43 protein-coding genes (1 of these 43 running past the window's edge) are annotated in these 57,671 nt (G+C 35.3%); 24 read left to right on the plus strand and 19 right to left on the minus strand.

The annotated features are described in order from the left end of the window. The first annotated feature begins 1,150 nt into the window (after positions 1 to 1,150). From JMA43_RS12735 to JMA43_RS12745, 3 genes are read left to right on the plus strand one after another with little or no spacing between them, the layout of a single operon-like run. Positions 1,151 to 1,546 carry a 2TM domain-containing protein gene (locus JMA43_RS12735; RefSeq protein ID WP_342157032.1) on the plus strand — a complete coding sequence of 132 codons (396 nt, stop codon included), beginning with the start codon at positions 1,151 to 1,153 and terminating at the stop codon, positions 1,544 to 1,546. After that, entirely contained in the window at positions 1,547 to 2,035 is a 489-nt protein-coding gene (locus JMA43_RS12740) for a dihydrofolate reductase (RefSeq protein ID WP_342157033.1), read from the plus strand. A 50-nt stretch (positions 2,036 to 2,085) separates the two neighbouring features. After that, the gene (locus tag JMA43_RS12745; RefSeq protein ID WP_342157034.1) at positions 2,086 to 3,945 is read left to right on the plus strand and encodes a DUF4139 domain-containing protein; all 1,860 of its coding nucleotides are present in this window, start codon (positions 2,086 to 2,088) and stop codon (positions 3,943 to 3,945) included. A gap of 10 nt (positions 3,946 to 3,955) precedes the next feature. Here JMA43_RS12745 and murI read toward each other — a convergent pair whose 3' ends face one another. The 8 genes from murI to JMA43_RS12785 form a co-directional block, all read right to left on the minus strand. After that, positions 3,956 to 4,744 carry a glutamate racemase gene (gene murI / locus JMA43_RS12750; protein ID WP_342157036.1) on the minus strand — a complete coding sequence of 263 codons (789 nt, stop codon included), beginning with the start codon at positions 4,742 to 4,744 and terminating at the stop codon, positions 3,956 to 3,958. 146 nt (positions 4,745 to 4,890) lie between these two features. After that, the gene (locus JMA43_RS12755) at positions 4,891 to 5,400 is read right to left on the minus strand and encodes an OmpH family outer membrane protein (RefSeq protein WP_342157037.1); all 510 of its coding nucleotides are present in this window, start codon (positions 5,398 to 5,400) and stop codon (positions 4,891 to 4,893) included. 121 nt (positions 5,401 to 5,521) lie between these two features. Further along, positions 5,522 to 6,349, minus strand: coding sequence for an OmpH family outer membrane protein (locus JMA43_RS12760; RefSeq protein ID WP_342157038.1), 828 nt, complete (start codon positions 6,347 to 6,349; stop codon positions 5,522 to 5,524). Positions 6,350 to 6,467: 118 nt separating this feature from the next. After that, on the minus strand, positions 6,468 to 9,002 hold the full coding sequence (bamA, locus tag JMA43_RS12765; protein WP_446719412.1) for an outer membrane protein assembly factor BamA: 2,535 nt from the start codon (positions 9,000 to 9,002) through the stop codon (positions 6,468 to 6,470). A gap of 7 nt (positions 9,003 to 9,009) precedes the next feature. Beyond that, positions 9,010 to 9,747, minus strand: coding sequence for an isoprenyl transferase (locus tag JMA43_RS12770; RefSeq protein ID WP_342157040.1), 738 nt, complete (start codon positions 9,745 to 9,747; stop codon positions 9,010 to 9,012). Positions 9,748 to 9,753: 6 nt separating this feature from the next. Continuing rightward, entirely contained in the window at positions 9,754 to 10,437 is a 684-nt protein-coding gene (porG, locus tag JMA43_RS12775; protein ID WP_342157042.1) for a type IX secretion system protein PorG, read from the minus strand. Between the two features lie 109 nt (positions 10,438 to 10,546). Beyond that, complete coding sequence (locus tag JMA43_RS12780; protein WP_342157044.1) at positions 10,547 to 11,431, minus strand: NAD kinase; 885 nt, start codon at positions 11,429 to 11,431, stop codon at positions 10,547 to 10,549. Positions 11,432 to 11,464: 33 nt separating this feature from the next. Further along, positions 11,465 to 12,121 (minus strand): CBS domain-containing protein, encoded by a 657-nt coding sequence (locus tag JMA43_RS12785; RefSeq protein ID WP_342157045.1) that lies wholly within the window; start codon positions 12,119 to 12,121, stop codon positions 11,465 to 11,467. 190 nt (positions 12,122 to 12,311) lie between these two features. Between JMA43_RS12785 and JMA43_RS12790 the strand changes: the two genes are divergently transcribed. The 10 genes from JMA43_RS12790 (at position 12,312) to JMA43_RS12835 (ending at position 23,666) form a co-directional block, all read left to right on the plus strand. Further along, complete coding sequence (locus JMA43_RS12790; RefSeq protein WP_342157046.1) at positions 12,312 to 13,025, plus strand: pyridoxine 5'-phosphate synthase; 714 nt, start codon at positions 12,312 to 12,314, stop codon at positions 13,023 to 13,025. A 323-nt stretch (positions 13,026 to 13,348) separates the two neighbouring features. Then, positions 13,349 to 14,119, plus strand: a complete 771-nt coding sequence (locus JMA43_RS12795) for an alpha/beta fold hydrolase (protein ID WP_342157047.1) — start codon at positions 13,349 to 13,351, stop codon at positions 14,117 to 14,119. A 194-nt stretch (positions 14,120 to 14,313) separates the two neighbouring features. Beyond that, positions 14,314 to 15,570 carry an OmpP1/FadL family transporter gene (locus JMA43_RS12800; protein WP_342157048.1) on the plus strand — a complete coding sequence of 419 codons (1,257 nt, stop codon included), beginning with the start codon at positions 14,314 to 14,316 and terminating at the stop codon, positions 15,568 to 15,570. A 22-nt stretch (positions 15,571 to 15,592) separates the two neighbouring features. Beyond that, entirely contained in the window at positions 15,593 to 17,071 is a 1,479-nt protein-coding gene (locus JMA43_RS12805) for a G-D-S-L family lipolytic protein (RefSeq protein WP_342157049.1), read from the plus strand. A gap of 85 nt (positions 17,072 to 17,156) precedes the next feature. Next, the gene (locus JMA43_RS12810; RefSeq protein WP_342157051.1) at positions 17,157 to 17,501 is read left to right on the plus strand and encodes a phage holin family protein; all 345 of its coding nucleotides are present in this window, start codon (positions 17,157 to 17,159) and stop codon (positions 17,499 to 17,501) included. Between the two features lie 199 nt (positions 17,502 to 17,700). After that, positions 17,701 to 19,023: a trigger factor gene (gene tig, locus JMA43_RS12815; RefSeq protein ID WP_342157052.1), complete on the plus strand. Its 1,323-nt coding sequence runs from the start codon at positions 17,701 to 17,703 to the stop codon at positions 19,021 to 19,023. A 90-nt stretch (positions 19,024 to 19,113) separates the two neighbouring features. Then, positions 19,114 to 19,791, plus strand: a complete 678-nt coding sequence (gene clpP, locus JMA43_RS12820) for an ATP-dependent Clp endopeptidase proteolytic subunit ClpP (protein ID WP_342157053.1) — start codon at positions 19,114 to 19,116, stop codon at positions 19,789 to 19,791. 53 nt (positions 19,792 to 19,844) lie between these two features. Continuing rightward, a complete protein-coding gene (gene clpX, locus JMA43_RS12825) occupies positions 19,845 to 21,074 on the plus strand; it encodes an ATP-dependent Clp protease ATP-binding subunit ClpX (RefSeq protein ID WP_342157054.1) in 1,230 nt (409 codons plus the stop codon). Positions 21,075 to 21,244: 170 nt separating this feature from the next. Further along, entirely contained in the window at positions 21,245 to 22,282 is a 1,038-nt protein-coding gene (locus JMA43_RS12830; RefSeq protein WP_342157055.1) for a dipeptide epimerase, read from the plus strand. A 25-nt stretch (positions 22,283 to 22,307) separates the two neighbouring features. Next, complete coding sequence (locus JMA43_RS12835) at positions 22,308 to 23,666, plus strand: serine hydrolase domain-containing protein (protein ID WP_342157057.1); 1,359 nt, start codon at positions 22,308 to 22,310, stop codon at positions 23,664 to 23,666. A 44-nt stretch (positions 23,667 to 23,710) separates the two neighbouring features. Here the strand turns inward: JMA43_RS12835 and JMA43_RS12840 are convergent, their stop codons facing one another. Next, a complete protein-coding gene (locus JMA43_RS12840; protein WP_342157058.1) occupies positions 23,711 to 25,228 on the minus strand; it encodes a GH3 auxin-responsive promoter family protein in 1,518 nt (505 codons plus the stop codon). A gap of 40 nt (positions 25,229 to 25,268) precedes the next feature. Between JMA43_RS12840 and JMA43_RS12845 the strand changes: the two genes are divergently transcribed. Continuing rightward, complete coding sequence (locus tag JMA43_RS12845) at positions 25,269 to 26,063, plus strand: DUF2797 domain-containing protein (protein WP_342157059.1); 795 nt, start codon at positions 25,269 to 25,271, stop codon at positions 26,061 to 26,063. 22 nt (positions 26,064 to 26,085) lie between these two features. Beyond that, complete coding sequence (locus tag JMA43_RS12850; protein WP_342157060.1) at positions 26,086 to 26,553, plus strand: ankyrin repeat domain-containing protein; 468 nt, start codon at positions 26,086 to 26,088, stop codon at positions 26,551 to 26,553. Here the strand turns inward: JMA43_RS12850 and JMA43_RS12855 are convergent. Then, positions 26,550 to 27,236: a Crp/Fnr family transcriptional regulator gene (locus JMA43_RS12855; protein WP_342157061.1), complete on the minus strand. Its 687-nt coding sequence runs from the start codon at positions 27,234 to 27,236 to the stop codon at positions 26,550 to 26,552. The two genes, JMA43_RS12850 and JMA43_RS12855, sit on opposite strands and share 4 nt — an antisense overlap. A gap of 108 nt (positions 27,237 to 27,344) precedes the next feature. On the opposite strand from JMA43_RS12855, the gene JMA43_RS12860 reads away from it, so the two are divergent. The 8 genes from JMA43_RS12860 (at position 27,345) to JMA43_RS12895 (ending at position 35,964) form a co-directional block, all read left to right on the plus strand. Next, positions 27,345 to 29,717, plus strand: coding sequence for a heavy metal translocating P-type ATPase (locus tag JMA43_RS12860; RefSeq protein ID WP_342157062.1), 2,373 nt, complete (start codon positions 27,345 to 27,347; stop codon positions 29,715 to 29,717). Positions 29,718 to 29,786: 69 nt separating this feature from the next. Next, a complete protein-coding gene (ccoS, locus tag JMA43_RS12865) occupies positions 29,787 to 29,969 on the plus strand; it encodes a cbb3-type cytochrome oxidase assembly protein CcoS (protein ID WP_342157063.1) in 183 nt (60 codons plus the stop codon). A gap of 2 nt (positions 29,970 to 29,971) precedes the next feature. After that, the gene (gene ccoN, locus JMA43_RS12870; protein WP_342157064.1) at positions 29,972 to 32,176 is read left to right on the plus strand and encodes a cytochrome-c oxidase, cbb3-type subunit I; all 2,205 of its coding nucleotides are present in this window, start codon (positions 29,972 to 29,974) and stop codon (positions 32,174 to 32,176) included. A gap of 2 nt (positions 32,177 to 32,178) precedes the next feature. Further along, positions 32,179 to 32,370 (plus strand): CcoQ/FixQ family Cbb3-type cytochrome c oxidase assembly chaperone, encoded by a 192-nt coding sequence (locus JMA43_RS12875; RefSeq protein ID WP_342157065.1) that lies wholly within the window; start codon positions 32,179 to 32,181, stop codon positions 32,368 to 32,370. Beyond that, entirely contained in the window at positions 32,367 to 33,239 is an 873-nt protein-coding gene (locus JMA43_RS12880) for a cbb3-type cytochrome c oxidase N-terminal domain-containing protein (protein WP_342157066.1), read from the plus strand. Before JMA43_RS12875 ends, JMA43_RS12880 begins: the two co-directional genes overlap by 4 nt. A 130-nt stretch (positions 33,240 to 33,369) precedes the next feature. Beyond that, on the plus strand, positions 33,370 to 34,788 hold the full coding sequence (gene ccoG / locus JMA43_RS12885; RefSeq protein ID WP_342157067.1) for a cytochrome c oxidase accessory protein CcoG: 1,419 nt from the start codon (positions 33,370 to 33,372) through the stop codon (positions 34,786 to 34,788). An 11-nt stretch (positions 34,789 to 34,799) separates the two neighbouring features. Next, positions 34,800 to 35,246: a FixH family protein gene (locus JMA43_RS12890; RefSeq protein ID WP_342157068.1), complete on the plus strand. Its 447-nt coding sequence runs from the start codon at positions 34,800 to 34,802 to the stop codon at positions 35,244 to 35,246. 1 nt (position 35,247) lies between these two features. Beyond that, a complete protein-coding gene (locus JMA43_RS12895; protein WP_342157069.1) occupies positions 35,248 to 35,964 on the plus strand; it encodes a sulfite exporter TauE/SafE family protein in 717 nt (238 codons plus the stop codon). Between the two features lie 65 nt (positions 35,965 to 36,029). Here JMA43_RS12895 and hemN read toward each other — a convergent pair whose 3' ends face one another. From hemN to sppA, 9 genes are all read right to left on the minus strand, one after another. Further along, positions 36,030 to 37,388, minus strand: a complete 1,359-nt coding sequence (gene hemN, locus JMA43_RS12900) for an oxygen-independent coproporphyrinogen III oxidase (protein WP_342157070.1) — start codon at positions 37,386 to 37,388, stop codon at positions 36,030 to 36,032. A gap of 379 nt (positions 37,389 to 37,767) precedes the next feature. Continuing rightward, positions 37,768 to 40,089 (minus strand): beta-N-acetylhexosaminidase, encoded by a 2,322-nt coding sequence (locus JMA43_RS12905; protein WP_342157071.1) that lies wholly within the window; start codon positions 40,087 to 40,089, stop codon positions 37,768 to 37,770. A 182-nt stretch (positions 40,090 to 40,271) separates the two neighbouring features. Continuing rightward, positions 40,272 to 41,945, minus strand: coding sequence for a SusD/RagB family nutrient-binding outer membrane lipoprotein (locus tag JMA43_RS12910; RefSeq protein WP_342157072.1), 1,674 nt, complete (start codon positions 41,943 to 41,945; stop codon positions 40,272 to 40,274). A 12-nt stretch (positions 41,946 to 41,957) separates the two neighbouring features. Continuing rightward, a complete protein-coding gene (locus JMA43_RS12915) occupies positions 41,958 to 45,092 on the minus strand; it encodes a SusC/RagA family TonB-linked outer membrane protein (protein ID WP_342157074.1) in 3,135 nt (1,044 codons plus the stop codon). A 483-nt stretch (positions 45,093 to 45,575) separates the two neighbouring features. Next, positions 45,576 to 46,688, minus strand: coding sequence for a hypothetical protein (locus JMA43_RS12920; protein WP_342157075.1), 1,113 nt, complete (start codon positions 46,686 to 46,688; stop codon positions 45,576 to 45,578). Positions 46,689 to 46,717: 29 nt separating this feature from the next. After that, entirely contained in the window at positions 46,718 to 47,779 is a 1,062-nt protein-coding gene (locus tag JMA43_RS12925) for a carbohydrate-binding family 9-like protein (protein WP_342157076.1), read from the minus strand. Between the two features lie 432 nt (positions 47,780 to 48,211). Beyond that, positions 48,212 to 50,884 carry an AsmA family protein gene (locus tag JMA43_RS12930; RefSeq protein ID WP_342157078.1) on the minus strand — a complete coding sequence of 891 codons (2,673 nt, stop codon included), beginning with the start codon at positions 50,882 to 50,884 and terminating at the stop codon, positions 48,212 to 48,214. Between the two features lie 244 nt (positions 50,885 to 51,128). Next, positions 51,129 to 51,839 (minus strand): queuosine precursor transporter, encoded by a 711-nt coding sequence (locus JMA43_RS12935; protein WP_342157079.1) that lies wholly within the window; start codon positions 51,837 to 51,839, stop codon positions 51,129 to 51,131. Between the two features lie 172 nt (positions 51,840 to 52,011). Beyond that, positions 52,012 to 53,778 (minus strand): signal peptide peptidase SppA, encoded by a 1,767-nt coding sequence (gene sppA / locus JMA43_RS12940; RefSeq protein ID WP_342157080.1) that lies wholly within the window; start codon positions 53,776 to 53,778, stop codon positions 52,012 to 52,014. 573 nt (positions 53,779 to 54,351) lie between these two features. On the opposite strand from sppA, the gene JMA43_RS12945 reads away from it, so the two are divergent. Then, positions 54,352 to 57,671 carry part of the coding region annotated (locus JMA43_RS12945) for a DUF7507 domain-containing protein (protein ID WP_446719411.1) on the plus strand (this coding region is incomplete at its 3' end). 751 nt of the annotated region lie beyond the right edge of the window, so 3,320 of the 4,071 annotated nt are shown.

The raw sequence follows: 57,671 nt of genomic DNA on the forward strand, positions 1-57,671 counted from the left end.
TTTTTACATAAAGTGATAAAAACGCAAAGGCGTAAAGAGGGTTTTGGCCGCTATTAACTTATTATATATAGTATAATGTTATGGGTTTTGATTTGGGTTTGGGCTATTTCACATCCCCCTAGCCCCCTTCGAAGGGGGAATTACATTTGGAAAAAGATGCAAAGGTTCAAAGTGTCATAGGTTCAAAGAATGTTTTGAATGTTATTATACTATTATATATAGTGTTGCCATTTTCTTCGGGCTCCTAACTTCTTTACATCCCCCTAGTCTCTTCGATGAGGGAAATGTTTATTTAGAGTAGGATGCAAGGTTCTATGCAGCAAGAGAGATTCTATCCTATTATACTTATCCTACTTTCATTTTGTCTTGACACAAAACGAAACAAACCTACCTCACGGCAGGCAGATCAAGACGGATTTAAAAACTATCAAAAAATCTACGGAAACACCCGCCACAGATAAAAAGAACTCGCTGCGCTCAAACAGCTTTTTATCTTTTACCCCCACTGCTTCCTTGATTTTAAATACTTTTTAAATAGGTCGGTTAAACATTTATTGTAAATCCAATTTCAAACTTCTAACTCCTACACATCCCCCTAGCCCCCTTCGAAGGGGGAATTGTTTTTTCGAAAAGATACAAAGTGACAAAGGTTTAAAGTGGCAAAGACCCAAAGAATGTATTGACTATTACTATATAGTGATGCCATATTCTTCGAGCTTCCCACTTCCGGCTCCAAACTTCTCTACATCCCCCAACCCCACTTCTAAGCGGGAGTTCACATTTGTAAAAGATGTAAAGATTCAGAGATTCAAAGTAGCTAAGGACATTAAACAATAAACTTTAAACTTTATAAACCTCAAACTACCTCCGCGTGAGGGATTGGAGTGGCATCCTTTGCGAGGTACGAGCAAAGATATAACGCAAAGCCCGACCCGATAGGGGCACGCCATTATAGAAAATTGGGTGCTGGGTGTTAGGTATTAGGTTTTGGGTGTTGTGTATTGGGTTTGGGGTGTTGGAAATAAAATTAGTCTCACTAGCGTAGGGATACAACATTATAATATGTAAAGCCGTGGATATTGAATGATGAAATCGGTTAACTTTTATTCTATATTTATTCAGATTTTGTAACTTTATAAAAAAATATACTATGTTTTCTAAAAATAAAGCACAGCCAGTTAGTCAGATTGAACTTGACCAGCATGAATTAATTGAAAATGCACAAGCTCGAATTCGGAAGAAAAAGAGACTCTATTACCACTTTGTGATTTTTTTAATTGGATGTGTGGTGATGATTGTGATGAATAAGTTTTTGAAATACGGAGAATCGCACAATTGGTTTGTGTGGGGAATTTCGGCCTGGGGATTTTTGTTCTTGATGCACGTGATAAATGTTTACGTAACGGACAGATTTATGGGGAAAGAATGGGAAAGGAGTCAGCGTGAAAAATTGGTCGCTAAACAGAAAGAAAGAATTGCTAAATTGCAGGTGAAAGTGGAAAAAGAGTTTCCGCTACCAAATATTCCTGAAAACACTCCTGAATAAATGATTACAATGATTGCTGCTACGGCAGAAAATAATGCGCTTGGTAAAAACAATGATTTGGTTTGGCATTTGCCAGACGATTTTAAACGATTTAAAAAACTTACCTCGGGACATCCCATTATAATGGGGCGAAAAACTTTTGAGAGTTTACCTGGAAAACTTCCGAACAGGCGCCATATAATTATTACTCGGCAAAAAGATTATCATGTTGACGACGATTGTGTAGTTGTTAATAATCTTACTGAAGCTTTGGCTTTTGCTAAAAACGATGCGCAACCTTTTATAATTGGTGGAGGCGAAATATACAAACTCGCCATGGAGGTAGCTGAAAAAATAGAACTCACTCGAGTACATGCTACTTTTGAAGCTGATACTTTTTTCCCAGAAATTGATTTAAATAAATGGACGCTCGTTAATGAGGAACACCATGAAGCGGATGAAAAACATGATTATAGTTTTACGTATTTGACTTATATTAGAAAAGATTAAGTCTCTCTTTAATTTATTGACATTAACAAACGCCCACACACCACAAAACCATGTACAAAGCTACCTTCTATTTTTTCTTATTGATTATAAGTATTACTAATGCACAAAACATCATAGAAAAGGATATTGAAACTACTGTTTCTGATGTTACCGTATTTCTCGATGGTGCACAAATACAACGTAACAAATCGGTATATCTTGAAAAAGGAATTTATAATTTAAAATTCACAAAACTTTCTCCTTACATCCAAGAAAAGAGTATAACCCTTGGTGCAGAAAATGGTAACCTAACTATTTTATCTATCAACAACCAAATAGGTTTTGAAGAAAGTGGAGAAAAACCCTCTGATCTACAAAAATTAGAGTTAGAGCTTAAGCAACTCGAAAAGGAATTAACCATCGAACAAACTCATCTGGAAATAGTACATGAAGACATTGCCTTTTTAAAAGAAAATAGAAATCTAAATGGTAAAAATGAAGCTTTATCAATATCCAATTTAAAAGCTGCGAGTGATTTTTTCAATAGCGAACTAACAGCTCTTAAATTAAAAGAAATAGAACGTTACAATACAATTACGGAGCTAAATAAAGAAATTACTGTTTTAAGAAATAGAATAAATGAGTTTTCGAGAACACATGATTACAATTTATCTGAAATACTTGTGAAAATTGAAAACAAAACAGCCACTGAGGTAAAATTCACTTTAAATTATTTAGTCAAAAATGCAAGCTGGTATCCATCTTACGATTTAAAAGCTTCTGAAGGAAACGATTTTATAAACATCACCCATAAAGCCAATGTTCGTCAAGACACAAAAATTGATTGGAAGGATGTAAACCTAAAATTTTCATCTTCAAATCCGAATATTTCGGGTACACCACCAACACTTAAAACATATTACCTAGACTACAACCTTCCTCCACCAAGCTATAATGACATCAATGAAGTTAGTGGAGTTGTTTATGATGAAAACGGAACTCCTCTCCCAGGTGTTAATATATTAATTGAAAATACATCCATAGGGACTAGTACAGATTTTGATGGAAAATATACACTGTCTATTCCTAACAAATCAAAACGAATTGTATTCTCTTATATTGGTTATCAAACATTATACAAAGAAGTAAATAACAATGTAATTAATGCTCATATGCAAGTTGACAATCAAGCTCTAGATGAAGTTGTTGTAGTTGGCTATGGGAATAAAAAAATAAAGAATCAACTTTCTGGAGCTGTAAAAGGAGTAGAAATAACAGATGATCAGGTTGTAAAAACAACTCCTGAAGTATATAGTGTAAGAAACACTTCTATTAATTTTCATATTGACAAACCTTATTCAATTGCTTCTGATAATAAGAATAACACTATTGAAATGACCACTAATGAAATTAAATCCAATTTTTATTATCAAAGCACTCCTAAATTATTAGAGGAAGTCTTTTTAATTGCTGAAATTAATGATTGGATAAAGTATGATTTGCTAGATGGAGAAGCTAATATATTTTATGAAAACACCTACGTAGGGAAAACAGTTTTAGAGTTAAATTCTCAAAGTGATACTTTAGATATTTCATTTGGAAGAGATCAAAACATCAATATCCATAGAAAGAGAAATAAAAATTTAAAGTCTAAAAAGTTTCTCGGAAGTAATGTAGAAGAACTTGTAGGTTGGACTACTACTATTAAAAACAACAAGAACAAACCTATATCCTTAAAACTAATAGACCAAATTCCTGTAAGTAATAGAAAAGAAATTGAAGTTGAAGTTACAAAGTCTTCAAACGGTAAAATAAATCATCAAACTGGAGAAGTTCAATGGGATTTAACTATAAAACCAAACAAGAGTGAAGACATCGATTTGAATTATAACATAACTTACCCAAAAAACACAGCTGTATATATCGAATAATCCACTCAATTTAAAAATCTAAAGCGCTAATAACAGCGCTTTTTTCATTTAAAGCTAAAAGAGATTGCAAAACAGCTACATTTTTATTTGTGTAAAACTCTAAAGTTCCGGTTGTGTTGGATGTATTTAAAAGTTGATGTGCAGCCAAAACATTTTTAGTCTGTTTGGCAACTGCTACTCCAGAGTCGATAATAGTTACCGAAGGTGGTAATATTTTTTTTAACTGCGGAATTAAATACGGGTAATGTGTGCAGCCCAACACCAAATAATCGATATTTTTATCAATCATAGGTTGTAGATATTTGGTAAGAAGCACTTCCATCTCGTCACTTTCAATTTCACCTGCTTCAATTAATGGCACCAAACCGTCTCCAAATTGTTCTAACACCAATCTATCTTTTGCATAGAGTGCGGTAGTTTTTGAAAACAAACTACTTGCCAATGTCCCTCTTGTTGCCAAAACACCTACTACACCTGTTTTTGAGTTTAACGCTGCTGGTTTAATGGCAGGTTCAATTCCAATAAAAGGAATGTTGTAATTCTCTCTCAAATAATCAATCGCATTGGTTGTTGCAGTATTGCATGCCACCACAATAATTTTACAATTTCGAGACAATAAATACTCGGTGTTTTTGATACTGAGTTCTAAAATTTCCTTCTGAGTTTTCTCGCCATAAGGCGCATATTTGCTATCGGCTAAATAAATGGTATTTTCCGAAGGAAGCAACGCATGGATTTCTCTCCAAATTGAAGTACCTCCTACTCCAGAATCGAACATACCTATAGCTTGTGTACTCATAAAGATTAATTACAGCATCGCAACGAAAAACAATCAAAAGAGAACGTTACGATATTTAAAAATTACATTTTCATTATTACGTAAAAATAAAAAAACTGCCAACATTTCTGATGGCAGTTTCTATTATTTTATAAAACTGATGTTTCTTAGAATCCTAATTCTTTTTTAACATCTGGCATAATATCTGTTCCTTCTGCTAAGATAACACCAGACCCTGGAGAAGCATCTAACACATATTGAAAACCTTTAGCTTTTCCAACTTTTTGAATAGCGTCGTTTGCTTTTTGAAGAATTGGTTGTAATAACTCAAGTTCTTTTTCTTGAAGTTGTTGTTGTGCTTGCTGACGAGCTTGCATAATTGCTTGTTGCATTCCGTCTACTTCTTGTGCTCTCTTTTGGTTTTCTTCTTGAGATTTTGAAGCTGCTTCGTTGTTGTACAAACTCATTTTAGTTTGTAACTCTTGCATGCTAGTTTTGATATCAGCTTGGTATTTTTCACCTAACTTTTGTAATTCAGCTTGTGCTGTTTTCATTGCCGGCATGTCTTTCATTAATTGCTGAACATCAATGTGAGCTACTTTACTCTGTGCTGCTGCAAAACTAACTGATCCTACTGCTAATACAACTGCAATTACTAATGTTTTAAATTGTTTCATGGTTTTCTAAAATTTCAAAAATATTTACTTGTTAATTAATACCCACTTTGTGAGCTTTTTAAATTTTTCAGTTTTAACTGAACTCTTTATTCAATTACTTAAGTGATATCACCTAAGCAGATTATTCTCCCTCTTCGTTACCCGTTGTGTTTGAATTATTCTCTTCTTTTAATTTTTCGCGCTCTTCCAATTTTGCTTTTCTTCGCGCTTCACGTTCTTCAAGCATTTTTTGTCGGCGCTCTTCGTAAGCTTTTTTACGAGCTTCAATTTCTTTTAACTTCGCTTCTCTTCTTGCTTCAACATCTTGCTCGGCAGCCTGCTTTTTCTCTTCGTAAGCTTCTTCTCGAGCTTTTAATTCTGGATCGACTTCTTCAAATTCCTCTAAAGCACTGTTGTTTGTATTTGTACCATTTCTATCATCTTGTTTACGTGTTACGTTTATCTTCCGAAGAATTTGGTCACTAATATCATAACGCTTATCAGAATACAACATCACTACATCTGCCGATTTGTCAAAGATAAAATCGTATTGTTTTCCTGCAGCTAATTCTTGTACAGCATTGAAAACTTGATCTTGAATTGGTTTTACCAACTGACTTCTTTGTCGTACTAAATCTCCTTGAGGTCCAAATCTGTCTTGCTGATAATCTTTCATCTGCCTTTCTAAAGCGTTGATTTCTTCTTCACGCTCCTGAATTAATTCTTTTGTTAACAGAATTTTTTCAGCATTTAAATCGGCCCACATCTTCTCGATTGTTGCTTCTTGGTCTTCAGCTTCTGTTTTCCATTTTTGCACTTTGTTTGCCAATTGCGTGTTTGCCATTTGGTACTCTTCTACATTTTGTAAAATGTACTCCATGTCAACATAAGCAATTCGAACATTATTCCGTTGTGCATTTACAGAAACAGCGCTAAAAGCTATCAATATATAAAGAACATATGTTTTCATCCTTTTTAAAGTTTTTATTTCTTAATACGAAGAAAACAAAAATTTATTACTTATCAATCTTTCTATGCAATAGATGTTTATAAAAACACAAATTATATAGAAAATATCGTGCCACAAATTAAAATTGCTGACCAATAATAAAGTGTGTCTGCCATCCGCTAGGTTCAACATCTCCAGGAATTGGATCGAAACCGTAACCAAAATCGATTCCTAAAAGTCCAAATGCTGGCATGAAAATACGCACCCCTAAACCTGATGATCTTTGTAAATCAAACGGATTGTAAGAATTAAAATCGTCGTAAGCAGCACCACCTTCTAAAAATGTTAAGGCATAGATAGACGCTGTTGGTTTTAATGTAATTGGGTAACGCAACTCTAATGAAAATTTATTGTAAACGGTAGAACCATCTACTCCAGAAAGCGACTGGTTTGGATAACCACGAAGTGCAATATTCTCTCTACCATCTAAGGTGTAGTTTCCTAAACCATCTCCCCCAAGGAAGAAACGCTCAAAAGGAATTACACCTCTATCTTCGTTATAAGCTCCTAAGAACCCAAACTCCATTCCTGTTTTCATTACTAATTTTGCAAACAAGTTGGTGTACCAGTTTCCTGTAAATTTAACTTTATAAAACTCCAACCATTTGTATTTCTCCTGATCTATTTTTCCTTGATCTGGAATAATTTCATTTTGAGAATTGGTTGTTTGATAATCTGGATCATCGCCTAAATTTGCATAATCGATATTATTAAACATCGAGTAAGGCGCTGTTAATTTTAAACTGATGCTAAATTCTGAACCTGCCATCGGGAAAATTGGATTCACCGAAGTATTATTTCTAGAAAGTGCAATAGTATATGCTAAGTTGTTTGAATATCCATCAGGGAAAGTAAACAACGAAGTATTATAATTTTGTAAGTTATAATGCTGATAACTCAAAGCGTGTGATAACTGGAAATAGTTATCTGGCCAATTTAAACGTTTTGCCAACCCAACAGTTGCTCCTGTAATTACAAAGCGTTGATCTTTATCGGCATCTCCAGTAACTGGATTGTATCTAAACTGAAGAGTACGGTTTACAGAAGTAGAAAACTGAACTGGTTTTTTACCTCCCATCCAAGGCTCAACAAAAGAGAAACTATAGGTTTGGAAATATCTACTCGCTTGTAAACGTAACGAAAGTCTTTGTCCGTCTCCCATTGGAACTGGCTTGTAAGCTTCACCATTAAAAATATTTCTGATAGAGAAGTTATTAAATGAAAGTCCTAATGTCCCGATGAAACCTCCACCACCGTAACCACCTTGTAGTTCTATCTGGCTAGATCCTTTTTCAACAACACTATAATTAATTCCAACAGTTCCTGCTTGCGGATCTGGATCCAAAATTTCTGGTGCAATACTTTCTGGATCGAAATACCCCAATTGCCCTAATTCTCTAATTGTTCGAACAACATTGTCTTTTGAGTACAATTGCCCTGGTTTGGTACGCAATTCTCTGTAGATAACGTGGTCGTTTGTTTTATCATTTCCAGAAACAGATACATTTTCAAAATAAGCTAATTTCCCTTCAATGATACGTACTTCAAAATCGATGGTATCATTTTTTGCTGAAACTTCAACTGGGTTAATTTGTGAGAACAAATATCCGTTGTTTTGGTACAAGTTGGTAATATCTTGACCGTCTGGTTTTGTATCATCAGCAATACGTTTATCAAATAAAACTCCGTTATAAACATCTCCTTTTTTAAGTCCTAAAACTCTACTTAATTGCTCATCGGTATAAGCAGCGTTTCCAACAAAGTCTATTTCTCCGAAGTAGTATTTATTCCCTTCTTGTAAATCGATTTGAATATCGATTGTGTTATCATTATTAAAGATAATCGAATCTTTTGTGATACGCGCATCTCTATATCCACGCTCTTTGTACGCATCAACAACAGAAGTTAAGTCGGCATCAAAATCTTCAGGGATAAATTTAGATTTTTTCCAAAAACGCAACGCCATTTTTTCTTTGGTGTTTTTCATGGCAGCGCGTAATTTTTTGTCTGAGATTTGCTCATTTCCGTTGAAAGAAATGTCTTTCACTTTAACTTTTTCTCCTTTATCGATAGCTACTACCATTTTTACAGCGTTTGCTTCGGTAGTATCTGGAAGGGTGTTAATGTTAACTTTGGTATTATAGAAACCATCTTTTTTATACTTGTTCACCAAGTAATTTTTGGTATTGGCAATGTAACTTTCGGTTACCTTTTTCCCTTTTTTAAGGTCGGCTTCTTTTTCTACATCGTCAATTTTTTTCTTTTTGATTCCAGTTATTTTAACGTCGGAAAGTACAGGCAGTTCGGTAACATTTAATTCAAGATAAATTTTATCACCTTCTACCTTTGTTTTATAAATATTGATATCGCTAAATAGGTTAAGCCCCCAAAGCTTATTAATTACTTCACTAATTTGCTCCCCAGGCACTGTAATTGCTTGTCCGTTTCGCAAACCAGTATAAGTAATAACTGTTTGCTCATTGTAACTTTTCACCCCAGTTACCTCAATACCTCCAAGAATATACTTTTTACCCTTATCAAAGGTAGTTTCTTGTGCATTTACATAAGTAAAAGATAGTAGTAAAATAAATACACCCAAATATCGATTCAGCATGATATTCTTAGTTAAGTTGTTCGCTTGTCTTTCCAAATCTACGTTCTCTGTTTTGATAGTTTATTATTGCCTCCCACAAGTGCTCTTTGGTAAAATCTGGCCAAAGTGTTTCTGTAAAATACAACTCAGCATAAGCAATTTGCCAAAGTAAAAAATTACTTATTCTTTGCTCCCCACTTGTACGAATAAGCAGGTCTACATCTGGCAAATTTTGCGTGTAAAGATGATTATTAATTATTGATTCGTCAATAGAATCAACAGAAATTATATTATTTTTAACTTTCGTACACAGCTGTACGACAGCATTTTTAAGCTCTTCTCTAGCACCATAACTCAGCGCTAAAGTAAGTGTCATTTTTGTATTATTTTTGGTGCGCTCTATAACTTCTACAAGTTCTTTACGTACCGATTTAGGTAGATTATCTAAACACCCAATGGCGTTTAAACGTATGTTTTGTTCGTGTAAGGTTTGAAGTTCTTTTCTTAGCGAAGATACTAGTAACTTCATCAAGGTATCGACTTCTAATTTTGGTCGATTCCAATTTTCAGTAGAAAAAGCATAGAGTGTTAAGTTCTCAACGCCAATGCGCACGCAACCTTCCACAACTTCTTTTACAGCTTTTGCTCCATTTTCATGACCAAAAACTCTAAGTTTTCCTTTTTGTTTAGCCCATCTTCCGTTGCCATCCATAATTATGGCTATATGCTTGGGCAAATTTTCTTTATTTACTAACTCTTCATTCATTATGCATCAATCAAAACAACTGTAACACGGTCGTTCTCCAAAGGTATACGTAAGTGTTACCCCAGAAAACACATACCAATCGTCACTAAAGATATTTCCAAAAGAAGTTCCAGGAGTTCCACCCTCTGGATTACTTCCATCGATATTATCAGTAAAAGTATAACGCGCACCAACTTCTGCAGCTAGTATAAAACGCGTGCTTATTTTACCTTTAACACCTAAGGTCATCGGGATTGCAAATGTAGTCTTATTTCCAAATACTTGCGCATTATTCCCTATATAATATAGGTCGTCGTGCAAAAATACAGAAACTCCACCATATATATAAGGAGTAATTGGTCTTGAAAAATCGTCTAAATCGAATTCCAAAAAGTTAAACTCCATCCCTATGGATCCTTCTAAAATATCGTTTGAAAAACTATAATCGCGACTTTGTCTAGCTGCGTTATCAGAATCTCTATCGGCACCATGCAATGTAGAAAGTGTAACCGAAGCTCTATAAGCGTAACGTTTACTGATATTCCACTTAAACAAACCTCCAGCTGCAAAGCCATTTGGTTTGATATACCAAGAAGAACCAACGTCTCCGATATAATTACTACCACCAACAAATACACCTGCCTCAAACATTTGAGCGCTTGAAATTGTAGTGGTTAACATAAGTACGATAGCTAAGATTCTAAAATTCATATCTTTCAAAGTTTGCAAATATATACATTATGATATTTTATGCTAATATCATTTAAAATGAATGTGTTTGTAAAACAATTTTTGTGATAAAATATTGCGTTCATGTAGTTTAATTACGTCGATCTTCGCCCCATAAAAGTTTTTTACGGAGTGTTTTAAGGAAACTCTCGTCACTTAGGTCGACTAATTTAATGGTGAAAGGGGCTCTTTCTATAAGTATTTCAGTTTCATTGTTTAAGGTTGCAATTCGAGAATCTAAAGACACTAAAAATGTATCCTCTCGACCTGAAACTTTCAGTTTAATTTTGGTTTTATCGGGAATTACAAGCGGACGCGCATTTAGGTTGTGCGGAGCAATTGGCGTAAGCACCAAAGCATCTGTACTTGGCGCAATTACAGGTCCGTTACAACTTAACGAATATCCCGTAGACCCTGTTGGCGTTGAAACTATAAGTCCGTCTGCCCAATACGATGTTAGGTATTCGTCGTCGAGCCACGTAGCAACCGTAATCATCGAAGTTGTATTTTTTCGACTTACCGCAATTTCGTTTAAAGCGAAATTCACTTCGGTTTGCTCCTCCATAGGTGTTGCGGTGGTAATTTGTAAAAGTGCTCTTTTTTTAACTTCAAATCTGTTTTTAAGCACTTCTTCGATGGCTGCTTCTATGTTTTCTTTTTGCACAGTTGCCAAAAAACCCAAACGCCCTGTATTGATACCCAATATCGGAATATCGAGATCGCGTACAAAAAGCACAGTTCGCAGCATGGTTCCGTCGCCTCCAACACTTAAAAATAAATCGAATGAAGTGTCTAAATCTTCAAAAGAAGTAAAAGTTTTGTAGATTTCAGAAACAACTATCGCCTCTTTAATTTGTTGTAAATACGCTGCTTCCAAATATACTTCTGCATTATTTCGCTTTAAAACCTCTAAGAGTTTTAAAATATATTCTTCCGAATCTTCTTTGTAATACTGTCCGTAGATCCCAATTTTCATTCGCTAATTTTTATTGCTGAAATTTTAATCTTCTTATATTTTCAAGAACTTATCTAAATAATTGGAGCGCTCTTTGAGTCCCTCAATATAGGTATCTTCTTCGGTTCCGGAAACAATATTGTAACTATATCTTCTAAATGCTTGGATAATATTATTCAATCCTGTATTTCCGATTTTCAGGGTGATTTGCGTTAAGTCGTCTTCATCCGCAGAAATAAATGCCCCGAGAAGTTTCCCGTCGTTACTTTCTACAATTTGAGAGATTTCGCTAAACGAATAATCAACACTTCCTTTTTCAACAATTAAAATTCCGCCAGGCTCATTAAAAAACGGTGTTTCGTTAAACAAGCCCATAATATCTATAAGTTCGTAATACCCAACATACAAATTATTGGCATCGAGAATTGGCATTACATTGGCGTTATATTTTGCAAATGCCTCCAAAACATCGAGCCAACTGGTGCTTTTTTGCACAAAAAACACATCTAAGGCATACAAATAATCGTTCACTTTTTTCTCCGGATCATAACCTTGCACATCGTCTTCGGAAATATTTCCGAGCAACCTATTATCTTCTACCACTGGAATATGCGTATTGGTACAATCTGAAAACATCCCACGCACCATTTTTACCGGATAATTCGGCAATAGCGGAAGGATATCGTTATTGATGTAAGAATGTAAATTCATAACCAAGTTATTTCGACGCAAATTAATCAATTTCTAGCATAAAAAGGCAGGCTTCCCCCGATAATCAGTATTAAATATTTACAAGCGTACACAGAAAAACCACAACTTTTACTTTTTAAACCCCGAAGGTTTGCTCCGCGGAAGTTCACTTTGTATTTTTGTGTTTTCAATTTAACGAATATTTATTTTTATGACAAAGTTGAGCGTTAACATAAATAAAATTGCAACCCTTAGAAATTCTAGAGGTGGTAATGTGCCAAATCTATTAAAGGTAGCAACCGATATTCAAGCTTTTGGTGCCGAAGGAATTACCATTCACCCGCGCCCAGACGAGCGACATATTCGTTACCAAGACGCTAGAGACTTGCCAAGTGTAGTACACACCGAATATAATATTGAAGGAAACCCAATAAAAAGTTTTATCGACTTAGTCCTCGAAGTAAAACCAACACAAGTAACTTTGGTTCCAGACGCCGAAGACGCTATCACATCGAATGCGGGTTGGGACACGCTAAAACACAAAGATTTTTTAAAAGAAGTTATTGCTGAATTTAAAGCGAACCAAATAAGAACTTCCATTTTTGTTGATCCTATTTCGAAAATGGTTGAAGGCGCTGCCGAAACAGGAACAGACCGCATCGAACTTTACACGGAAGCTTACGCGAGTGAATTTGAAAAAGGGAACAAAGACGGTATAAAACCTTATATCGAAGCTGCAAATACAGCCAACAAAGTTGGATTGGGTATTAATGCAGGTCACGACTTAAACCTTGAAAATACGACATACTTCCAACAAAACATTCCAAATTTACTTGAAGTTTCAATCGGTCATGCTTTAATTGCTGAATCACTTTATTTAGGGTTGGAAAATGTGGTACAAATGTATTTACATCGATTAAAATAGGTCTTTGAAAAGTGGGGAGACAGAAGCCTAAAGTCCGAAGTGAGTAGTGAGTAGTGAGTAGTGAGTAGTGAGTAGTGAGTAGTGAGTAATGAGTAGTAAGTAATGAGTAGTAAGTAAAAAAACTAATTTCTCTTCAAATGAGACTTAGAATGTAATTAGCTGAAATTCAGAAGTCAGTTAACAAACAAACTCCCCCTTCGAGGTTGGGTACTTAATCCCCCTTCGAAGGGGGCTAGGGGGATGTAAAGAATAGAGAAAAAGCTGAAAAGCAGAATCTCAAAGAAATCAGCAAACAAGAAACAAAAACCAGAAACAAAAGAGCCATGCAAATACTAAAATCTAAAATCATAGGAAACGGAAAACCATTACTTATACTTCATGGATTTTTAGGAATGTCTGACAATTGGAAAACCCTTGGCACAAAATACGCAGATTTAGGTTTTGAAGTGCATTTGCTCGATTTAAGAAACCACGGAAAGAGTTTTCACTCCGATGATTTTTCGTATGAGCTAATGGTAGACGATGTTTTAAATTACATCGATTTACACGACCTCGAAAGCGTTAATATTATTGGTCATTCTATGGGGGGTAAAGTTGCCATGCTACTTGCTGTTTCAAAACCAGAAGTTGTAACCCGATTGCTTGTTGCAGATATTGCTCCGAAATATTATCCGCCGCACCATCAAACTATTATCAACGGTTTAAAAGCATTAGATTTTAACAAGATAAGCTCTAGAACCGAAGCCGACGAAGAACTTTCAAAGCATATCAACGACTGGGGAACACGTCAGTTTCTACTGAAAAACCTACATTGGAAAACCAAAGAAACACTCGGGTTTAGATTTAATCTTCCTGTACTTTCGGAAGCACAAGAAGAAATAGGTGAAGCGCTTCCGTCTCAAAAAATATTCAACGGAAAAACCTTGTTTTTAAGAGGCTCAAAATCGGAGTACATTTCTCCAAACGACACCGACCTTATCAAAGCTCATTTTCCTTCAGCAATTATAGAAATTATAGACAACGCTGGGCATTGGCTTCATGCGGAAAATCCTACACAATTTTTCGAAAAATCCTCCAAATTCCTTAATAACTAACACTTTACAAAAAAACTTACAACTTCAGCAAAAATAAAAAATCAGAAAAACGAACTGTAATCATTACATACTAAACAGCGTTTAAATGTTAATTTTTTAATGATTTATAAATATCTAAGTGGTTAAAATTGCATATGAATAATTTTGTATTAAATTTGACTAGCTAATATTCATAATTCTAAATTAACTAATTCATGAAAAAACTCACACTTTTAGCAATTCTGTTGCTTACTAGTGCCTTGACGTATGCTGGAGGATATCGTATCTCTTTGCAAGGACAAAAGCAACTTGCCATGGGGCATACTGGAGTTGCCGTAATAAACTCTTCTGAACTTGTGTTTTTCAACCCTGCGGGGCTTACTTTTTTAAATGAAAAATTTACCGTAAGTGCTGGTGCTAATGCTGTTTTTGCAAACATCAGTTTCCAAAACGAACAATACGGATGGTACACAGAAGCAGACAATCCTGTTTCTACACCATTTAATGTATATGCTGCCTATAAAATTAACGATTGGGCTAGTGTTGGTTTAGGGATTTACACACCTTACGGAAGTGGTGTTGAATACCCTACCGATTGGGAAGGATCTCACCTAATAAACGACATTAGCTTACGAGCTATTTTTATTCAGCCAACACTTTCTATCAAAATAAATGATAAAGTAAGTATTGGAGGGGGACCAATTTTTGCTACTGGAGCTGTTAATTTCAACAGAAATATCGACAGAACTACAACCAATACCGAAGGAGAAAGAGCAAATGTTACAATCGACCAAAGCGGAATTACAGCATGGGGATATAACTTAGGATTGATGGTTAGACCTACCGAAAAATTCACGCTAGGAATTAACTACCGTTCGGAAATCCAAATGGATGCTGAAGATGGAGAAGCCGATTTTCAAAATATGCCAAATGGCCTCAATATTGATGGAAAATATGACAATGTGACTTTTGATGCTACATTACCACTTCCTGCGGAATTAACTGTTGGAGCTTCATACGCTATCAATGAAAAATGGCTTGTTGCCTTTGATTACAACCGTGCATACTGGAATGCTTACGAGGCATTAGATGTAATTTTCAGCAATGGCGAAGAATCGATAAACCCACGTAACTACAAAAATGCTTCTACTTACCGTTTTGGTGTTCAGTACAAAGCTACAAATCGTTTCACTTTAAGAGGTGGTTACTATTTTGACGAATCGCCTGTACAGTCTGGATACTTCGCTCCTGAAACTCCAAGAAACGATTCGAATAACTTCACAGGAGGTTTTTCATTCAAAATTAGCGAGCGTTTCGCTTTAGACGCATCATTCTTATACATCCATTTTGATGAAGTTGATGAGTCATATGATTATTACAAAGACCCTACAGGAACACAATTTTCTTCTTTTGGAGGAACATACAAGAACAACGCTTTTGTACCAGGACTAGGAATTACCTACGGATTTTAATAAAAGCTAACAACAATAACTCATGAAAAAACTACTATATATATCATTAGCCACGGTTGCACTTACCTCGTGCCAACCAGAATTTAACGACTCGGTAGACGAGCAAGGCTTTTACTCAAATGGAGATGCCGACTTCTCTACATTTGTTGCAGTTGGAAACTCTTTAACCGCAGGATACGCCGACGGTGCGCTGTATCTTAACGGACAACAAAACTCTTTCCCAAGCATGCTTTCAACACAGTTTAAGCATGTTGGTGGTGGCGATTTTACACAACCATTGGTAAACGACAACTTGGGTGGTTTACTAGCCAGTGGAAATCAGATTACAGACAACCGAAGAGTAATTAGACTTGGAGCTGACGGAAGTACAACTCCCGTAATTTTGGAGGGAACTCCAACAACAGACATTGTTAACACACTTGAAGGACCTTTTAACAACATGGGAGTTCCAGGTTCTAAAATTTTTCATTTAGTAGCTAACGGATACGGAAATATCGGAAACTTCCCTGCGGCAGCAAATCCTTATTTTGTACGTATGGCAAGTACTCCAGATGCTTCTGTAATTGAAGATGCCGTTTCTCAAAGTCCAACATTCTTTTCGCTTTGGATTGGAAACAACGACATTTTAAGTTTTGCTACAAGTGGTGGAGTTGGTGTAGACCAATCTGGAAATTTAGATCCTACAACGTATGGAGCAAACGATATTACAGATCCTAACGTTTTTGCAAGTGTTTACAATACGCTACTTACGGCTCTTACAAGCGGAGGTGCTAAAGGAATCGTTGCAAACATTCCAAACGTTACAACAATCCCGTTTTTCACAACTGTACCTTACAATGCAATTCCGCTAGACGCACAAACAGCAAGCGTACTTAACCAAGCATACGCTCAATACAATGGTGGTTTATTGCAAGCACAATCTTTCGGTTTAATTACTGCGGAAGAAGTTGCGCAACGTACTATACAATTTAGTGCAGGACAAAATGCCGTTGTTATTTTAGATGAAGATTTAACTGATTTAACTGGTATTAACGCAGGACTTACAAACATGAGACAAGCTACGGCTGAAGATTTACTTCCGCTTACAACTTCATCTATTTTAGGGACTTTAGCAGATGCTAGCAATCCGCAATCAATTATTGGAGTTGCAGTACCACTTACAGACGCGCAAGCTTTAACAGCTACAGAAATCGAAATGGTTACAAATGCACAAACTGCATACAACACAAGTATAAAAGCGCTAGCTACTCAATACGATTTAGCTTTTATAGATGTAGAAGCAATAATGAATCAATTAGCTAATGGCGGTATTTCTTTTGACGGCGGAACCATAACAAATACGTTTGCAACAGGTGGAGCTTTCTCTTTAGATGGAGTTCACCCAACACAACGTGGTTATGCAGTTATTGCCAACGAAATGATTAACATTATCAACGAAAAATACAATGCTACAATTCCAGGAATAAATCCAGGAGCGTATCCTACAATTTTCGTAGAATAAAGAACATAATATAGAATATTTTTCAAAAGCGTCTGTTAAAGCAGACGCTTTTTTTATATCTTTAAGAAAACAAAATCTTAATCAGATGAAATTTATAATCAGACTTTTACTCACAGCAGTGTCTGTAGTAATTTTAGCAAAACTATTACCTGGCGTAGGTGTAGAAAGCTACGGTACCGCAATTATGGTTGCCATTGCATTAGCACTTTTAAACTTTATAGTAAAACCAATTCTTGTAGTTTTAACACTACCTGCAACCATCATCACCTTGGGGCTTTTCTTATTAATCATAAACGCTTGTATCATTCTACTTGCCGATTATTTTGTAGATGGCTTTTCAGTAGTAAATATATGGTGGGCTTTACTTTTTAGTTTACTATTATCAATCTTACAATCTATATTCGAAACCTTGGTAGGTGCCGAAGATTAATTTAACTTCAGAAAAAATACAAATTCACTCTAAAAAATACATTTTCAAAAGTTTTATAAAAACCAAGTAACTACCTAAAAAGCAAAGTTGTTAAATAAAAATTAATATTTTGTTTTTCAGTCATTTAAAAACTTGGTTAACTTTTGAAAATGTATTACTTTTGCATGCCCATTTACGGGCTATTAAATATTTTTGGAGAATGAATATCACAAAAGAGCAAATTGACGATTTAAATGCAATAGTAAAAGTTGCTATTACAAAAGAAGATTACAGCGATAAAGTAAATCAAATATTAACAGACTACCGCAAAACAGCAAACATTCCTGGTTTTAGAAAAGGACATGTACCAATGGGTCTTGTAAAAAAACAATACGGAAAAGCTGTATTGGTAGACGAGGTTAATAAATTACTACAAGAGTCTTTAAATAAATTCTTAACAGAAGAAAAACTAGACGTACTTGGAAATCCGTTACCAAAAGCACAAGACAATTTAGATTGGGATGCTGAAGATTTTTCTTTTGAATTTGAATTAGGTTTAGCTCCAGCTTTTGATGTTGATTTAAAAACTAAAAAAGCAATTACACACTATCAAATCGTTGCTGATGATAAAATGATTGATGAGCAAGTTGATAGAATTGCAAAACAATACGGAAAATTAATCGCTCAAGACGAAGTAACCGAAGATAGCGAAGTTACAGGAGTATTTAAAAGCGAAGAAAAAGAAATTGAAAACAGAGTTACTTTTACTTTAGACAAACTTAAAGGAAAAAGAAACCTAAATAAATTTGTTGGCGCTAAAGTTGGAGACACTTTAGAGTTAAAAACAAAAGGGCTTTTTGAAGACGATCATGACTTAATGAACTTCTTAAAAGTTGAGCACGACGAAGCACACGATTTAGACATCGCTGTTACTTTTACAATCGACGAGGCTAACAAAAGAGAAGCTACCGAATTAAACCAAGAGTTATTCGACAAGCTTTTTGGTGAAGGTGTTGTTACTTCTGAAGAAGAAATGAGAGCCAAAATTAAAGAAGATGCTGAAAAGCAATTTGCACAACAAGCAGATCAAAAATTGCTTAACGATATCACTGAAGAATTAGTTGAAAATACAAAGTTTGATTTACCTGCAGAATTTTTAACAAAATGGATTCAAGCAACAGGAGAAAAAGAACTTTCTGATGAAGAAGCTAGCGAAGCGTATGCACAATCTGAAAAAGGATTGAGATACCAATTAATAGAAGGAAAAATCATCAACAACAACGATCTTCAAGTAACTTACGAAGAGTTAAAAGAGTTTGCTAAAACATACGTTCGTATGCAAATGGCACAATTCGGACAAACAGATCCAGACGAAGAAGTTTTAGAAAACATCTCTTCTAGAGTGCTTTCAAACCAAGAAGAAGCTAAAAGATTATCAGAACAAATGATGAGCGAAAAGCTTGTAAATCTGTATAAAGAAAAAGCAAACTTAAAGACAAAAGAAGTTACTTACGAAAACTTTGTTAAAGAAGTTTACGGGTAAAACCTTTAAAAATAATTTAAGTATCTTTAAGGCGTTAAACTGTAAGTTTTAACGCCTTTTTACGTACTTACAACTAGTAATTAAAATTTTATGAACTTCGAAAAAGAATTTAAGGCATTTGCCACAAAAGATAGAGGGATAAATAGCATGTATTATGACAAAATCATAAGCGCTATGACTCCAGTGGGGCTTACCCCAAATATTATTGAAGAGCGTCAATTAAACGCTGTTGCTATGGATGTGTTTTCTAGATTGATGATGGACAGAATCATCTTTATGGGAACAGGAATTAACGACCAAGTAGCAAACATCATTCAAGCACAATTGTTGTTTTTAGAAAGTGCCGATGCTTCTAAAGACATCCAAATTTACATAAACTCTCCAGGAGGAAGTGTATATGCTGGATTAGGAATTTACGACACTATGCAGTACATCAAACCAGATGTTGCAACAATTTGTACTGGGATGGCCGCTTCAATGGGTGCTGTGTTACTTTGCGCTGGAGAAAAAGGGAAACGTTCTGCTCTACCTCATAGCCGTGTTATGATTCACCAACCACTTGGAGGTGCTCAAGGACAAGCAAGTGATATTGAAATTACAGCCCGCGAAATTTTAAAACTGAAAGAAGAATTATACGAAATCATTGCTAAGCACTCTGGGCAATCGATGGAAAAAGTTACCGACGATAGTGACCGCGATTACTGGATGAAAGCAGATGAAGCGAAAGCTTACGGAATGATTGATGAAGTCTTGAGAAGAGACCTTTAATTTCATCAGTATAAAAAATAGAAAACGACAAGCGTTTTCATAAAAAAAGAAAAATGGCGAAAGAAGAATTAGAATGTTCGTTTTGTGGTCGAAAAAAGCCAGAAACTAACTTGCTTATTGCAGGCTTAGATGCGCATATTTGCGACCGCTGTATCGAACAGGCACATGGAATTGTATTAGAAGAATCGCAACAAAATAAAAACAGTGAATTATCTTCTGAGTTGATTTTAAAAAAACCAACTGAGATAAAAGAATACCTCGATCAATTTATTATTGGTCAAGACGCTACCAAAAAAGTAATGTCTGTTGCCGTGTACAATCACTATAAAAGATTGTTGCAACCTGCCAGCAAAGATGATATTGAAATTCAAAAAAGTAATATCATTATGGTTGGACAAACAGGAACAGGAAAAACTTTAATGGCAAAAACTATTGCCAAAATGCTCAATGTTCCGCTTGCTATTGTCGATGCTACTGTGTTAACCGAAGCTGGTTATGTTGGAGAAGACGTAGAAAGTATTTTAACGCGTTTACTTCAAGCAGCCGATTACAACTTAGAAAAGGCAGAAAGAGGAATTGTTTTTATTGATGAAATTGATAAAATCGCACGTAAAAGCGACAATCCTTCCATCACTAGAGATGTTTCTGGTGAGGGTGTACAGCAGGCACTTTTAAAATTACTCGAAGGAACCGTTGTGAATGTACCGCCAAAAGGTGGAAGAAAGCATCCAGATCAAAAATTTATCGAAGTAAATACTGAAAATATCTTGTTTGTTGCTGGTGGTGCTTTCGACGGAATTAACCGACATATCTCAAAACGATTAAACATGCAAGCAGTTGGTTACAATGTTTCAAAATCAGAAATGATTGATCGTGAAAACCTATTGCAATATGTTATCCCGAAAGATTTAAAAGACTTTGGTTTAATTCCAGAAATCATTGGTCGTCTTCCTGTATTAACATACATGGATCCACTTGATGCTGAAACGCTTCGCTCTATTTTAACAGAACCAAAAAATGCCATTATCAAGCAGTACACAAAACTATTTGAAATGGATAATATTAAGTTCTCTATTAATGATGAGGCGCTTAATTATATTGTCGAAAAAGCAATTGAATACGACTTGGGGGCAAGAGGACTTCGCTCTTTATGCGAAACCATCTTAACCGATGCTATGTTTGATTTACCAAGTTCGGAAGAAAACAAATTGGTTGTAGACAAAGCGTATGTTGAAGAAAAATTAAACAGAATTGCAGTTAATAAACTGAAAGCTGTTTCTTAAATAAAAATACAAATTACCAAAATAACAAAGCCTCCAATGTGGAGGCTTTGTTTGTTTTGAATATTCTACAAAATTCAAAAAATACACAAACAACTAACATTACAAATAGCTATCTTTAATTTTTAAAACTGAAGTAATTCACACCATAAAATAGCCTCAAATAACAAGTAATGTTTCAACTCCAATACAAACGCATCTATCTTGAAAAAAAGCACGTATTCAGAATAGCAGGTGGCACCCGCACAAATACACCTGCTATTCTAATACAATTACAATTTGAAAATCATACAGGGTATGGAGAAGCATCTATGCCTCCATTATATGGTGAAGACTTTCAAACTGCTGAAGCTTTTTTAAAACGTGTCGATTTGACCTCTTTTAAAGATCCTTTCAATACTGAAGACATCTTGAACTACATCGACACTATTGCTCCAAACAATCCAGCAATAAAAGCCGCAATTGATATTGCCTTACACGATTTAATCGGACAAATATTAAATATTCCTCTACACTCTTACTTCGGATTAAAACCGAAAAATCTAGCCACAAGCAAAACTATCGGTATTGACACTCCAAAGATTATTGAAGAACGCGTACAAGAGGCATCAGATTTCAAATATTTAAAAGTTAAATTAGGAAGTGAGCTTGATGAAGAAATCATAAATACAATTAAAAGTTTAACTAATCAACCTCTATTTATCGATGCAAATCAAGGGTGGAAATCGAAAGAAGAAGCGCTCGAAAAAACCAATTGGCTCAAAGAAAATGGAGCTGTTTTTATAGAACAACCTCTGCCTAAAACTGCGTTAGATGAATTGAGTTGGTTAGCAGCACAATCGCCTTTACCAATAATCGGTGATGAGGGTATACAACGTTTTTCTGATTTAAAAAACGCATCAAATTTCTATCACGGTATTAATATAAAACTCATGAAATCTACAGGATTACGTGAAGCTTACAAAATGGCGCAAACAGCCAAAATGATGGGACTTAAAGTTATGCTTGGCTGCATGTCTGAAACTTCATGTGCTATTGGAGCTGCAGCGCAGTTAGGAGCTTTGGCCGATTGGATTGACTTGGACGGAAATCTAGGGATAAAAAATGACCCATTTAAAGCGCATCATGTTGAAAATGGAATTATTCATGTAAACAACAAAGCTGGAGTTGGACTTCTCAATCCAAATTGGGATCAAATTCCTACACTCTAATTTCTTCAATTTAAAACATTATGTCATGAAGTTTTTCAGCAAAATAATTTTAAATACAATTACAGTAATCATCTTACTTATAGCTATAGGATGTAAAAATAAAATCGAAAAACCCCTCGAATCAAAAAATACTTTTGTGAATGATGTCGCTTTAGATTCATTCTTCTCAATACTACACAAAAACAAAATGTTTAATGGTGCCGTTGCTGTTAAAAAAGATGGAAAGCTCATTTTTAAAAAAGGCTACGGAATTGCAAATTTCAGTCAAAAAACTCCTTTTCTTCCTTCTACAAGTATCGAAGTAGCTTCGGTTTCAAAACAATTCACGGCTGCTGCAATTCAAATTTTAGCGCAACAAAATAAGTTAAACATAAACGAGTTTGCCTACAAATATTTGGGAGATGCGTTTCCTTACCACAACATCACAATTCAGCATTTATTAACGCATACATCTGGACTGAAAGATTACGAAGATTATTTCAAAATAGCTTGGGATTCTACTTTAATCGCATCAAACAAAGACATCTTGAATTATTTTATCACTCAAAAACCTGTGTTGGAAAGTGTTCCTGGTGAAAAATACCACTATTCGAATTCAGGCTATGTTTTATTGGCGAGTATTGTAGAAGCTGTAAGTAATATTTCTTTAGATGTTTTTTTGGAAAAGTACGTTTTCACAAAAGCGACCATGAATCAAAGTTATTTTTTAGAACGAGATAGTATTTGGAACGCCAAAAATTATGCGCCTGGATATATGCTAAACCCGACTAATTGTAATTACGACAACCCAGAATTACTTAACGGGAAACAATATTATCGATTTTTAAGTGGACGTTTAGGCTCTGGCAGACTTTCGTCTTCGGTGAACGATTTAATAAAGTGGGATAGCATTTTATATACTGATAATTTTTTAAATGAAGCGAGTAAGAAAATTGCTTTTACACCACAGCCGCCAAGTCATGATACATCTGATTATGGCTACGGATGGCACATTCCTGATACTTCGGCACAAAATAAAACAGTTTACCATACTGGAAGTTGGGCTGGAAACAAAACATATATAAAACGGTATTTAAACAATAAGAGTCTTATTGTGATTTTGAATAACACAAACAGCCCCTATATGGTAGCAATCCGAAAAGAGATTGACAATTATATTGAAAACGGAACCCCTTTAAACATTCCACAGCGATATGGAGAAGAGGTTTTAGAACAAGAAATTTGTACACTTACAGAAGAAAATCTTAGTAATTGGTTGACAACAAATAAAGATGTGAAATGGAATAAAAAGTCACTTTTAAAACTACATGAATTCTACATTGAACATCAAGAGGTCGAAAAAGCTACTATTGCACACTCTATTATTGAAAATTTAAAACTCTAATAAAAAAATCCTCTTTTTTACGATGCAAAAGAGGATTTTTAACTTTATTCTTTATTCATTTGTAACAACTCTTCAAGGTAGTGCCTATTACTCGAAAGTCGTGGAATTTTGTGCTGCCCTCCTAGTTTATCGTATTTTTTCAACCAGTCGTAAAACAAGTTTTTTCTTGCTACGTGTACCGTTGGCATATTTAAAGTAATGTTGTTATAGCGTTTTGCTTCATAATCCGAATTCAACTTTTTTAGTGTTGCATCCATCACCTCAACAAATTCAGTTTGATTGGTTGGAACTTTTCTAAATTCTATCAACCACTCGTGCGCACCTTTTTCTTTACCCTGCATAAAAATAGGTCCCGCCGTATAATCTATAATTTCGGCGCCAGTTTTTTTACAAGCTGCTTGCAAAGCTTCTTCAGCATTTTCAATAATAAGTTCTTCGCCAAAAACATTAATATGGTGTTTTGTTCGTCCTGTAACCTTAATTCGGTATGGTGAAGTAGACGTAAATCTTACCGTATCACCAATTAAATAACGCCATAATCCAGCGTTGGTAGTAATTACAATAGCATAATTTTTATCGAGTTCTACTTCCCAAAGTGGTATTACTTTTTCATTTGGAGTACCAAACACATCCATCGGGATAAATTCATAAAAAATCCCGTAGTCCAGCATCAGCAGTAACTCATCAGAATTGTTTCTATCCTGAATTGCAAAAAATCCTTCCGAAGCATTATAAATTTCGTAATATCTAAAACTCTTTCTAGGTAATAATTTTTGATATTGTTCTCGATATGGATTAAAACTCACCCCTCCATGAAAATAAACTTCCAGGTTTTCCCATATTTCAAACAGATGACTTTTTCCTGTTTTTTCCAACACTTCGTTAAGTAAAACCAACATCCAAGAGGGTACTCCTGCCAAACTGGTAACATCTTCTTTTATAGTTTCCTCTACAATGGCCGCCAGCTTACTCTCCCACTCGCTCATCAAAGAAACTTTGTTGCTCGGTGTACTGCTCATCTCCGCCCAAAAAGGCATATTATCAATAATAATTGCTGAAAGGTCTCCGAAAAATGTATTGTTGTCTTGATAAAGTTCTTTGCTTCCGCCAAGTCGCAAACTCTTTCCTGTAAACAATTTAGAATCTTCGTTATTATTAAAATAAAGCGACAACATGTCTTTCCCTGCTTTAAAATGACAATCTTCTAACGACTCTGTACTTACAGGAATAAATTTACTCTTTGCATTGGTTGTTCCGCTACTTTTGGCAAACCACTTTATCGGCGTAGGCCAAAAAATATTATGCTCTCCTTTTCGAGCCCGCTCTATCATCGGCTCGATATCTTCGTATCTCACAATGGGCACTCGCTCAGTAAAAGCAGTATACGAGCCCATATCGGAAAATCCGTGTGCTTTACCAAACTCAGTTTCTTTGGCAACCGACATTAAATGAGTTAGCACTTCTGTTTGAACTTCACTAGGGTATTTCATAAAAAGTTCCATCTGGTGGAAACGCTTTTTCAAAAACCAAGAAGCTATCGAATTGAATAACGGAATTGACATTTATTTAATTTATATTTGATAAAAATATGAAAAAACTTTTATGATGTTCGAAGGTGTTCTCACTAAAATGCAAACCGAATTTACAAATCCTATTAATTATTATTTAGTTTTTGAAAACAACTACATAAATTTTAATCAGTTAATTAATAAAAAAATAAGCATCACCTTCGTAAAGTTTGAATGTTTATCGTGTCATTTAGACAAACCTATTTACCGTCAAGGATTTTGTAAAAGTTGCTTTTTTGAAACACCAAAAGCAGCCGATTGGATTTTAAAACCTGAGTTGAGCACAGCACATTTAGATATTGAAGATAGAGATTTAGCCTACGAAAAAGAAGCACAACTACAACCGCATATTGTCTACTTAGCAAATTCGAGCAGTATTAAAGTGGGAGTGACAAGAAAAAGTCAGGTTCCAACGCGATGGATTGACCAAGGAGCGCATGAAGCTATTGAAATTGTAGAGGTTCCAAATCGATATCTTGCAGGGATAACTGAAGTTGCTTTGAAAGACCATGTTTCCGACAAAACAAATTGGCGAAAAATGCTTCAGAATGACATTGTAGATGAAGATTTAAAACAGTATCGCGACCAGTTAAAACAATACATCCCTGAAGAAACGCTTCCTTATTTTATTGAATACAATACTGAAACCAATATTGATTTTCCAGTAGAAGCATATCCCGTTAAACCAAGTAGTTTAAACCTAAGTAAAACGCCAACTTACGAGGGTGTTTTAAAAGGAATTAAAGGGCAATATTTAATTTTTGAAGACCAAACCGTTTTCAATGTAAGAGCCAACGAAGGTTTGGTTGTTAACATTAAAACGATTTAATAATTTGTAATAAAAAAGCGCTATGAATACTGAAGAATTGTTTGCAGCACTCCGAACTGAAGACACCGCCAAAATAAAAGAAATTTTAAGCGCAAACCCAACGCTTATCAATGACCGGGATACTCGTGGTTCTACACTTTTACTTTTGGCAACCTACTACGGAAACATTGAGGTTACAAATACCATTTTAGAATTTAATCCAGATGTGAATGCCAAAGATGCTTCTGGAAATACTGCTTTGATGGGTGTATGTTTTAAAGGATATACAGAAATTGCCAACTTACTAATAAAGCACAATGCCGATGTAAATTTAGCAAATGGCAATGGTGGAACTGCGCTAATTTTTGCAGCTACTTTTGGTAGAACGGCTATGGTTGAATTACTGCTGAAAAACAATGCTGACAAAACATTAAAAGATGCAAACGGCCACATGGCAATAGACCATGCTCGCATGCAAAAAAACCAAGAAATTGTTGCGTTATTAAGCTAGATATTTTCGCCTAGTAATTCTAAACGTGTTCTATCTTGAATTTTTATTTTCTTTCCTGAAGTAGCTATCAATCCGTTTTTAGAATATTCCGACACCATTCGGATTAAAGATTCTGTTGCAGTCCCAACAATATTGGCAAATTCTTCTCTAGAAAGTGTAATTTTCAAAAAGCCTTCTTCATCTACACCAAACTCTTCTTCCAATTCTAACAGAGCAATTGCAAATCTAGACTTAACAGGTTTCTGTGCCATTTCAACAATATGGTCGTTAGCAATTTTTAAATCGTAACAAATATCATTTACAATATCCGCAGAAAAATTTGAATTATTTTTAAAAGCCGATTTTATTTCTGTCTTTGGAATAAAACACACTTCCATCTCTTCAATTGCCTGCGCAGACAAGCCTACGGCATCGTCGCTTACAATACTACGTTGCCCAAGTAAATCGCCTTTTTTGATAAATTTCACGATTTGACTTTTTCCGTTAGACGACAGTTTTGTGAGTTTACAAATACCAGATTTTATACAGTATACACCGTTTAAATAATCTCCCTCTTCAAAAATAAAAGCTCCTTTCTCTACGTGTTGAGAAGTTTTACAGTCGGAAATATTTATCAATTCGTCCTTTGTTAAACTCCTTAGAGAACTAAACTTTCTTACAATACATTGTTCACATTTACTCATGCTCCAGAGAAACCTTTTGTAATTAACTATTCTTCATTGTTTTCTATGACAAATATCATACTTTTTCTTCATATATTTAGAGAGTTTTGTACTACTAAATTGAAGAAATTGAGCAACTCGTGTTACCATTGTGGACTAGATTGTGATCAAGAAACCATCGTCTTCGATCAAAAAAACTTCTGTTGTAACGGTTGTAAAACGGTTTATCAGATTTTTTCAGAAAACAATCTAACCTCTTATTACGACATAGAAAATAATCCAGGAATCACACCAAAAGAAGTACAAGGAAAGTACGATTTTTTGTCAAATCCAGATATTCTCGAAAGTCTCTTAGAGTTCAATGATGGTGCGATTCAGATGGTAAATTTATACATTCCATCAATCCATTGTAGCTCTTGTATTTGGGTCTTAGAAAATCTTCATAAAATTAATCAAAATGTAAAAGACTCGCAAGTAAACTTTCCTAAAAAAACAATACGTGTTACGTACAACAGCAACGATTTCGACTTAAAGAAATTGGCGCTTTTACTTGCTTCAATTGGTTACGAGCCCAAAATAAATTTAGAGAATAAAAATACCGAAGAAAACACCTCTAACAGAACAATTCTATACAAGCTTGGCGTTGCTGGTTTTGCCTTTGGGAACATTATGTTTTTATCGTTTCCAGAATACTTTGAGGTAAACGAATATTGGCTAGACCACTACAAACCTTTATTCCGTTGGATTATGTTTACGTTTTCGCTCCCAGTGGTGTTTTACGCATCTTCCGACTATTTTATATCGGCATACAAAGGCATTAAATCCAAAATATTAAACATCGATATCCCTATTGCTTTAGGTATTGCTGTGCTATTCATCAGGAGTTGCCACGAAATCATTACGGGTACGGGACAAGGCTTTTTTGATAGTCTTGCTGGCCTTGTTTTTTTCTTATTGATTGGGAAGTTCTTTCAGCAAAAAACATACAATTTTCTTTCATTTGAAAGAAGCTACAAAAGCTATTTTCCTATTGGAGTTACCCTCATTAAAAACAACAATGAAGAGGAAAACATACAAGTTCAAGATGTTAGAAAGGGCGACCGAATTTTAATTAGAAGTGAAGAAATCATTCCGGTAGACAGTATTTTAATGAAAGGTGAAGCCTACATTGATTACAGTTTTGTTACGGGAGAATCGGAAATTGTAAGAAAAACTTCGGGCGATAAAATTTTTGCTGGCGGAAAACAAACCAAAAATGCCATCGAAATTGAAGCGCTAAAGTCGGTTTCCCAAAGCTACCTAACACAACTTTGGAGTAATGACGCTTTTAAGAAGGAGAGTAACGCAAATTTTCAGAGTTTAACCGACCAAATTAGCAAACACTTTACGATTGTTATTTTGTCTATCGCTTTCCTGTCTCTCTTTTATTGGCTTTGGAAAGATACCTCGCAAGCAACTTATGTTTTTACTGCGATTCTAATTATTGCTTGCCCATGTGCTTTGGCACTTTCGGCTCCTTTTACACTGGGAAATTTATTGAGAATCTTCGGAAAAAAAGGATTCTATTTAAAAGACGGACATGTTATTGAAAAGCTCGCAAAAATAGATACCATCATTTTTGATAAAACTGGAACCATTACAGCTTCCGACAAAAAAGATATTTCATATGAAGGTGAAGCCTTGAATGAAGAAGAAGCAACACTGCTAAAAAGTACCTTAAGAGGTTCGAACCATCCGTTGAGCAGACAATTGTATCTTCTTTTAAAAGAAAACAACATCGTTCCGTTAGACGATTTTAAAGAAACAACCGGAAAAGGACTCGAAGCGCGTGTTAAAAACCACAAAATTAAAATTGGTTCTGAAAGTTTTGTTGCTGAAACAACTACCAAAAACGCACTTAAAACAAGTGTTCATATTAGTACCAACAATCAATACAAAGGGAAATACGTATTTTACAACCAATACCGAAAAGGGATTTCAAAGCTTTTTTACAAACTTGAAAAAAAATATCATCTTGCAATTTTATCGGGTGATAATGCAAGTGAAAAAGAAAATTTACGTAAATTACTTCCTGTTAAAACAAAGTTGCTATTTAATCAGCAACCTCAAGATAAGCTAGTCTACATTCAGCATCATCAAGAAGAAGGTGCGCAGATTTTAATGATTGGCGACGGACTTAATGACGCTGGAGCTTTAAAACAAAGTAATGTAGGAATAGCTGTTTCTGAAAATGTAAATATATTCTCCCCAGCCTGCGACGCAATTTTAGACGCAAAGAATATTACTGATTTAAGTAAGTATTTAAAAATTTGCAACAAGGGCATCCGCATCATTAAAGCAAGTTTTATACTCTCTTTTATCTACAATATTATCGGACTTTCTTTTGCAGTTACTGGGCATTTATCTCCTGTTGTAGCCGCCATTTTAATGCCACTTAGCTCTATTAGCGTAGTTATTTTTACAACCATATGTACAAATTTTATTTGTAGAGATTTAAAATAAACCACAACATGATAAATGTCATTCTTTTTGGTAGAGGATGCATTTAGTTTTGCAGGATAACTAATAAATATGAGTGTTATATACATACTTCTAGCCATCAGTATGGTTATTGCCATTATCTTCTTGGTCCTATTTATCACAATAGTTAAAGACGGACAATACGACGATGTGTATACGCCTTCCGTGCGTATGCTTTTTGAAGACGAACTCGAAACTGAAACAAATAAAACCAAAAACAAACAACAATCGTAACTATGGAAATGGAACAATTTTACTACGACAACAAAATTGTAAAGAAATTTCTTTATGCAACCATGTTTTGGGGGCTTGTAGGGATGCTCGTAGGGTTACTACTTGCATTTTTATTTATCTTCCCTAATTTAACCGACGGGATTTCGTGGTTAAGCTTCGGTAGATTAAGACCCTTACACACCAATGCTGTTATCTTTGCATTTGTAGGAAATGCAATTTTTGCAGGAGTTTACTATTCGCTTCAAAGGCTTTTAAAAGCAAGGATGTATAGCGACTTTTTAAGTAACTTAAATTTCTGGGGATGGCAACTAATTATCGTTGCTGCCGCAATCTCTCTTCCGCTAGGATATACTTCCTCTAAAGAATATGCAGAGCTCGAATGGCCAATTGATATTGCTATTGCTGTGATTTGGGTTGCCTTCGGAATTAACATGATTGGTACAATTTTAAAAAGAAGACAACGCCATTTGTATGTAGCAATTTGGTTTTATTTAGGAACCTTTGTTACCGTTGCCGTGTTGCATATTTTTAATAATATTGAACTTCCTGTGGGAGCAATGAAAAGCTACTCTGTTTACGCAGGGGTACAAGATGCTTTGGTGCAATGGTGGTACGGACATAATGCTGTGGCATTTTTCTTAACAACGCCTTTCCTTGGGTTGATGTACTATTTTGTGCCAAAAGCAGCAAACCGACCTATTTATTCGTATCGATTATCTATCGTTCACTTTTGGTCGTTAATCTTTATTTACATTTGGGCAGGACCTCATCATTTACTTTATACTGCACTTCCAGATTGGGCTCAAAACTTAGGAGTTGCCTTTTCGGTAATGCTTATTGCACCGTCTTGGGGAGGTATGATAAACGGACTTCTAACTTTAAGAGGAGCATGGGATAAAGTACGTGTAGACCCTGTATTAAAATTCTTTGTAGTTGCAATTACTGGTTATGGTATGGCAACCTTCGAAGGACCTATGCTTTCCTTAAAAACAGTAAATGCTATTGGGCACTTTACCGATTGGATTATCGCTCACGTACACGTTGGTGCCTTGGCTTGGAACGGATTTTTAACTTTCGGGATGATTTATTATTTGGTTCCGAAAATGTTTAAAACCAAATTGTATTCTTTAAAATTGGCAAACTTCCATTTCTGGATTGGTACTTTAGGAATTTTATTATACGCTTTACCAATGTACGTTGCAGGATTTACACAGGCTTCTATGTGGAACCAATTTAACCCAGACGGAACTTTATTATACGGAAACTTCTTAGAAACTGTACAGCAAATTATCCCAATGTATGCCATGAGAGCTGTTGGAGGAACAATGTACCTTATTGGAGCTGCTATCGGAGTTTATAATGCTGTAAAAACAATCAAACAAGGTGTTGATGTTACAGATGAATTGGCAGAAGCTGCTCCACTTACTAAAGTTTCTAAAAGAAGATTGGCTGGCGAAACTTTCCATACTTGGTTAGAAAGAAAACCAGTACAATTAACCATCCTGGCAACTATTGCAATTTTAATTGGTGGAGTTGTACAAATTGTGCCTACACTATTAGTTAAATCGAATATTCCAACTATTTCGAGTGTAACACCTTATACTCCATTAGAATTGGAAGGTAGAGATCTTTACATTCGTGAAGGTTGTGTTTCGTGTCACTCGCAAATGATTCGTCCTTTCCGAAGTGAAGTAGAACGCTACGGAGAGTATTCAAAAGCGGGAGAATATGTGTACGACCATCCATTCCTATGGGGAAGTAAACGTACAGGTCCCGACTTGCATCGTGTTGGAGGGAAGTATAACGACAACTGGCACTTTAACCACATGTACGATCCGCAAAGTACTTCAGCAGGAAGTATTATGCCATCATACCGTTGGTTGATTACCGATAAGCTCGACCGCTCCAATACCGAAACAAAAATGAAAGCCATGGTAAAACTTGGTGTTCCATATACCGAAGAAGAAATTGCCAATGCGCAAAAAAATATGGATACCCAAGCACATACTATTGAGCAGAATTTATATCAAGATCCAGACTTTAAAGAAACTTACGAAAACGACAAACGTGCGGCTAAGCTAAACAATGACGATTTTGTTGAAATGAAAGACCGCGAAATTGTTGCACTTATTGCGTATTTACAACGTTTAGGAACCGATATTAAAATAGATTTTAACGAAGAAGAAGCAACCAGTAAAACAAATTAGTTATGATGAAATTCGCAAAAAATTACATGGATTCTATCGACGGAGTTGCGGTTTACCCAATCTTCTCCTTACTTATATTTTTCGTCTTTTTTGTAATTCTATTTTGGTGGGTTTTCACAGCCAAAAAAGAATACATCAATAACGTAAGTCAATTTCCATTAGACAATAACGATAAAACCGACTTAACATCATGAGAAATTTCGCATCATATTTACGAGTTCTTATCATTGTATTCTTAGTGTTTTGTGCTGCTGAATATTTTATAGACTCTGGAGACAAACCTGCATTTATAGAATACCCGCAAGTAGGTTTATTTTTAATTCTATTTACCATATTATTAGTTTCTGTAGAAGTTGTTGCAGCGTCAATGAATGCGCTTACAAAAGCTTTATTAAGCGAAGAACAACTCAAAGAAGCAGAAGAGAACTCGTGGTCTAAAAACCTTATCAAAAAACTCACAAAAACAAAACCAATTGAGGAAGAAGGAGAAATTATCCTTGACCATAATTACGACGGAATTAAAGAGCTCGACAACGCTCTACCGCCTTGGTGGCTTTACGGATTCTACGCAACCATTGTTTTTGCTGCTATATACTTATTTAAATACCACGTATTTAATGGCGATTCTCAAAAAATTGAATATGAAAAAGAGGTTGCTGCTGCACAGATAGCAATTGAAGAATACAAAAAAACTGCTGTCGATTTGGTTGATGCTAACACCGTAGTTGCACTTACCGAGGAAAGCGACATTAAAAAAGGAGAAGCCATTTTTCAAACCAATTGTGTAGCCTGTCACCGTGCAGATGGTGGTGGTGCTATTGGGCCGAATTTAACCGATGATTATTGGATTTTAGGTGGCGGAATTAAAAATGTTTTCCACACTATTACAGAAGGTGGACGAAGCGGAAAAGGAATGATTGCTTGGAAACAGTCGTTAAAACCATCTGAAATACAACTCGTAGCAAGTTATATTTTAACACTCCACGGAACCAATCCTGCAGATCCAAAAGCTCCAGAAGGAGATTTATGGGAAGCTCCACAAGAACCTGCAGCAACAGAATAAAAACAAAGTTAATGTAGTTTGTATGAAGTTGAAAAAAAGCATTTTTTGCAATTTTCAACTTCATTTTTTTCCAAAGTTTATACCGAATTTAATTATTCGAATTAAAACAATTTTTTAAAACTATTACGATATGGAAAGGTCCGAAGAAAATTTTAGAGATTCTATCGGAACTGTTAATGAAGAAGGAAAACGGGCTTGGGTATTTCCAAAAAAACCACACGGAAAATTTTACGCCTACCGCAAATACGTTAGTTACTTCTTACTAACATTTCTAATAGTTGCGCCATTTATAAAAATAAACGGAAATCAGTTTTTACTATTCAACGTATTAGAACGCCGATTCAATATATTCGGATTTCCATTTTGGCCACAAGATTTCTACCTCTTTGTAATCTGCATGATTATTGGGATTGTTTTTATAACCCTATTCACTGTTGCTTTCGGAAGAATTTTCTGCGGATGGATTTGTCCGCAAACCATTTTTATGGAAATGGTTTTTAGAAGAATTGAATACTGGATTGAAGGTGATAGAGGTGCCCAAATGCGCTTGAAAAAGCAAGAATGGAATGCAGAAAAAATCAGAAAAAGACTTATAAAATGGTTCTTGTTTTTTATCATTTCCTTCCTTATTGCAAATGTGTTTTTGGCATACCTCATCGGTAGTGATCAACTTATTAGGTACATTTCTGGAAACCCGCTAGATCATATTTCTACACTAGTTTCTCTACTCATTTTCACCATGGTTTTTTACTTTGTATTTGCATGGTTTAGAGAGCAGGTATGTATTATTGCTTGTCCCTACGGAAGACTTCAAGGGGTATTGCTCGATACAAAATCTATCATTGTAGCCTACGACCACAAACGTGGTGAAAGCGAAAACGGAAGAAAAAAATTCAAAAAAGGAGAAGACAGGGAAGCACTTGGTTTTGGCGATTGTATTGACTGTAAACAATGCGTAAATGTTTGCCCAACGGGAATTGATATTCGAAACGGTACGCAACTGGAATGTGTTAATTGCACCGCATGTATCGACGAGTGTAATACCATTATGGAGAAAGTCAATCTTCCGAAAGGGTTGATTAGGTATGCTAGTGAAGAAAACATTGAAAATAAAACTCCATTTAAACTAACGCCTAGATTAAAAGGATATGCGGCAGTTTTATTAATTTTAATAGGAATTTTAATTGGGATGCTGTTTTTAAGAAACGATGTGGAAGCTAATATTCTTAGACTCCCAGGACAATTATACGAACACAAAGGAGAACACATCATCAGTAATGTTTACACGTTTAAAATCATCAATAAAACGGTAAAAGAAATTGACGATGTTCATTTTAAATTATTAAGTCCGAAAGGAGAAATCAAATTAGTTTCCGTAGAAAATTTTGACATTCCAAAAGAAGGTTTACACGAAGGAACGCTGTTTATAGAAATTGACAAAGCACTCCTCTCAAAAGATAAAACAACATTAAAAATTGGTGTTTTTAGTGGCGACACACTTATTGAAACTACAAGCACTACATTTTTAGGACCGAGAAGTTATAGATAAAAAATACGCACATGAAAATAAATTGGGGAACAGGAATCGTTATTGCATTTGTACTATTTATTAGTTTCATTATGTTTTTTGTAATTAAGATGAATACCAATAAAATGTACGAACACGACCTGGTAACAAAAGATTATTACAAAAAAGAATTGGAATATCAGGCTAAGATTAACAATGCCCAGAAAGCCAAAGAAAAGGGATACCATGTAAAGGTTGAAAACTCTGAAAACGGACTCGTAATTTCGTTTCCGGAAGCGGTGAATGTTGCTGAAGTTTCAGGGAAAGTTTTTCTTTACAGACCTTCAAACAAAGTGCTTGATTTTAGTATGCCTATTGAAATTTCCAACAATACTTTTATTGTTCCTTCGGAAAAACTTCCAGGTGGTCGATGGAATGTTGAAGTTGATTGGAATTACCAAAATGAAAACTATTATTTTAAAAAAGAATTGAGTCTATAAAATGCTGTTATCTGCTGTAATATTAGGTCTTTTAGGAAGCTTCCACTGTGTAGGAATGTGTGGTCCTATTGCCTTTTTGTTACCGCTAGACCATAGTAAACCTACAAAAAAGGCTTTTCAAATTTTTATATATCACAGTGCAAGACTTCTTGCATACAGCCTTATCGGGTTTATTTTTGGTTGGCTTGGAAAAGGACTTTTTGTAAGCGGACTCCAACAACGTTTATCGATTGTTATTGGAGTGCTTATCATAATTTTTGCATTGCTCCCACTCCGAAAGTCAAAAAGTAATTTTATTACTAAAAATGTAATGCGTTGGCTTTCCAAAGTTCAATCGGTGTTGGGACAGCAACTAAAAAGTAAAAAAACATCTGCTCTTTTTGCTGTTGGTTTTTTTAACGGTTTTTTACCCTGCGGACTTGTTTATATGGCACTGTTTTCGGCAGTTGCTATTGGAAACCCTCTTGAAAGCTCACTATATATGGCTTTGTTTGGTTTGGGTACTATTCCGCTAATGACAACGGCTGTGTATTTAGGAAATTTCTTATCGGTTTCAGCAAGAAAAAAAATCACTAAAGCTATTCCTGTTTTTGTGGTGCTTATTGGAGTACTATTTATTGTAAGAGGACTAGGCTTAGGCATTCCATATCTTTCGCCTTCCGAGCTTCAGTTAATGGTGAAATCGTCGCCAAATTGTATTGTTCCTATTCAGCAATAAAAAAAAGAGGCTATCTTTTTCTAGACAACCTCTTTCCTACGCTAAATTCAATTTAATCATAAAAATTAAACTGTCATCGAAAACAATCTGTTTTCGGGTTTTGCACGCTTTAAATACATATCAAAAGCCATACAAATATTTCTAATAAATGTTCTCCCTTTTTCGGTAACCGATAATGTATCGTGTGTGATAGTAATTAAACCATCGTTTTCAAATTCGTACAACGAAGTAATTACATTTGGAAGCGCTGTAAACACTTTCGATGAATCTTCCCAAGATGTCTCCATATTACACATTAAATTCAAAATATGCTTACGGATAATCAAATCTTCTTTATCTAGTACATGTCCTTTCACTACAGGGATTTCACCAGAATTCACTTTTTGAACATAGGTTTCTATATTCTTTTCGTTCTGTGCAAATGCATACCAACTATCGCTAATACTCGAAGCTCCCAAACCAATCATCAAATCGGTTTTTTGAGTGGTATAACCCATAAAATTTCGGTGTAACTTTTTTGAATCCATCGCTACTGTTAGCGAATCTTCAGGAATTGCAAAGTGATCCATTCCTATTTCCACGTAGCCTAATTCTTCAAAAAGCTTTTTCCCCATTTCATACAAAACTCTCTTTTCATCACCTTTAGGAATATCTTTATCATCAAATCCTCTTTGTCCATTTCCTTTAATCCACGGCACATGTGCATAACTGTAAAATGCAATTCGCTCGGGCATTAACAAAAGTGTTTTATTGATGGTGTCCACAACGTGTTCTGGCTTCTGAAAAGGCAAACCGAAAATTAGATCGTGACTTACAGATGTATAACCAATTTCACGAGCATCCAAAGTGGCGCGCTGAACATTTTCAAATGGTTGCACCCTATTAATTGCTTTTTGGATATCGATATTATAATCTTGAACTCCGTAACTCACGCGTCTAAAACCCAAATCGTATAAAACCTGAAGATGCTCTTTGGTTGTATTATTTGGATGCCCTTCAAAACTGAACTCGTAATCTTCTGCCCTATCAGCAAACTCAAAAATTCCATCCATAAGAAGTTTTAAGCTTTCTGGAGAAAAGAAAGTAGGTGTACCGCCTCCTAAATGAATTTCTTTGATAATTGGAGGTGTTTCAAAAAGGTATAAATACAATTTCCACTCTTTTAAAAGTGTTTCAATGTATGGCTTTTCAACTTCGTGACGCTTTGTAATTCGCTTATGGCAACCACAAAAAGTACACAAACTTTCACAATATGGTAAATGAATATACAAACTTAAAGCCCCGTTGTTTTCTGCAAACGATTGTTGAAGTGATGTTTCCCATTTTTCTACGGAAAATGTACTTTCATCCCAAAACGGAACCGTGGGATAACTTGTGTAGCGAGGGCCAGGCACATTGTATTTTTGAACTAGTGAATCACACATAATATTACAGTTTTGTATTACAAATTTAATTGGAATACCCCCTGTAAAATATGATAATTATCAGCTAGTCAATAGTTAATAAAAACTCAGTTCTAAATAAATACAACTTAAATGAATTTTTAGCTATTTTCATTTCAATTATTTAACAACTCTTTCATTTTTGTCTTGACACAAAAACGAAACAAACCTGCCTGCCGGCAGGCAGGAAAGTCAAGACTGATTTAAAAAGCATCAAAAAATCTACGGAAACTACCTCCACAGATAAAAAGAACTCGCTTCGCTCAAACAGCTTTTTATCTTTTGCCTCCACTGCTTCCTTGATTTTCAATACTTTTTAAATAGGTCAATTTCATTTCATAATTCTTATGTCGAAGTTTTATTACTCAACGACAACCTCATCGACAAACAGCCAACTTCCTCCTCCGTTTGGTGCTTTTGCCAAGTTTTTAACTTTCACTTTAACATAGCGTGCCTGTTTGGTTTCGAAAGCGCATTCAAATGTTTTTAAAACCGATTCTTTATTCACTTTAAAAGGTCGTTCTATTTCTTTTGCAAGCGCATACGATTGTCCGTCTTCCGAAAGATATACTGCTACCTTTGTGGGAAAATAAATTCCAGAACCTTGATTTTCGAGTGTTCCTACTGTAACTTTAGAGATGGTTGTACTCTCGCTTAAATCGATAACAGCTTCCATATCGCTACCCAACCACGCCAACCATTGTCCGTCGTGAAAATGAGTTGAACCTCGCAAAACATTTACAAGCGTTCCATCTCCAACACCTTGGTAACTTTTGCTATATTTTTCTTTATAGCGAATCGATTTTCCAACCGCTTTATGAAACACAAATTCTTTTTCAAAAACCTTACCAACAGGATTGTTGTTTACAAAGCGACTCGCTTTTAATTTGGTAGTTTCTGCTATTTCAATAGGCTTTGTATATTTTTCTGCGGAAGCTGACGAAATTTCATCTTGATTAACAACATACCGTAGGTCGCTACTTGGAATTTCATTTTGTAAAGACACCATAATATTTTTAGAAACTGAATCTATTTTTGCTGAAGATTGAATGGTATACACACTTTCTGCATAGTTAATCCCCATAAATTCAAACCGCTGAAACAAATTTGGTAATCGCTCTGAAAAATCATCCCAATCTTTCTGACCTTCGGTACTCCAAAGCGCTTCCGACATAGAAGCCAACCTAGGGTAAAACATATATTCAGACTGTGCTTCGGTTGGGATGTATTCTGCCCATAAATTAGCTTGACCACCCAAAACATGTGTCGCCTGCACACTATCCATTTCCTTCGGAATAGGATTAAACTGATACACCTTACTACTCGGCACATAACTCCCCCATGCCTTTGGCTCCACATCTTGTGGCCCTTGGTAATAATCAAAATAACAATGCGAAGTCGGCGTCATAATTACATCGTGACCTTGGACTGTGGCCTCCAAGCCTCCTTTCGTACCACGCCAACTCATTACCGTGGCTCCAGGAGCAATTCCGCCTTCAATAATTTCATCCCAACCAATCATTTTTCTATTATTCTTACTGATGTAGCGTTCCATTCTACTCATAAAATAGCTCTGCAATTCATCCACATTTGTTAAGCCTTCAGTTTTTATTCTTTGTTGACAATGCGGACATTTCTCCCAGTTAGTTTTGGTGGCTTCATCACCTCCAAGATGAATATATGTTGAAGGAAACAACGCTAATACTTCATCCAACACATCTTCTAAGAACTCAAAAGTGCTTTCTTTCCCAGGACAAAAAATATCTGTAATGGGCCAAACACCACCCGAAGGCACGCCTATTTTTTGATTGAAACAAGTCAATTCTGGGTATGCTGCAATGGCACTCGATACATGTGCGGGCATTTCAATTTCTGGAACAATGGTAACACCTCGTTTTTGAGCGTAGGCAACCATTTCTTTAATATCTTCTTGAGTGTAAAATCCGCCGTAAGTAGCCTCAGCCTCTGGACTGTTTTTAGAACGTGCATTCCAAGGCTTCTCTTCTTGATCTACGCGAAACCCTCCTACACTGGTAAGTTTTGGATATTTCTTGATTTCAATTCGCCACCCTTGATCGTCTACCAAATGTAAATGCAACGTATTCATTTTTAAGAAAGACAAACGGTCGATTGTTTTTAAAATGTATTCTTTTTCAAAAAAATGTCTTGAAACATCGAGCATCACACCTCTCCATTTAAACTGAGGTGCATCTTCAATTTCCACACAAGGAATACTCCAATTTTGCTGCTCGGCAACTGAAGAATTTTCAATAGCATTTGGAAGCAGTTGTAATAAAGTTTGGACTCCATAAATAGCGCCTCTCAAATCTTGATATTCGATAGTTACTTTATCTTTTGAAACTATAAGGTGATATGCCTCAGCTTGTAGAGATGTATTTTCTTTAAACTGAATTACATTACTATGAGGACTTTGCTCAATAACTTCTAATTTTATCGTTGCCGCTTTTTGAAATTTCTCTGTTAAAATTTCAGCAGCCAATACTTCTGATTCGGTTTGAGCAACAATTTTTGTGTTTGCATCAAAGGAAAAAACTCCGCTTTCGAGCTTTACATTTTTAGGTTTTGGGGTGATTTGTATAGTTTCTGAAATAGGTTTTGTGACAGACGAATTATTACAACTTAAAGAAATAATACACAAAGCAGCTAAGAACAAACGCTTCATTAGAATATATTAAAAAGATTAAATGCTGAATTTAAGAAAATTGAAAATCACTCACAAAATAATCATCTGTTAGCGATAGGATTCCTTTGTAAACTTCAGTAGAAAAAAGAAAAAGGAAACATAAAAAAGCCGCACCTAAAATAAGTGCGGCCTTCACTACAAATTAATTAACAATATTATTTTTATTTTGCCCACCATAATTTTGTGCCTTGAACATCTGGTCCTTGTGCACTTATAGCAGCATTAAAATTAGGATTCGATTGTGCTCCTGTTCCATAACGTAAACGCTGCGGATAAGCCCCATTTAAAGTTCCTAAAGCGAAAATAGTTTGATTACTTACACCCGCTGCAAGTTCGCTAGGATAGCCAGTTTTTCTAACAACAGCCCAAGCTTCAAAACCATCGGTATAACTTGCCAACCAACGTTGTAAAGCTATTTTTTCTAGTTTTTCATCGGTTGATCCTGTAGAAATATCTGCAATGGCGCTACTTGCAATGTAGGTATCGGCATCTCCTTCTCCAATTCCCCACAACTTCATAGCTTCTTTAATTCCGGAAGCAAGTAGAGTTTGAGCATCGCCAGAAGCTACACCATTTACAACAGCTTCTGCCTGTAAAAAGTAAGCATCGGCACTGCTTAAAATAATTTCTGGATATCCTTCAGCTTCTTTCCCTCTTGGTTGAATTACCGCATCGGAAGGAGTGCTAAACATATCGTATCTCACAAAAGGCTTTGTTAGTCCGTTTATACGAACTGGTTGCCCAATGTATTGCCCTGCAGCAACTTCGAGTGTTGTAGTTGTTCCTGCATCGGTTCTGGTATAAGTTGCTCCAGCATCAATTAAAGCAGACTCCATAAAATCTACTCTTTCAGCAAAATCGTCATCAGATCCAGTGTCTTCAAAAACAAACGTTCCTCCTTTGGCAGGTTTAGCATAAAGTGCTAATCTTGGATCGTTATTATCTTTTAATAAATTGATAAGTGTTTTACTAACTGTCCAGTCTGAACCAGCTCCGAAATCGTACCAAACATCGCCGTACGAAGAAGAAGTCCACTCGCTAATTACAAAATCTTTTTTCATGGTTACACTCCCTGTTGCTTCATCCAAAAGAGGAGCACTCATGGCTTCATTGATAGTGCTAGCTGCAAAATTTTCTCCAGATGCACCATAAGCTCTAGCTCCAATACGGAGTTTTAATGTGTTTGCTAGTTTCTTCCAAAGCTGTAAATCTCCACCGCAATACACATCGTTTGCTCCAGCATCGTCAATTCCGAGTCCTGTGCGTTCTTCATCTCCAATAATACTCATGGCAGTATTCAAATCGGCAATAATACCTTTGTAAATATCCATTTGTGTATCGTATTTAGGAGTTAAAATTCCTTCTACACCAGCTTCAGTAAAAGGTACCATCCCGAAAGTATCGGTATACATTTGGTAATAAAGTCCCTTCATTATTAAAGACATGGCGTACATGTATTGGTTTTCAAACTCTCCGCCTTCCGCAGTTAAATCGCTAAAAGACTTGATGTTTCCAAAATATCCTGCGAGCCAATCGTAGGCAGCATCGGTATATCCTGCGTTGTAGGTATAGGAAAGATCGTCTCCCCACCAACTTTGATCCATTCCAAAAGTAAAGTGTCCTGCAAACCTATCGGTATGGATAAGGTGCGCTCTCCAATACTCGTAACGGCCAGGTGCATACAAACCAACTTGTGCACTTGTTAAAAAGTATTTCGCACTCACCTCATCTGAATTAAAGCCTTGGTTGTTGGTATTTATCTCGTCGAAATCTTTTGTACAAGAAATTCCTACTAGGAGGCACAAAAGACCGCTTATATATTTAATTTTTTTCATTGCGTAGATTTTTTAGAATTTAACGTTCATACTTAAACCAATACTTCTTGTAGTAGGAAGCGCATAAAATAAAACTCCTTGTCCTAAATTTGAAGTTGAATAACTCGATTCTGGATCGAAGTTATCAGCTTCTTTGTAGATAAAGAAAAGGTTTCTTCCAACAGCGCTAAGCGACAATCCTGTTAAGAATGTACGATCTAAAAACTTGGCTGGTAAATTGTATGTTAAACTAAGTTCTCTTAAACGAATGTTTGTTTGAGAAAACACATATTCAGAACCGATACCACTTACAGCTCCCCAATATTCTTGCGCAGAAATAAGCTCTGTATTTGCAGAATAGTTTCCGCTTCCATCGTCTACAACACCATCTACAACTACACCGCCATCTCTATATTTTAAAGATCTTTCTGAAACACCACTTGCATCTAAACCAGCGTCGGTATACGAGAAAACTTCTCCACCAACTCTAAAATCGATTAAAGTATTTAACGTGAAATCTTTAATTCTGAAGGTATTTGTAAAACCACCTGAAAAATCTGGCTGATAGTTTCCTACTTTCACACGTTCTGAAGTAGCCTGCGGAAGTCCTTCAGCAGTTAAAATTAATTGTCCGTCGTCTGTACGTAACCAATCTGTTGCATAAATATCTCCGTAGCCACCACCAACTTGAGCACGCACATCTACAATCCCTCCGTTACTCGAACTGAAGGTAAAGTTTTCTTGTCCGTCAATTAGTTTTGCTAGTTTATTTTCGTTTTTAGCCATGTTTAAAGAAACATCCCATGCGAAATTTTCATTCTGAATTGGAGTACCTCCAATTAAAAATTCGAACCCTTTATTGGTAATTTCACCAACATTTTCTCTGAAGAAATCGTATCCAGTACCTGGATCAACAGGAACGTCAAAAATTAAGTTTTTACTGCTGATGTCGTAGTAAGAAAAGTCGGCATACAAACGATTTCTAAAAGCTTTAAACTCCAATCCAAATTCGTTTGAACGAATATCTTCTGGCTGAAGACTCTCACTAAATCTAATATTTGGACGGTTAATTTGTGTGTTTCCTAAGTATCCGTTTGAAGCAACGGTAAATACATTTACAATTTGTTGTGCATCTGTATCGTTACCAACATTTGCGGTACTTCCTTTTAACTTCAGCAAATTGATAGACTCTCCGAAATTAAACATTTCATTCAGTAAAACACTCAAACTTGCAGAGCTATAAAAATAGGATCTATTATCCGCAGCAAGTGCAGACGACCAATCGTTTCTAGCTGTTAAATCGAGATACACCATATCGTTGTATGAAAAAGAAGTCGACCCGTAAATTGAGTTTACTCTTTTCTCAATCAAATCGGTTTGCGTAGCTGTTAGCTGCGTACCATCTGTATTATCTAAAAAGTATTTCCCTGGGATTTTAAAATCATATCCGTTAATGGTAGAAGCACTGTAGGTAGAATGTCTCATGTTTCCTCCCGCATTAGCCGAAATATTAAAATTTGCTCCTACATCTTTATTAAACATGAATAAGAAATCGTAGTTGGTTTCTGTTCTGTCGTTTTTAGTAAAACGAATTCTTCCATCAGGAAAGAAGTGATGACCAGTGGCTTCGTAGGCTTCAGTATCTTGCTGAATTGCATCTGTACCAACTCTAGCAAATGCCGACAACCAATCGGTAAATTTATACTCTAATTTAGCAAAACCTGTAATACGTGTTCTTTTATCGCCATTGTAATCGTTTTCCAACATCCAATATGGATTTCCACCTGATGCAGTTGGAGCAATTACTTTGTAAGGATTGTTTGGATCAATTGGATTTTCTAAATCTTGATAGTGTTTTAAATCGTCTATCGCAACATTTCTAGCCAACGGATACACATAAGCAACAACTCCTTCTGTACCTTGAGTTGGACGATTTCTAGCGTCCTGAATAAAGTAAGTAATTTTTGCATCCAACGATAATCTATCAGATAAATTGGCCGTACCTCTTAAGTTGAAGTTATTACGCTTTACATTCGAATTTGGTAAAATAGATTCCAAATCGGAGTTTGTATACGAAAAACGAACAGTTGCTTTTTCTGAACCTGCGTTTAACGCCAACGTGTTTATGTAACTAGAACCAGTTTCAAAAAAATCTTTCACGTTGTTTGGTTGAGCAACATACGGACGCATTTTTCCGTTAAATTCTAAATGTTGAGTTCCGTCAAACTTTGGTCCCCACGAACCTCCATTACTCGTTACAGAATTTACTTGTGTAGCAAGATCTGCAGTTGTATCTATTTGAGGAAAGTTTCCATTGTTTCCTCTTCCATATTCGTTTTGATATTCTGGTAAAACAAGTGGCGTATCGAATGTTGCACTCGTAGTATATGTAACACCTAATCCTTTTGTTTTTCTTCCACTTTTAGTAGTAATAATAATAACCCCGTTACTTGCACGAGATCCATAAAGTGCGGCTGCATTTGGACCTTTTAAAATAGACATGCTTTCGATATCGTCTGGGTTGATATCCGAAATACCGTTTCCTAAATCTGGAACCGAATACTCTGCTCCATTTGACGTTTCTAATGAACTATTATCAATAGGCACCCCATCAACTACATAAAGTGGTTGGTTGTTTCCTGTGATCGAATTGTTACCACGAATAACAACCCTTGTTCCCCCTCCAACACCAGAGGTAGACTTTGTTACGACAACCCCAGCAACTTTTCCTGCCAACGAACTCGCAACGTTAGATTCTTTTACTAAAGAAACACTTTCACCATCAAGTTCGGTAACCGAATATCCTAACGACTTTTTATCTCTCGTCAAACCAAGCGATGTAACAACAACCTCATCAAGTTGCTGTGCATCGGCACTCATCGAAATATTAATTACTGATTTCCCCGCTGCAGAAATTTCTTGAGAAGTATACCCTATCATTGTAAACTGCAATACAGCATTAGGAGCTACATTATCTAGGGTGAAGTTTCCGTCGAAGTCTGCAGAAGTCCCTTGACTGGTTCCTTTTACAACTACAGTAACTCCTGGCAACGGCATCCCGTCATCTCCATCGGTAATAGTACCCGTAATAGTTTTTTCTTGCGCCAGTAACACGTTACTGATTAAGAACAACGCAACTACCAAAATTGGTAATAGTTTTTTACGCATAAATTAAGTTTTAAGTTAGTGTTAGTGATTGAAACAAATGTTAACGGAATTATCGCATTAACAAAAAGTTTCTTAAATGTTAAAAAATACTTAATTAAAGTAAAACTATTTCGACAAACAACTCCTTGAAAGTTATAAACAACATCAAAATATCGACTTTCAGAAGTGAAGAAAAATTTATATAGTAAAAAACACTTTTATAAAAGACTAAAAATCAATTTATAAGAAAATTTAAAATCAGAATAAAGGAATTTTACACTGAAAAATATTCAATATTTTAACAGAATAAATACACGCACTAGTAATCTCCATAAAAGTCTAGCAGAAGAAACAAGAACTATTTACTCAACATTTTACAACTATAACTACATTGCAATTGTTGATAATTAATTTGACAAGAATATATGAACAAAAAGAAAAGGCTACCCCATTATTTGGATAGCCTCTACTCTTTTTAAAAATTTAAAATAAACTCTTACACTTTTATTTCTTCGAAGCTTTAATCGCTTCAAATTGCGCTTCAGTAATAGCGTTTCCATCAAAGAATGAAATTCCTTTTGCTCCGTTTTCCTTAGCCAATTTAATTGCAGTAGCAACTTCTTCAGCAGACATTGTTGGCACAAAAACTCCCGTATGCAACTCTGTGTTTTTCCCTTTTAAATCTTCTACGCCTTGCCCAGTTGCGTAGCCAATCCAATCTACTTCTTCGTTATAAAAATTGTTATAAATCATAGGTAAAACCATATCGATATCCCATTTATCCCAACGTTGGCGAACCATATGATCGGCCATTTCTGGGTAAGGAAACACTGCTGCCGTCAATATTTTACCGTGCTTATGAGCTATCGCATACGCATCATCAACTACAGCTTTTATTTTATTTAAACGAAATTGTTTCCACTCCATATCAATCGCTGGATTTTCAAATTCTCGTGGATTTTTATGATGAACCTTTTCAAATTCGGCAACACACACATCACAATAGCAAAAATCAAACTCAGGCAACTCTTCGTTTTGCACCAAATCGTATTTTGGCAACAAACCAATAGGCAGAAAAATATCGGAATATCTTATATAATCTAAATGCACACTAGCCACCCCTTCAACTTTTGCCAAGCCCTCAACAAGCTCTAACACATGTCCACGAGACTCCTTACGAGTTGGACACATCCACTGGTAATAATCCACATACGGGCGGGTATCAAAACACGATTTCCCCTCTCTACTTACCGCATACCAATCGGGATGCTGAAGCGCTACAGAATCTCCTGGCCTGTTCATTGCCATAATCCAAGCATGAACTTCCAAACCTTCCTTTTGTGCTATTGGAGCTACTCGCGCTAACACTTCTGGGTCGGTATTGGTATTAATTAAAACAGCGTCTATCCCGTTTGCTTTGTATTTTGCATACTCTCGCTGATAGCTCGTATCGGCTCTCTCTGCATTTGCCGATGTCCACGTCCAATATTTAAAATCGGATGCCACTTTTGTAGGCTCTATTTCTTTGTTCGCGGTGTTTTCTTCTGTTGTTTTTACATCATTGCATGCCGAAAACACAATCAATAAGGCAAGTAATTGTAGTTTGAGTAGTTTCATAAATTAGGTTTTAGTTTATATTGTTGTAGTTAGTTTTGTTTATTTTTTGAAGTGAACTCCCCATCTTCTTTTATCATAAGAAGTTTTTCCGTAAACGGACTTTCAACTTTAAGATTCCATCCTTCAGAATGATTTTCTAATTTCAATTTTACTTCCACTCCATCTACATAAATTGATTTTGGAATACTTGCTGAAGTAGCTTCCATCCATCTACCGTTTTCATTAAAATGCTTTTTTTGTTGACGGTAAACTCGATACATTTCCCACTTAATTTTTTCATCGGAAGGAATTTCAAACTCCTGATTTTCTTCCGAAGCAAAAAACACATATGCCCACCATTCTGGCTCGTGCATGTTTATTACCCATTGTGGCGACCAAACCCAATTGTATTCGGGTAAAAAAGCTCCCGATGCATCTTTCTTTCGTTGGTATTTGTTATCGTTTAACTCAAAATCCCAATTCACCCTAGAAAAATTAATTCTCCAAAAATCGTTTTCCGGAATTTGGTTATTTCCTGCTTCCTTTAAAGCTTCCCAAGGCATTGCTATTTCAACGCTCCAACCTTTATCAACATCAGTTGCATCATTTAAAGTTCCGTTTATTGCTACTGCAGTTTTTATACCTTTGATATCCCAATTATCAAGCACCTTGCCTCCTTCTCGATACGGTTTGGTGAGGTATAAATCCCAAATGGTATTTAGCGCATTCATTTCAAATTCCATATAATTAAATGTATCGCCATCGGGGTCAATAAAAATTTCAAAATCGTTGTTGTAAAAAATCACAGTGTCGCGTTGCTTCAAGTTTGCCCAAACATGCGGCTCTTCCATTTCAGCATAAAAATATAAGAACTCTTGGTCCCAAATCATTTTTACACGGGTTTGGTATGACGGATTTTCAACCCCTTCAATATCGATAAAATCGGATGTCCATTTAGCTTTTTTCCATGCCCTTTCTTTTGCTTTTCCATCAATTTTTATCCCTTTAGAAGTTTGCTGCGCCACATAAGTTTTTGGAGCAACTAAAGTAGATTTTTGCGCCAAAAGCACACCACAATTTAAAATCAAAAACAATTGAAAAATTAAACGCATAAGCCAAAATGATATGAAATTAAAAAGGACACCATCGTGCCCTTTTATTCTTTTAAAGTTTTGACTTTAAATTTACATCATAAAAACAATTAGACCAACAACAATTTTTTGTTGCTATACGTCGTGGTTTTGTAGATATTCTGTACTATTTAATCTTAGCTCGATATTAATATCTAAACTTTTTAACTGCATGCATTTCTACTATTTAATAATACTTTCATTTTTGTCTTGACACAAAAACGAAACAAAAAAGTCAAGACTAATTTAAAAAGCATCAAAAAATCTACGGAAATCACCTCCACAGATAAAAAGAACTCGCTTCGCTCAAACAGCTTTTTATCTTTTAGCCTACGCTGCTTCCTTGATTTTTAATACTTTTTAAATAGGTCAATTTATCACATATTCGTTATTATAATATCGAACACACGTCATTTAATTTGTTTTTGTAGTATCCTTTTTCTTTCCGAACAATCCTTTAATTAAATTATCAGCTGCATTTTTGATTTTTTCAGTCGTAACAGAATCTGTTTTTTTGGTATTTTCAGTTGTGGTTGCAGTAGTATCTTTCGTTTTACTGCCGCCCAATAAACCACCAATAACATCTTTAACTTTATCGCTTCCTTGGTTGAGCAATTTATCCTTTTGCATAGTCACCAACTTCTTACTAAGTTCGGTAGCCGTAGCACTAAGATTTGTTGAAATAGAAGGACTGCTGTATGTTCCGCCGATGGTTGCAGAGACAGGAACTGTAATATTTTCAGCCTCAGGATCGTTTAATTTTGCCAACAAATTGGTAACGTCTTTTCCTAAGTATTTTGCAGGAACATCGAAAGTAGCGTTGTAATTAATCGATTTATCAAAACCGTGACTTCCCGCAACTTGAATATTGATGTCTTTATATTTTAAATTGAAAGGTTTTACATTTACTTTTCCGTCGTCAAAAGTTAAGGTCGTTTTGATGTCTTTAGTTTCTCCTTCTTCAAAATTTAAAAAGTCTAAACGATTACTCAAAGAACTCAATACTTTTCCTTTTTCTGGGTCAAAACCACTTACAATAGCTTCGGCTAAAGCATTTCCAGAAATCGAGTTTAAGTTTGGAGTGAAATCGTTATTTAAATTTCCTTTGATTGAAAAATTAGAATTTAAAACTCCCTGCAAGGCATTTGCAATTGGCGTAATGGCTTGCAACATTTCTAACCCTTGAAAAGATTCAGAAATATTAAAACGTTGCATCCCCAAATCTACATTAAATGTTGGCGTTGTATTTTTTGTTGAAACGGCACCGTTTACAGCAATTTCTCCACCAAAAATATTCGATTTTAAATCTTTTAAGGTTACAGTTTCATCTTTTACGATGAGTGTTCCTGATACATTTTTCAATGTTAAATTGTCGTATAACACTTGGTTTGCTTTTGCCACAATTGTAGCATCTAAAAATGATGGAATTTTAATTTGCTCTTCGGATGTTGTAGTTTCAGAAGGTTCTTCTTCGGATGATTTTGTATCATCAGAAGTAGTTTCTGTCATCATAAAATCGTTTACTGCAAAGGTGTTTGACGTCAATGTAAAATTCCCTTTCAGGGTTTCTTTATTGAACATGTAACCCAACAAATTATCGATAGCTCCTTTTGCCGATAAATCGGTTTGACCAGTTTTGGCTTCAAAGCTATTTAAGGTTACATTTTGAGTGTTAAATGTAATTCCAGCATCCGAAATTTGCACAGGGTTTTTAAGTTCTTCCGAAGAAAACTCAAAACCTTTCAACCCTAACGAACCACTATTTTTTGTTTGTTCGTATCTCGATTTCTCAATAGCTTCCATATCGAAAGCAGTTGTAAGATTGGCATCTAAAATTCCTTTTAAATTTTTGCCCTCTGGAAACGGATACGCATTTGATAAATTTGCTAGGTTAATGCGTCCCTTTAAGTTTGCATTCACTAAGGCATTCCCCATTAAATTTTTAATATGAGCATCGGCACTAAAAACATCTTGCGCAATTTTAAACGTAAGTTTATTAATATCGACATACGTATTTTCTAAAACTCCAGTTTCGTTGGCAATTTTAGTATCTATAGAAATATTGGTAACCGCCTGTGGCAAGTCTGGGTACTTAAACGACGCATTATTTGATGAAATTGCAATATCAAAAGCAGGAATATGCTTGTCGTCTACCACGCCATTTAATTTACCAGAAACCACAAAATCTCCAGAAGTTTGCACATCTGCAATATCTTGCGAATATTCCTTAGGAATAAGTGCCAAAAAGTTTTTAAAATCCGACGATGGCGTTTTAAAAGTAAGGTTTACCTCTTGGCTATCGTCATTCATTTTTACAAACCCGTCGAAAACTAATTCTAATTGGTTTACAATAGCTTTATTATCTAGAAATGTGTATTTATTCTCATTTAAATCAACTCCCAATTTTGCATCGAGTTGGATTGCATTTCTACTGAAGTAACTCACGCTATCCATTTCAAAAGAAACCAATCCGCTTGTTTCTGTATCCAACTCCGAAACCGCAGTAGATAAATCGCCCGTCCCTGAATGATTCAACTCGTCGATTTCAAAATACAGCTTCTCTTTTTGGTCGTTATACTTAATGCGAGAATTGATGATTTCGTATTTCTGAATAGATAAAGAAACGTTACTAGCAGTTTCACTACTGGAAGTTTCTGTTGTAGTTTTTTCTGCGGAAGTTGCATCCTCTTTGGTGATATTGTAGTTTTCATTTCCGTTTTCGTCAATAAAAACATTCAACACAGCCCCGTCAATTGTAAAAGAATTTACAGAATATGGCTCCCCTTCGTTATTGAACAACTGCATAAAAGGCACACTAATATTTGCTTCTTTGGCAAAAACCAACGTATCCCCTTCAAAGGGAGCATTGTTTATAATACTCATTTCTTTTACCGATACCGAAGCGTTTGGAAAATTGCGAATTAAACTCACATCGGCATCTGCAAAATCAAACTTTGCATTGATGTTTTTGTTTACGGTACTTTTTACGATGTTTAAAATTTTTCCTTCAAATAAAAATGGCGCAGCTATTAAAAACACTAATAAAAGCGCAATAACAACTCCAATAATTTTTAAAACCTTTTTCATGTATTTTTTCTTTTTCAGACTTTTTTTATAAATATATATAACAAAAATGTAGTAAATATTTTACGTATTCATACATTTTAATAAAAGTTTAATGTTTTGACATCATTAAAACATCAAAACACATAGCTTTTTAAATATATACGTAAAGAAGTGTAGTAAGGATTTTTTGGAGTTTTGCTGCTGATTTATAATCAGAAAAAATCTGCAGAAACAGCCTTCCCTTTTCCCTATTAACCTAGTTTATTTACAAATCTAGATCAATTTCTTCGCCTACTTTTAAATTGAATTTTCTACGGAAGAGATACACAAATAGATATAGAAAAGGTGTATCGAGAATGGCTACAAGTACTTTAAACAAAAAACCACTTATGACGAGTCCGTAAAACAAATCCCAAGGCAAAACTTTAAAAATACACAACAGAAAAACAACCGTAAATGTATCTATAAATTGAGAGGTAAAAGTTGAAAAATTATTGCGGAGCCAAAGGTATTTTCCGTTGGTAAGTTTCTTCCAAAAATGATAAATTGTAATGTCGATATACTGCGCAAACAAATAGGCTATCATCGATGCTAACACTGCAATTGGCGACAAAGCAAATACCTGCGTAAAAGTTTCATCTTGAATTGGCGACGAGGCAAGTGCAGGAACTTTTTCAGCAATTAAAATAATACCCATCGAAAACAGGGATGCAAAAATTCCAGCAGTTACTACCTGATTTGCTTTTTTTTGTCCGTAGATTTCAGAGATTAAATCGGTTATTAAAAACGTAATAGGGTACGGTAAAATTCCTACTGAAATTTCAAACAGCGAAGCTCCAAAAACTTTGGTATCTCCAAACGGATACCAATAAAAAAACTTTTGAAATATAAGGTTTGAAACAACTAGCGAAGTGATAAACAACGCTCCTAAATACAAATATATTTTAAAGGCTAATTTTTTGTTTGCTTGTGTCATTAATTTTATATGATTGTCCGCAATCTGTCAAAATTCACTGTCACCTCGAGCGTAGTCGAGAGGTTATTCGGCTTAACAAGCTTTAAATGGGTCTCGACTACGCCTGTCTGCCGACAAAGGCAGGCTCGACCTGACATTTTAATCTTGGTATGATACATTACGGATATTCAAATTACTTTATATCCAATTCAAAAGGCATTCTGGCTTGCACGCCTTTTTGGTTTGTTAGTGTTTTCATTTTCTGTAAAATGTTATACACCTCTTCTCCAAGTTCTTCTTTTAATAGCGTTTCTTTACTTTTCATAAATCCGAGTCCAGAGAAGTTTTGAAATAATTCTTCCAAACTAGTTTCGTACACTGGATAATTTTTCACGGTAAAATCGGTAACGCCATTCGTTTCTGCAACATAATTAATAGCATCTTCCAGGCCACCGATCTCGTCAACCAAACCGCGCTCTTTCGCTTGAATTCCTGTCCATACTCTACCTTGCGCAACGCTATCAACTTCAGCAACACTCATGTGTCGACCATCAGCAACACGCTTTAAGAATGTCTGATAAAAATCTTCAATTCCTTCTTTGGCATATTTTTTAAAGTTCTCGTTATCCGATTCAAAAACACTATAGGTCGTTGAGTTTTTGTTTGTATTTACTTGCTCGGCATTGATGCCCCATTTTTTTGCCAACTCACTAACATTTGGAATAGTTGCAAAAACTCCAATTGAACCCGTAATTGTTGAAGGTTCAGCAAAAATTTTATCGCCAGCAACGGCCATGTAATAACCACCAGAAGCAGCTAAATTCCCCATAGAAACGATAACAGGTTTTACTTTTTTGGTGATTTCAATTTCTCTCCAAATAATGTCGGAAGTAAGCGCCATTCCTCCAGGAGAGTTGATTCGCATTACAATTGCTTTTACTTTTTCGTCTTCGCGAGCAGATTTTAAAGCTTTAAACATCGTTTCTTGACCGATGTAATTGTCATTTCCTTTTCCGTAGCCAATTTCGCCTTGCGCATAAATCACCGCAATTTTATCTGTCCCAACCGATTTTACTTTTTTAGAAGCATATTCGGCATAGTCTAAAATGTTTATTTTATTGATTTTTTCGGTTTCAGTAATACTCAATTCGTTACGCAACAAAGTATTGTATTGGTCCATATACCTTAACCCATCTACAAATTTATTTTGAAATGCGAGCTCTGGAGTACGCGTTGCCAACTCATCGGCAAACGTATTTAACTGGTCTATACTTACGTTTCTACTAGCAGAAATATCTTGCAAATACGTATCCCAAACCGAGGCTAAAAGTTCAGTAATTTGCTCACGGTTGGCATCGCTCATCGAACTGTTTAAGTATGGCTCGACCGCACTTTTGTATTTTCCGTGGCGGATAACTTCCATTTTTATTCCTGAATTATCTTGTAGGTCTTTCAGGTACAAAACTTCAGAAGAAAGTCCTCTAAAGTCTAAATTCCCTGTTGGATTTAAAAAGACAGAATCGGCAATAGAAGCCAAATAATAATCTTTCTGAAGGTAAATATCGTTGTAGGCATACACAAATTTTCCTGAAGCTTTAAACTTTTTAATAGCTTCTCGGATACTTCTGGTATTGGCAGCGCCTGTATTGATGAAAGAACTGCGAATGCTTATTCCTTTAATTTTATCATCGGTAGCAGCTTTATCGATTGCCAAAAGCACATTGTTGAGTCCGTTATACTCTTCGAATTTAAAATCGATATCTGTAAATTCATACTTTCCGCCGTAATCTTTTAAAGGCTCATTAAAGGCAATTTCTAAAACCGAATTGTCTTTAACTTTAATCACTTCTTCGTTACTACTTCCTGCAACGGCAGCAATCAACACAAAAAACATTATAATAATACCCAACGCAATAAGGGTTCCTAAAATGGCAGCCAAAAGATTTCTTAAAAACTTCATTTATGTAATTTAATTAATGAACTGAATATTTAATCTCAAAGCAAGATAATCTATCTCTTTGTAATCTTGGTATAAAATGGAAGAATTTATTCATATGCACTACTTAATTAGTCGAAAATAAGCAGAAAATCAGCTAACTAATTTTCTTTGAACACCCAGCAAATACTATGCATTCATAGCAAATAACTTCAATTTACTCAAGTTTACAAATCTGCTAAAAATAGTCGAATAGACTATAATTACTAGCCATCAAAAACATTGTTTAATTAAAACTATATAATTATAATCCTCATTTTGAAAGAAAAATAATTAAAAAAAATAAAAGAAAATAAGGTATTAATCATATTAATTTGTTTAATCGAATTACTTTACCCCCTTTAAGCTTGTTAATAGCTTTGTACCCTTACCCAAAATTAATATCACCCCCCTTTTACTATTGTATTGTAAATGAACACATACGCACAAAATATTGTAGTGAGTGTTTGTTAGGATTACTGTACAAAAGTTTTAAACAACAAATACTAACAAGGTATTAAGACGAATCAATAGACAAAAAAAGCTAAAAAAGGGATTATGAAATATATTTACATTCAACTTATTGCATTATTAAGTTTGGGAGTATTTTATAGCAAGGATACTACCGTAAGTAGTAAAATAAACTTTGCAAATAGCGTTACAAAAACGACTAATTTTGCTACGTTTACTGTTTCTACAGAAACTACACCTGCACCGTGTAATTCGGATGGTGCGGTTAAATTTTTAATCGAAAATGATGAAGCCAATGTCGATTTCCAAATTTCGATTTACAGACAACCAGACCTCACAAACCCTGTAACAGTTTTAATTGAAGAGGACATCTCCTCAGATATTGAAGTCGTAGCAAATTTGGCTGCAGCAACATACCGTGCTGAGATATCTAAAATAAATGCAAGTGGGGTACAAGAAACGACTCTAATTGACTTTACTATAGAATCAGAAGCAACTACTCCTATTGATTTTTCTGTTACATCATCATATATGTGTCCCACAGCAACCGACGATTATTTAAAATTTAGAGTTAAAACAGAGTCTGGTACTTTAGTACAATATTCTGCATACGACTCTGACGGAAACTTAGTAGCCGGTCCACAAACGAGCAATGTCCTTGAGAACTTAGAACCAGGGTCATATACCATACAAGTTGTAAGTGATTGTGGTGCTATTCGAAATGAGAATTTTGTAGCTGACGAGTTAAAACAAACATATAATTACAATTCTACTAATTTGAGTATTACTACTGAATGTAATAAATCAGGTATTAGTTTTGAACTCACATCAAGTGATAACATTTTAATGTATCCAGCATATGCAAAAACAACAATAACATATCCTGATGGGTCTACAGAAGTTATAACAGAGACTAAAGAAAATCCTATTAACTCAACTATTGCAACAAATAGAATTACATTTAATAATGTAACGTTTGATGTTTTTCAAGATGAAAACACTATTGTAGATATTGAACTTCAAGATGCTTGTGGAAAGAATGTGTCATTTTCAAAATCATATACTTATACCAATAACCCAAATGCTGTAATCAGACAAGGAACAGCAGATTGTAAGAATGGATATATTTCCTTTGGCTATACTAGCAACATGACTTATCCCTTGACTGCAACTTTAACTAGCTTTCCTTCTAATTTTAATTTACAGCAAATTCTCGATGCTGGATTCACGGATAATGGGGATAGCACTTATAGTAAAACAATTAGTTCTTCTACTGAGTTTAGGGATATCGTAATTGGTTCTTCTGAAGACCCAGTAGCAAATGGAGTTTATATATTCGATTTTATAGATTCATGTGGAAATAAAGTCCAAAAATCTCCTGAGATTGAAACAGGCGACTTTTCAATTTCGATTTTCCAAAGGCATTACTGTTCACCTGACACATTTTACATTTCTGGTTATATTATTGGTGGAGCATATGAAATTCAAGTAACAAAAGCCCCTGAAGGCTTTCCACATGAATTACCATATACTCTGAATCAATATGAAACATTAGATGGCACAAATAGATTTTATATTTATGATGCAATACATGGTGATTATGAATTTCAAGGAACAATAACTGGATGTGAAAATCAAATTGTCACTAAAACATATACAACTACTAATCAAAATTTCACTTACACAAGCGAAGCACATGTTACTCGCTATTGTGGTAATTTTGGAATTGAAGGAAGTAGAACTAGTGTTCCTGGTGATAATAACACTATAAATATAGATTTAGAAAAATTCAATATAGAAACATCTGAATGGGAAAGAAAAAGAACACTTACAACTAGATCAGGAAATTTTAGCGTTCAAAATCTTAGCTTTGGCAATGGTAAGTATCGAGTTATTAGCAAGGTTTCTAATCCTCCATCAGAAATTCTTGAGATTGTTGGCGAATGCGAACAATACGAAATTTTAGAAGAATTCGAATTCAACGGTGATACCTCTGTAATTGTAAACGACTATTATGTAAACGAATGTATTGATGGCTCCTTAAATGTTTTCATAGATGCTGAAGGTGCAGGAGAAATAAATTACAGCATTGTCTCAAAAGACGGAGAAGCCTTTTCTGTTGATAATGGTAACGTTGGACTTTTTGAAAACCTAGAACAAGGAGATTATGTATTCAACTTACAAGACGACTGTAACACTGTCCCTGTATCAATCTTAGCGAATAGAACCAAAGAACCTAGAATTAGAGCTTATAATTTGTGTGAAGGTGAAAACGGAAAACTTTTTGCCCCAGACCTTGAATACATGTCGTATGAATGGACCAAAGATGGCGACCCAACAATTCTAAGTACTACAAGCGAACTCCCAATTGATAATTTTTCAATTACAAATAATTCAGGTGTTTATCAAGCGATTATGACCTATACGCCTAATCCAAATGATTGTTCTGAAATTGTAATGACATATAATGTTACTGAAGATAATATCTCGAATCCAGAAGCAGGAACTGGACAGACAATAACTATTGCTAAGGACAATAAAACTGTACTCGATTTATTTGAATATATAGATGGAGATTACGATACTTTTGGATATTGGGAAGAAACTACAGCAACCTCAAGTGGAGGGCTAGTTTACGATTCTGAAAACTGGGAAATTACAAATGTCCCATCTGGAACTTATACTTTTCTATACACTGTAGACGGTGGATGTTCTGGTACAGATACAACTACCGTTACAATTACATTAATCGCATGCCAAGATCCAATATTAACTATTGGCGACTTATCATGTGACGAAAACGGATATACCGTAAGTTTTATCAGCAACGGAGATACCATAACAGCAAGTGCTGGAAATGTTAATATGTCTACCAACTCTATTACAGGAGTCCCATTTGGGTCTGAGTTGACTATTACAGCCACAAACGGGACAAGTTGCCAAACCTCTCAATCAATTAGTATTCCTGAAACTTGCCCTATAGATTGTGCACAAACAGGACTTACTGCGGGACAGGCTGTATGCGACGGAAGTGGCGCTGGAACGTTTACTGTAAGCTATACAAAAAACACTGTATCAACGCTAGAAGTAACTGGCGGTACCGATAATGGCGACGGGACTGTTACTGGAAATATTGGAACAGACGTTATATTAACAGCTACTTCTGGCGATTGCGCAACAGTAATTACAGTTGCCAGCCCTAATAACTGTGATAATCCATGCGAACTTCCTCAAATAAGTATTGGAGGAACTACGTGTTCAGATGATTTACTAACTTATAGTGTAAGTTTCTCAACGAGTAGTGATGCAACAGTTTCAGCAGACCAAGGTACAGTGAACACTGCTACAAATACAATTACGGATATTCCAGCAGGAACAGATGTAACCATCACCTCTTCTTTTGATGG

Source organism: Joostella sp. CR20 (assembly GCF_038433465.1).
Taxonomy (GTDB): Bacteria; Bacteroidota; Bacteroidia; order Flavobacteriales; family Flavobacteriaceae; genus Galbibacter.

Coding starts and splice junctions, on each gene's coding strand:
- porG (WP_342157042.1), bottom strand. CDS start 10,437: ATGAATTTTAGAATCTTAGCTATCGTACTTATGTTAACCACTACAATT.
- JMA43_RS12890 (WP_342157068.1), top strand. CDS start 34,800: ATGAAAATAAATTGGGGAACAGGAATCGTTATTGCATTTGTACTATTT.
- JMA43_RS12845 (WP_342157059.1), top strand. CDS start 25,269: ATGATGTTCGAAGGTGTTCTCACTAAAATGCAAACCGAATTTACAAAT.
- tig (WP_342157052.1), top strand. CDS start 17,701: ATGAATATCACAAAAGAGCAAATTGACGATTTAAATGCAATAGTAAAA.
- JMA43_RS12755 (WP_342157037.1), bottom strand. CDS start 5,400: ATGAAACAATTTAAAACATTAGTAATTGCAGTTGTATTAGCAGTAGGA.
- sppA (WP_342157080.1), bottom strand. CDS start 53,778: ATGAAGTTTTTAAGAAATCTTTTGGCTGCCATTTTAGGAACCCTTATT.
- hemN (WP_342157070.1), bottom strand. CDS start 37,388: ATGTGTGATTCACTAGTTCAAAAATACAATGTGCCTGGCCCTCGCTAC.
- clpX (WP_342157054.1), top strand. CDS start 19,845: ATGGCGAAAGAAGAATTAGAATGTTCGTTTTGTGGTCGAAAAAAGCCA.
- JMA43_RS12805 (WP_342157049.1), top strand. CDS start 15,593: ATGAAAAAACTACTATATATATCATTAGCCACGGTTGCACTTACCTCG.
- ccoG (WP_342157067.1), top strand. CDS start 33,370: ATGGAAAGGTCCGAAGAAAATTTTAGAGATTCTATCGGAACTGTTAAT.
- JMA43_RS12920 (WP_342157075.1), bottom strand. CDS start 46,688: ATGAAACTACTCAAACTACAATTACTTGCCTTATTGATTGTGTTTTCG.
- JMA43_RS12790 (WP_342157046.1), top strand. CDS start 12,312: ATGACAAAGTTGAGCGTTAACATAAATAAAATTGCAACCCTTAGAAAT.
- JMA43_RS12925 (WP_342157076.1), bottom strand. CDS start 47,779: ATGCGTTTAATTTTTCAATTGTTTTTGATTTTAAATTGTGGTGTGCTT.
- clpP (WP_342157053.1), top strand. CDS start 19,114: ATGAACTTCGAAAAAGAATTTAAGGCATTTGCCACAAAAGATAGAGGG.
- JMA43_RS12840 (WP_342157058.1), bottom strand. CDS start 25,228: ATGTCAATTCCGTTATTCAATTCGATAGCTTCTTGGTTTTTGAAAAAG.
- murI (WP_342157036.1), bottom strand. CDS start 4,744: ATGAGTACACAAGCTATAGGTATGTTCGATTCTGGAGTAGGAGGTACT.
- JMA43_RS12835 (WP_342157057.1), top strand. CDS start 22,308: ATGAAGTTTTTCAGCAAAATAATTTTAAATACAATTACAGTAATCATC.
- JMA43_RS12895 (WP_342157069.1), top strand. CDS start 35,248: ATGCTGTTATCTGCTGTAATATTAGGTCTTTTAGGAAGCTTCCACTGT.
- JMA43_RS12905 (WP_342157071.1), bottom strand. CDS start 40,089: ATGAAGCGTTTGTTCTTAGCTGCTTTGTGTATTATTTCTTTAAGTTGT.
- JMA43_RS12795 (WP_342157047.1), top strand. CDS start 13,349: ATGCAAATACTAAAATCTAAAATCATAGGAAACGGAAAACCATTACTT.
- bamA (WP_446719412.1), bottom strand. CDS start 9,002: ATGCTGAATCGATATTTGGGTGTATTTATTTTACTACTATCTTTTACT.
- ccoN (WP_342157064.1), top strand. CDS start 29,972: ATGGAAATGGAACAATTTTACTACGACAACAAAATTGTAAAGAAATTT.
- JMA43_RS12760 (WP_342157038.1), bottom strand. CDS start 6,349: ATGAAAACATATGTTCTTTATATATTGATAGCTTTTAGCGCTGTTTCT.
- JMA43_RS12735 (WP_342157032.1), top strand. CDS start 1,151: ATGTTTTCTAAAAATAAAGCACAGCCAGTTAGTCAGATTGAACTTGAC.
- JMA43_RS12810 (WP_342157051.1), top strand. CDS start 17,157: ATGAAATTTATAATCAGACTTTTACTCACAGCAGTGTCTGTAGTAATT.
- JMA43_RS12910 (WP_342157072.1), bottom strand. CDS start 41,945: ATGAAAAAAATTAAATATATAAGCGGTCTTTTGTGCCTCCTAGTAGGA.
- JMA43_RS12855 (WP_342157061.1), bottom strand. CDS start 27,236: ATGAGTAAATGTGAACAATGTATTGTAAGAAAGTTTAGTTCTCTAAGG.
- JMA43_RS12745 (WP_342157034.1), top strand. CDS start 2,086: ATGTACAAAGCTACCTTCTATTTTTTCTTATTGATTATAAGTATTACT.
- JMA43_RS12830 (WP_342157055.1), top strand. CDS start 21,245: ATGTTTCAACTCCAATACAAACGCATCTATCTTGAAAAAAAGCACGTA.
- JMA43_RS12785 (WP_342157045.1), bottom strand. CDS start 12,121: ATGAATTTACATTCTTACATCAATAACGATATCCTTCCGCTATTGCCG.
- JMA43_RS12930 (WP_342157078.1), bottom strand. CDS start 50,884: ATGAAAAAGGTTTTAAAAATTATTGGAGTTGTTATTGCGCTTTTATTA.
- JMA43_RS12875 (WP_342157065.1), top strand. CDS start 32,179: ATGATGAAATTCGCAAAAAATTACATGGATTCTATCGACGGAGTTGCG.
- JMA43_RS12740 (WP_342157033.1), top strand. CDS start 1,547: ATGATTACAATGATTGCTGCTACGGCAGAAAATAATGCGCTTGGTAAA.
- JMA43_RS12915 (WP_342157074.1), bottom strand. CDS start 45,092: ATGCGTAAAAAACTATTACCAATTTTGGTAGTTGCGTTGTTCTTAATC.
- JMA43_RS12880 (WP_342157066.1), top strand. CDS start 32,367: ATGAGAAATTTCGCATCATATTTACGAGTTCTTATCATTGTATTCTTA.
- JMA43_RS12780 (WP_342157044.1), bottom strand. CDS start 11,431: ATGAAAATTGGGATCTACGGACAGTATTACAAAGAAGATTCGGAAGAA.
- JMA43_RS12800 (WP_342157048.1), top strand. CDS start 14,314: ATGAAAAAACTCACACTTTTAGCAATTCTGTTGCTTACTAGTGCCTTG.
- JMA43_RS12850 (WP_342157060.1), top strand. CDS start 26,086: ATGAATACTGAAGAATTGTTTGCAGCACTCCGAACTGAAGACACCGCC.
- JMA43_RS12770 (WP_342157040.1), bottom strand. CDS start 9,747: ATGAATGAAGAGTTAGTAAATAAAGAAAATTTGCCCAAGCATATAGCC.
- JMA43_RS12935 (WP_342157079.1), bottom strand. CDS start 51,839: ATGACACAAGCAAACAAAAAATTAGCCTTTAAAATATATTTGTATTTA.
- ccoS (WP_342157063.1), top strand. CDS start 29,787: ATGAGTGTTATATACATACTTCTAGCCATCAGTATGGTTATTGCCATT.